Raw genomic sequence first — 55,214 nt, 5'->3', positions numbered from 1 at the left:
GACGCCGTCTTGCGACTGGCCTTGAATCTCATCCCAGGCGAGCGCCACCCGGTTCATGAAGTCAGTCACCGACTCCTTGCCGCCAAAACGGTGCCCGCCAAAGTCAGCCGTCCACGCGTCATAGGCCTCAGGGGGAATGGCGCTCCATGGCTGGGCTTCCCAGTGGCCAAAATCCATTTCACGCAGTCGGTCGTCGGTTTTATAAGCCAAATCAGGCCGTAGCCCTTTCACTTCCTGCGCAAGCTGCTCACATCTTTGTAGCGTCGACACCCACATGGTTGTGGAGACTGGCAATTGAAGGGCCAAGGTTTGTGCGGCTGCCAAGGTGGCCTCTGCATCAGCGGCCACGTCGGTGGCGCCGTAGCAGACACCGGCATCAATCAGCGGTTGCGCATGGCGAACCAGCCACAGCTTCATGGCAGGCGCCCTACAAGCACAGGGCCAGGCCGAGGTAAAACGCCAACTCGCACAATTGCTGGGTGGTGCCTAGGCAATCGCCGGTGAAGCCGCCCAAACGACGCCAAAACCAGCGCCACATCAGCAAAAAAACCAGCCCAGAGGCCAGCAGAGCACTGCCAAGTGCCTGCAGCAGAACCACAGCCGGTTGGTTAATCACTATGAAATTAGTAGCTGCTTGCGCATAGCCTAGGAGGGCTAGCGCCATAAAACACCAAAAAAATGCCGTCCAAAGACTGGCCAGACTGATCTGGTCCGCCAGCGGCTTGGACTTGGAGCCCGCCGCGTCGCCCACGTGCGGCATGAGCCGAATCAAAAACAGCGGCCAGATACGCGACACCACATGGGCCAAAAACAGGGCGGTGCACATCAGCGTGGCGTTGACCGAGCCCAGCAGCGCCAGCACCGACACTTTGGCCAGCAGCGCCAGCATCATGGCGATGGCACCAAAGGCGCCGACGCGGGAGTCTTTCATGATGATCAGCGCACGGTCCCGGTCCGGGCTACCGCCCAGGCCGTCAAACACATCGGCCAATCCGTCTTCGTGAAACGCCCCGGTGATCAGCACGCCAAAGGCCGTGCCCCACACGGCGGCAACCAGCGGGGCAAAGGCGTTGCCCGGCAAGAGCTGGAGCAACAACGCAGTCAGGGCCGCCACCAGGCCGCCAACCAGCCAGCCCACGCCCGGAAAATGCCCGGCGCTGGCGCGCAGCATGGCGGGGCTGAAGCCCACCCAATCAGCCAAGCGCCCGGTGACCGGCACCCGGGTGAAAAACTGCAAGGCCAGCAAATAGTGGCGAACGGCGCGTGCCAACATCAGCCGGCGCTGGCGGGCTCAGCCGACTTCTCGGAAACCCCGGCCGACTCAAAACTGGCCATGTCGCGAAGAATGGCGCAGGCCGACTGCAGCAGCGGCCAAGCCAACGCGCCGCCCGAACCCTCACCCAGGCGCAGCCCCAAATCAAGCAAGGCCTGGACACCCAGGTGCTGCAGCATGAACTCATGGCCGCGCTCACCCGAGCGGTGGGCAAACACGCAGCGCTGCAAGACCAGCGGCTGCAGCGCATGCGCTACCAGCACAGCAGACGTGGCGATAAAGCCGTCGACCACCACCACCCGGCGCTCCTGCGCGGCTTGCAGCACGGCGCCCACCATGGTGGCAATCTCAAACCCGCCCAAGGCCGCCAGGGCATCCAGCGGCGCAGTGGCATCCGCGTGACGCGCCAGCACCTGGCCCAACACGGCGGCCTTACGCCACACGGCGGCAGCGTCCAGACCTGTGCCAGCCCCCGTGCACACCGCAATGTCCAGGCCCGCCAACCGGGCCAGCAACAGCGAGGCGGCTGAGGTGTTGCCAATGCCCATCTCGCCCAACAGCAAGGCGTTGCCCGGCAGACCTTTGACGATGGCCTGCCCGTTGTGCAGCGCCTGCTCGCACTGGGTGCGCGTCATCGCGGGCTGAGTGAATGAGTCGGCTGTGCCTTTCTCGCCCCCCGCCACCTTGCGCACCAGCAAGCCGGGGCGCTGGGTGCCGGCAGGCAGGCCCGCCAAAAAGTCATGGTTGACGCCGCAGTCCACCACGGTCAGATTCAAACCGTGTTGCCGCGCCAGCACGCTCACCGCCGCGCCTCCCGCCAGAAAGTTTTCGACCATCTGCCAGCTGACATCGCTGGGGAAAGCGGAGATGCCCTGCGCGGTCAACCCATGGTCGCCGGCAAACACCACCATCTGGGGGCACTCCAGCAGCGGTGTCTCTATGCCCAAAATCTCGCCCAGCTGAAGCGCCAACGTTTCCAACCGCCCCAGTGAGCCCAGTGGCTTGGTCTTGAAGTCGAGTTTGTGCTGCAAAGCCTGAGTGTGGGCAGCGGTACGAATATCAACAAGCGTCGGGATCTGGAAGGTCATGATGATGAAACGAGAGGAGTTGAAATAAATGGAATCAGCGTGGCGTAGGTGCGCAGACGCAGGCGTCGGCGATCAGCCCATCCAGCACACCCGGCTCAAAATGCGTGGCAATAAAGTCCGCCAGGCCGTCAAACACAGTGTCCAGCGTGGTTGCCCGCGCACCAAACAAGGCGTGCAAAGCGTTGGCGTCTTCAAACAGGCCGTGCAGGTACACACCCATCACATTGCCAGCGCCATTCAACCAGCCCAAGCCGCCGGGCAGCACTGGGCGGGCAATGTCACCGGCCTTGGCCATGGCCGGGTGCTGAGCGGTTTGGCCGTGGTGAATCTCGTACCCGGCCACTTGGACGCCTGCCAACGCCGCCCAGGGTTGGGCCGCCGTGCTGTCACTGGCCAGGTTCGCCTCAAACCGGGTTTCGGTGTGCTGCACGGTTTTATCCACATCAAAGGCAGTCACGAGCGGCAGCAAGCCTAGGCCAGGGGCGTTGCCGTCGATGCCGTGCAGGTCAATCAGCGCCTCGCCCAGCATTTGCAGCCCGCCGCACACACCCAGCACGGCGCCGCCCTGCCCCGCATGGCGCGCCACGGCGGCGTCCAGCCCCTGTGACCGCAGCCAGGCCAAGTCGCCACTGGTGTGTTTGGAGCCGGGCAAGATAATCCAGTCGGTCGCCGACAGGCCTGCCAGCTCGGACGGGCTGCGCACCCATTGCAGGCGTACGCCGGCCATGTTTTTGAGCGGCTGAAACTCGTCCAGATTGCTGATGCGCGGGTAGGCAATAACGGCCACGGTGAGCGTGACGGCACCGGCCGCCGTGCTGCGGTCGTCAAACACGCCGTCTTCTTCGGGCAGCCCGTGCTGCCACCACATGGGCAGCGTGGCCACGGTGGGCACGCCAGTCAGGTCTTGCAGCATTTGCGGCGCGGGCGCCAGCAGGCCAGCGTCACCCCTGAATTTATTTAACACATAACCCTTGATCAAACCGCGCTCACTCTCAGGCAGCAAGGCCCAGGTGCCGTAGAGGTGGGCAAACGCGCCACCCCGGTCGATGTCGGTCACCAGCAAACAGGCCGCGTTGGCATGCACCGCCACGCGCATGTTGACGATGTCGCTGCTGGACAGGTTGATCTCAGCCGGCGAGCCCGCGCCCTCGATCACCACCACGTCGTTCTCAGCAATCAATTCGTCGAGGGCCGCCGAAATCTGCGGCCACACCTTGAGGCTGCGACCGCGCCAGGGCATGGCAGTCAGCGCCTCGTCCACCCGGCCCATGAGCACCACCTGGCTGTGGGTGTCACGCTCGGGCTTCAGCAGCAAGGGGTTCATGCGCACATCGGGCACGGCTTGCGCGGCCAGGGCCTGGAAGTACTGCGCCGAACCAACCTCGCCCTGCCCGTTGTCGCTGGCCACCACCCGTGCGTTGTTGCTCATGTTCTGCGCCTTGAAGGGCGCCACCTTGAGGCCTTGCCGTGCGTAATAGCGGCACAGCGCGGTGGTGAGCCAGCTTTTGCCGGCTCCGCTGGTGGTGCCCAGCACCATCACGCATTTCGCACTCATGCACGCAACTCGATTTGCGCCGAACAGGCCGCCACCAGTGCATCCTGGGCATCGGGTGGCAACACGCCCAAGCGCACATGACCCGGCAGACCAAACGAGGTGGCGTCTCTCAGCTTGATACCCGCCTCGCGCAAGGCATTCACATCAACGGCTTGCGGCGGTTGCGCGCAAAAGAAATTGGCATCGCTGGGCAGACAGGTCCAACCCAGTGTTTCCAATTGGGCAATCTGGCGGGCCTTCCAGGCACTGAGTGTGGCCAGGCTGTCGAGCAGCCAGGTTTGCACCTCGGGTTGTACCCAGGCCTGCAACATGGCAACACCATGCGCGCCCACTGGCCAGGACGGGCACATCCGCTCCAGCGCTGCGACGCTGTTGTAGGCGCCTTGCGGGGCAATGACATAGGCGCCGCGCACGCCCGTCAAGCCCAACGCTTTATTGGGTGTCCACAACTGCCAGACCTGGGCGCCTTGCGCCTCGGTCAGGCTCGCCTCGCCTTCCAGCCGAAGCGGTTCATAGGCGCAGTCCAGCACCGTGGGCGAGGAAAATCCACGTGGCCAATTGGTGTGCGAGCCCCCCAGTGGGCTCGATGGCTCACAGCACCACACCAGGTCGGCATCATTGGGTTGGCCTACCGTGCGCAAGCCCCAGGCTGACGCGGCCTGGGCATAGTCGCCGTAGGCGTGGCGAGGCAGATTCACGCTGCGCCCGCCGCGCTGAACCACCCAGCCCGTGATGCGAAAAATGAACTCGCTGGCGCTGCCGGCCAGCAACACCCGCTGCGGGTCAACGTCATGAAAGGCCGCCAGTTGGGCGCGCAGTTCGGTGTAACTGCCATCCGGGTAGCGGCTCACGTCGGCCTGCCCCACGGCGGCCAACGCAGCGGGACATGGACCGCAACTGTTGCTATTGGTCGAAAAATCAAACAGCGCCGCGCCTAGGGCGTCGGTGCCGCCGTGCTCGCGCGTTGGCGCCGGCGAAGGGGGGGAAATGGGTCGCGTCACATCCATGAGGACGATCCTGTTGCTATAAAAATAAGAGCTACTCCTGAAGATAAAACAAGGGCCTGAGCCACTTTTGATGCCAAAGCGATAGCCCGCACGGTGTCAGCCCGACCAGGGGCCCGACCCGCCTCGTTCAACGCATAAACAGCAGGTTTGTGCAAACACACCCCCAAATTCAACGCCATGGCCGCCATGGGCCAGCCGCTGTTGGGCGACGGCGTGCGCCGCGCCTCAATACAAAGTTTTTTTAAATTGATGCCTCCACCCACGATGGCCAGCAACAAGGCGGTGATGCGCGCTGGCAACCAACTCAAGACGTCGTCTGCCCGCGCCGCCCATTTGCCGGCCCAGGCCCAGTTATGGCTTTTGTAGACACCGGGGTAGCCCCACATGGCATCCGCCGTATTGGCAAAACGGTAAAGCGCGGCACCCGGCAAACCCAGCATGGCAAACCAGAACAGGGGGGCCACCACCGAGTCATTGAGGTTTTCTGCCAGCGACTCAATCGCGCTTTCCCTCACCTGGGACTCACTCAGAGCGGAGACATCGCGACTGACCAGCCAGCTCAAGCGCTCACGCCCCGCTGCCAATCCCCCACCCTGTGCGGGGTCCAAGGCCTGCTCCACCGCTTGCACCTCGGAGCGCAACATGGCCCAGGCCAGCATGGGTTTAAGCGCCAGGCCGAGAAACAAGGCCGCCAACAAGCTGCCCGGCACGGCGCCCAGTGTCACGGGCAAGGCCATCACCCCCTGCTGAAGCGCTAAAGACGCTATCAAACAAATAGCTGCTCCCGCACACCAAACCAGCGCTGCAAGCCAAAAAGCCTTGAAATCCGGGGAAGACGATGGTGTGGGGCGGGTGTGCGATTGCACCCAACGTCCGGCCCACCCCAGAAAGTGACCTATCCACACCACGGGGTGAACCCGGACCGGTGGCTCTCCCGCCCAGCGGTCTACGGCCAGCGCCACCAGAAGGGCCAATGCACTGATCCAAACGGGTACAACAACCCAGCCGTCAGTCATGGTCCACGTGGCGCTCATGCTCGCTAAGGACGGGCGAACGGGTGGCCGGTCTTCAAGCCCAGGCGGGCCAGCAAAGCCATGTCGTCATTGCCGTCCGGGTTGGGCGTTGTGAGCAGTTTGTCACCGTAGAAGATGGAATTGGCGCCTGCCACAAAACACAGGGCCTGCACCGCGTCGCTCATGCTCTGGCGACCGGCTGACAAGCGCACCCGTGCCATCGGCATGGTGATGCGCGCCACGGCAATGGTGCGCACAAACTCCAGCGGGTCCAGATCCGGCTGATCAGCCAGGGGCGTGCCCTCGACCTTGACCAGGTGATTGATCGGCACCGACTCGGGGTATGGGCCCAAATTGGCCAGCTCGGCAATCAAGCCGGCGCGTTGCAGGCGGGACTCGCCCAACCCCACAATACCGCCGCAGCACACACTCACGCCGGCATTTCGCACGCGGGCCAGGGTGTCCAAGCGGTCCTGGTAGTCGCGGGTGGTGATGACGTCGCCGTAAAAATCAGGGGCGCTGTCCAGGTTGTGGTTGTAGTAGTCCAGCCCGGCGTCACGCAGGGTTTCGGCGTGACCTTCGGCCAGCATGCCCAAGGTGGCGCAAGACTCCAGCCCGGTGGCTTTCACGGCCTTGACCAGCTCGGCCACGGCTTCCACGTCGCGGTCTTTGGGCGAGCGCCAAGCGGCACCCATGCAAAAACGGGTGGCGCCAGCAGCTTTCGCCTCCAAAGCAGCGGCCCGCACTTCATCCACGCCCATCAGCTTGCCGGCCTCAACGCCGGTATCAAAGTGAACCGACTGCGGGCAATAGCCGCAATCTTCCGGGCAGCCGCCCGTTTTGACGGACAAGAGTGTGGCCAACTCCACCATATTGGCGTCAAAGTGGGCGCGGTGAATGGTTTGCGCCTGAAACATCAGGTCATTGAACGGCAAGTCAAACAAGGCCTGCACCTCAGCCACGGCCCAGACCCGCTGGTCGGTCTTGGGGCGCGCCACCGTCTTGTACGGGGCATGAAAATGGACGGGCTTGGATACCACGGGTGCGGAAACGGTGTCAGTGCTCATCGGGTGTCTTTCTTGGTTCTGGTTGGGCGCTCCAACGCGCGCTGTGGATCCTGATTTTAGTTGGGGGTGGCGCTGCCTGATTCCGGTAGCCGCAGCTTACGGACTGTGGCTTGCGGTGCACTGACTCGAGCGCCGCTCACGCCACACCCAGTTCAAAAAACACTCAGTCTTCAATGCCGCGCTGGGCCGGAATACCGGCGTTGAAAGCGTGTTTGATCTTGGTCATTTCGGTCACGGTGTCGGCCAGCTCGATGATCTCTGGGGGGCAACGCCTGCCGGTCACCACCACATGCACATGGCTGGGGCGAGTGCGCAGGGTTTCCAGCACATCGTCCAGCGGCATCCAGCCGTAAATCAGCGGGTAGGTGATTTCATCCAGCGTCACCATAAAGTAGTCGCCACTCATGATCGCCGCTTTGGCTTTTTGCCAGCCATCGCGCGCCAACTGGGCGGAGTGCTCCAAATCCTGGCTCTTCCAGCTGAAACCGTCGCCCAGGCCTTCAATCGGGATACCGAGCTGCTCGAACATGCGGTGCTCGCCAAAACGGGCACTGGGCACTTTCATGAACTGATAAATCTTGACGGCTTTGCCACGGCCATGGGCGCGCAGCGCCAGACCAAACGCCGCCGTGCTCTTGCCTTTGCCGTCGCCGGTGTTGACGATCACCAGCCCACGCCGCTCCCCTTCTGGTTTTTCATAGGGCTTTTCGCTGGGCGGGGTTTCAATTTGCATGGAAATCAATCTTTCTGAAAATCAGGGCTAAGTTGCACGGTCTCACCAATGATGAGCAAACCGGGGCGCGGGCCATAGGTGGGCGCCAATTCGACCAAGCGGCTGAGACTGCAGGCAAAAACCTCTTGGGTGCTGCGCGTTCCATCGCGAACGATGGCCGCTGGCGTGCTGGGGGGCAAACCGTGGGAGATGAGTTGCTCGGCAATCAAGGCCAAGCGCTGAATGCCCATGTAAAACACTCGGGTCTGGCCGGGACGGGCCAGCGACGCCCAATCAGCGTGCGTGCTGTCGTCGGCCAGATGGCCGGGCAAAAACACACAACTGCTGGCCAAATCCCGGTGGGTGAGCGGAATACCTGCCGCTGCCGAGCAGCCGCTGGCCGCCGTCACGCCCGGCACCACCTCAAAGGCAATGCCGGCAGCCTGTAGCGCTTGCACCTCTTCGCCACCCCGGCCAAACACATAGGGGTCGCCGCCTTTGAGGCGCACCACACGCTTGCCCAGGCGGGCGTGGCGCACCAACAAGTCGTGAATGCCGTATTGCGGCACGGCATGGTCGCCAAGCGCCTTGCCGACGTACACCCGCTCGGCCCCGGCGGGAATGCAGTCCAGCACCTCGGACGAGATCAGGCGGTCATGCACCACCACCTCGGCGTTGCGCAGGCGGTCCAGCGCGCGCAAGGTCATCAGGTCCAACGGGCCTGGGCCGGCACCCACAATGGCGACGAAACCGGTGCTTGGCGCGTTCGTGCTCTCAGTCATCACATGCTCCTGGCCCTTGGTAGGCGACCTGCTGTGGCAAAGCGATCCACTGCGCACCCAGCGCGTGAATGGCAATGCGGCGGTCAAACACGTCCTCCAGTGCCCGGTGCGTCGCCGCCTCGGCGCAAGGCCCTTGGTGCCTCACCCGACCCTTGGACATGATCACCATTTCATCGGCGTGTAACGCCATCGATATTTCGTGCAGTACGCTAACTACCGCCGTGCCTTGGGCAACCAGCCGTTGTACCACTGCCAGCCAATCGGCCTGGTGCGGCGGGTCAAGATTGGCGAGTGGCTCGTCCATTAACAGCACCTGCGCCTGCACTGCCAGCGCACGTGCTAGCAGCACCCGCTGGCGCTCACCGCCCGACAGCTGCCCCAGGGTTCGGGCGCGCCACTCCCAAGCCTGAGTGGCTCTGAGGGCTTGCTCCACGGCCGCATGGTCAGTTGCACTGGGCGGTGCCAGCCACGCTTGGTGCGGCAAACGCCCGAGCAAGGCCACATCCATGACCGTCAAATCATCACCCGTGGATTCGTTTTGACCGAGCCACGCCAGTTGCTGGGCACGCGTCCGGCCCGGCAAGGAGGCCAGAGGCTGACCCAGCAGCGACACCGTGCCGCGGTGCTTGAGCAAACCGGCCAGTACCTTTAACAAGGTGGACTTGCCCGCGCCATTGGGACCGACGATACTGGTCCAGCAGCCGTTCTTCAGGGTCAAGTCGATGTTGTGCAATACCTCAACATTTCCGAGGTTTGCGCTTATTCCACCTGCGTGAATAGCTACTGAATTCATAGCATTCATTACAGACTGGCTCCGGACGCCGTTCGGGTGTTGCAGTGCATCAGCCACAGCAGATACCCACCACCCAGCACGGCAGTCAGCACGCCCACTGGCAGTTCTTGCGGGGCCAGCAAGCCACGGGCCAGCAAATCGGCGGCCATTAACAAGGCACCGCCCATCAGGCTGGACAGGAAAATCAGCCGCCCGTGGGTGGTTTTGGCAATGGAGCGCACCAAGTGCGGTGCGGCCAGCCCCACAAAGGCGATCAAACCAGTTTGCGCCACCGCCGTGCCCGTCGCCAAAGCCAGCACCGCCACCAGTGCCACCCGCATGGGCGCCAGCGGCAGGCCCAAACTCGCTGCGGTGGACTCTCCCAAGGAAAGGCCATCCAGCACATGGCTCAAGAGCCAAGCCACCACCATGCAGACCCCCCACACACCACCCATGAGGGCGCAGGCCGTCCAGCCCACAAAACCAGTGCTGCCCAGCATGAAGGCCTGCATGGCCTGCATGACCTCGGGCACCATCAGCATCGCCAGCGACGTCATGGCGCCCAGCACCACACCCACAATCACGCCGGCCAGCAACAAGCGTAGGGTGTGCTGTACGCCATTGGCCAGCATCAGTGTCAACAGCACCGCGCCCACCGCACCCACAAAAGCGGCCCCGGTCAGCCCCAAACGCACCACCCATTGCGTGGCATAGGGTGAAACGCCAAAAGATACCAGCGCCAAGGCCACGCCCAAAGAGGCACCGGAGGCGCTGCCCAACAAATAGGGGTCGGCCAGCGGATTGCGAAACAAGCCTTGCGCCACCGCCCCGGCCAGACCTAGCAAGGCCCCGGCCGACCAGGCGCCCAAGGTGCGTGGCAAGCGAATGTCCCAGACGATTTGCATAGCCACCGGATCGCTCCAGGCCCGCAACACGCTCTCAAAACCCGTGCTGCCAATGCTGGCACCCAGTAGCAAAAGCACCGCGCCCAAGCCCAACAAACTGGCCCCCAGCCAGCCCGCGACCTGTTGCTGACGGCACAAAGGCATCACTGAGCCGCCTCCGGTTTGGCCAATATGCTTTGCAGGCAACGGGCCATGATGCGGGCACCGTCCGCCATGCGCGGACCGGGGCGTACCAACACGTCTGATTGCGCCACGGAAAAAACGCACACGTTGTTGCGCTGCACGGCACGAATTCCACCCCACCCCGGGCGGCCTTCCATGCCCGCGTAATTGCGGTCACCCACCATGATCACGTCCGGATTGGCCCGCACCACAAACTCAGGGTTGAGCTTGGGAAACGACCCAAGCTTGGCGGGCACCACGTTTTGGGCGCCCAGCCGGGTCAGGGTTTCACCAATGAAGGAGGTCTCGCCGGCGGCGTAAGGCGCCCGATTAACCTCAAAGTAAACGCGCGTGTTTCGCACCGCCAGCGGCAAAGACTGCGCAGCCGCCGCCATGCTGGCTTCAATCACCCGCCAGACACGGGCGGCATCTGGCACGGCCAGCAGCTGACCAACCTTGTCCAGCACCCGGCGAACATCGGCGTGGCTCTTGGGCTCCAGCGCGACCACATTGAGGCCGAGCGACTCCAGCCGCTGGGCCGCACGCGATGAGGTCGCCATCAGCACCACATCCGGTTTGAGCGCCACGATGGCTTCAATGCTGGGGTCCAACCCACCGCCCACTTGCGGCAACGACTGCACACTCTTCGGAAAATTCGAATAGCGGTCCACTCCCACCAAGCGCGCACATTGGCCGAGTTCACACACGGTTTCGGTCAGCGAGGGCAGCAAACTGACGATGCGCTGCGGGGGCTTGTCCAAGTGGACGGTAACGCCGCGGTCGTCTGTGACCTCAAGCGCATGAGCGCCCGCCAAGGTCAGCGCGGCGACAAAGCCCAGAGCCAGCTTGAGCAGCGTCGCCTTCATGCCCCACCCTTCAAGTTGAGCGGCAAGCCCGCGACCATGAGGGTCACCCGCTCGCAAGTTTTGGCCACATCCTGGTTCAGTCGTCCCAGTGCATCCACAAATGCACGCACTTGCCTGCCCATGGGGATCACCCCCAGGCCAATTTCGTTGCCCACCACCACGACAGGGCCGGGTGCGGTGATGATCGCTTCCAAAAGAATAGCTGCTTTAGAAGGACAGGCAAGCGCTGGAGGCATATTTAACTCTTCAACTTCGGTCATCGGCATCAAGCAGTTGGTGAGCCAAAGCGTCAGGCAATCCACCACCACCAAGGTCTCTGGCGTGCTGTGCTGGCGCAAGGCGGCGGACAGCGCTTGGGGCTCTTCTACCGTGCGCATGCCAGGCACACGCTCGGCGCGATCGGACTGATGGCGGGCGATGCGTTCTTTCATTTCAGCGTCCCAAGGCTGGGCGGTGGCAATCATCACGGCTTGGTGCGCGCCAGAGGCGGCCAGCCAGCCCTGGGCCAAGCTCTCGGCGCGCCGCGACTTGCCGCTTTTTTGCCCCCCCAGAATGAATTCGCTGCGCGCAACTGCCAAGGAGACATCAACCATGAAGCCGGCTCCAATCCATAACGATGCGGTGCAACTGCGCCACGCCGTCGGTCAAGGCCGCCGGGCCGGGTTGCAGAATGTCGACCGACTTGATTTCAAACAGCTGCCCGGTCTTGACGGCGTTAACCTGGTCCCATCCGGAGCGTGCGGCTACCTTCTCAGGCCGAAACTTTTTGCCGCACCAGGAACCAATGATGATGTCGGGGTTGCGGCGAACGATCTCATCGCTGTCCGCAATGATGCGGTTTTTGCCTAGTGATTGCGCCGCCAACTCAGGGAAACAATCGTCGCCCCCCGCAATGTCCAACAACTCAGACACCCAGCGAATGGCGCTGATGTGCGGTTCGTCCCACTCTTCAAAAAACACCTTGGGGCGCCGGGGGAGCGTGGCCGCCACATCCGCGATCTCAGCCAGTTGTTGCTGAAACCCGCCAATCAGCGCCAACCCACGCTCCCCCTGCCCGACCATGGCCGCCACTTGCGCCATCATGCTAAAAATCTCAGCCACACTGCGCTGATTAAAGATGGTGACCTGCACACCCGCCCGGATCAGCGCCGCCGCAATGTCGGCCTGCATGTCCGAGAAGCCAAATACGCAATCGGGCTTCAGGTCCAGGATTTTGTCAATCTTGGCGCTGGTGAAGGCGCTCACACGGGGTTTTTCCTCGCGGGCGCGCCGGGGTCGAACGGTGTAGCCGGAAATCCCGACAATGCGCGCGTCCTCGCCCAGCAAGTAAAGCCACTCGGTGGTCTCCTCGGTCATGCAGATGATGCACTGCGGGCCCAAGGGAAAACTAAATCTTTCGGACATGGCGGGTTCCCATCAAATTGGCGCCAAACAAGGACGCGATCGCTGCGGGACTGGACCAGAACCACGCATGAAAATAGCTGGCCTGAATCGGGCCCAACTGGTAAACCGCTTCCCCAACTTCAGGCGAAGGCGCTTGCTCCGGGCGCGCAGTACGGTCACTCACGGGCAAGCTCGTGGCACAGGTCGAGTAATGAAAGGTGTGGCCGCGCAATACCCCGGCCGACATGCCCCACTGCTGCGGCCCAAAGCCGCCAAGCGCTTTTGCATAGTGACCGTGCCGGGCAGCAAGCCCCACTGCGCCTCGTTCTGTCCGTCTACGGACACCACCGCATCAAACAAAACCATCATGCCACCGCACTCCGCCCAAACGGGTTTGTGGCGCGCAACATGCGCCTTCAAACTATCTCGCAGCGCCGTGTTCGCCCCCAGCTTTGCCGAATGCAGCTCCGGGTAGCCACCGGGCAACCAGACTGCATCGCAATCGGGCAGCGCCGAGTCGGCCAGCGGTGAGAAAAACACCACCTCCGCTCCCAGCGCCCGCAGGCAGTCCAGGTTGGCGGCGTAAATGAAGCAAAAAGCTGCGTCCCGCGCTACCGCGACGATGCGCCCCGCCAACGGTTGGGAGGCGATTACCCCATCCACGACATCGTCAGTTGAATCGAAACTGACGCTCCAACGCTGCAGGTCCGGCAAAGACATCTGACCCAACGGCGTCTGACTCAAAGCATCGGCCGCGGCGTCCAGCCGCTCCATGGCGTCCACCACCTCGCTGGCCACGGTCAAGCCCAAATGACGCTCGGGCAAGCCCAGCGCAGGGTTGCGCATGAGGGCGCCCAGCCATTGCTCAGGCTCGCGCACACTGCTTTGGAGCATCCCGGCATGACGGTCGCTGGCCACCCGGTTGGCCAACACGCCCGCCCAAGGCATCTCGGGGCGGTAGTGCTGCAAACCAAAGGCCAATGCCCCAAAAGTGCCGGCCATGGCACTGGCGTCAATCACGGCCAACACCGGCAAACCAAAACGCTGCGCCAGATCGGCCGCACTGGGTTCGCCATCAAACAGGCCCATGACGCCTTCGACAATGATCAAGTCCGAATCCGCCGCGGCCGCCGCCAAGCGAGTCCGACAATCCGCCTTGCCCGTCATCCACAAGTCCATCTGGTGCACCGGACGGCCGCTGGCCAAGGTGTGCCAATGCGGATCCAGAAAATCCGGTCCGCACTTGAACACCGTGACCCGACGACCCAGGCGGGTGTGCAGTCGCGCCAAGGCGGCGGCGACCGTGGTCTTGCCTTGCCCTGACGCCGGAGCGGCGATCAGGATGGCGGGACACATAACAAGCAAGGTCGTCACGCGAATCAATCCGTCAGACTGGGGACCACTTCAAGCCCACATAGAACGTTTGTCCTGATGTAGCATACCCCTGAGCAGTCTCATATTTCTGATCCAACAGGTTGTCCACCCGCCCCAAAAGCGACCATTCCCGATTCAGGGACGTACTGACATGGAGGTTCAACAGGCTGTATCCTGCCAGCCGCTTGGTATTCGCAGCATTATCAAAGCGCTCACCTGTGGCTTGCAATTCAGCACCTACGTTCCAATTGGAGATCCGGGTGTCCGCAGCGATTGTGGCGAGTTGCTTGGCACGACGTGCCAGTTGCTTGCCAGTGGTCGCGTCGTGTGGGTTTTGCAAGTCCAACGACCCACTGAAACTCACCCCACCCATGCGTTTGGAGGCGGTGAGTGTGATGCCCTCGTACTGCGCTAATGCGGTATTGCCATAACAGCCTGCATAGGTACCCGATCCGTTGGCACAAGTACCAGGTCCAGCAACATAGGTAATCAGGTCAGACACCGTATTGCGATAGACAACGGCACCGAATTTATCGCCGTGGGCCTCGTACTTCACGCCGACCTCCCGGTTGCGCGCAGTTTCCGGAGTGAGTGTGGCCACACCGTATTGGCTGAAGCGTTGAAATAAAGTCGGGGCACGAAACGCCGTCCCCATGGCGGCGGTCACTCGCCAAGCCTGCGTCACAGCATAGGCATATGCGGCACTGCCGGTAGTCACCGCGCCGAACTCACTGTCCTGATCATGACGGGCGTTCAGTTGTAGCGTATGCGCGCCCTGGCGCAAGCCATAGCCCAAGGCCAGCGCGTCCTGGGAGCGATTGCTCACCACGGGCGTGGTGCTGGCATTTTTCAACTTATCTTCCCGCCGCTCCAGGTCAGCGCTAAACACATGGGCACCGCTGCGGTACTCGTTGTGCCATAGGTAACTGGTGACACTGGTGTCGGTCACATATACCGAGGGTTTTGTCTCATAGTGGTCATCACCTTGCCCAATGCTCACTCGGGTGGAGTAGGCCTCCGACCAGCGGGCAGTCCAGTTCAGACCCACGGCCTGAAGGCGCGACAGACTGTGGTCGTCAAACCCTTTGGTGAAACCATCGTATTGGGCGTCGAGATCATTGCTTAAAAACGTGGCTTCGATGCGATGGGCCGCGTTCAACTTGAATCCCAATCTACCCGAAACTGAATTGCTCTGATAACCGTCCAAGTCAGAGTTCACAGTCGGTTGACTGTTGAAGCCCGTGCTGATTTCACGCGCCAGTCCTAAAGCGTAGTCCACGGAATCAGTACCGCCACTTAGGCCCAGTGCGAGCTTGTAGGTGCCATGGCTGCCAGCGCCCATTTCGATCGAAGGTGAAAAACCGGCCTCTCCTTTGCGGGTAAAGATCTGGATCACGCCACCGATGGCATCCGAGCCATAAATGGCCGCTGCTGGCCCGCGCACAATTTCAATGCGATCGATTTGCGACAAAGGCATTGCATTCCACGACGCACCGCCTGTGGATTGAGAGTCCACACGCACGCCATCGACAAAGACGGCGGTAAAACGACTCTCCGCGCCGCGAACGTAAAGACTGGTGGTTGCGCCAGGTCCGCCGTTGCGGGTCATAGCTATGCCAGGGGTGCGAACCAGCAAATCTGCCAGACCGCCTGCCCCGCTGCGCTCAATGGTTGCCCGATCAATCAGGGTGACATCGGCCACGACATCAGTGATAGGTTGGGCGACTCGGGTCGCCGTTACGATGACAGGCGTCAATTGCGCCTGAGCGAATGACGGAAATGCGGCAGCCAATGCCAAAGGCAGTGCAGCCAAACGTGCACACGAGGAAGTAAATTTCATAATAAAGAAGGGAACGAGAACAAAAGCCCTCACCGTCGTCCCCGACAGTGCTTGGGCGGCACGGCAGCACGCAAGCGTGCAACCACCGTGTTGGCCGGTATCCGGGCTGATGGAACAACCTTCATCACCTTCCCAAACGATCTGACTGGATCACTCAGTGGCAAAGATGAAAGCAGAATCAAAGGATTCGTCCACTTACCGTTGCGGGGGCAGCGCAGGTTAGGTTCGCTGTTGCCAGCCTCACCCCCCTGCTTCCCGTTGAACTGCAGCATGTGAACCACACCGCGAGCACCAACATTGCAGATTCTAGCGCCGAACACTTTCGCAAACCCTACAATAAAGTTCTATGTCGAACCCCACACAAATCGACCAAATTGCCGACCGCGTGGATCGCCTGCTGATGCTTTACGAAGAATTGCAGCGCACCAACGCCTTGCTTGGCGCCAAGGTCCAGACCCTCACCCACGAACGCGACTCTCTGGTGTCGCGCCTCGGCGCTGCCCGCGCCCGTGTTGATGCATTGCTGGAACGCTTGCCAGATATGTCCGCCGCCGCCCCAAAGAGAGGTGATGAATGAAACAGATCGAAGTGCAAATCATGGGCCAGAATTACATACTTGGCTGCCCGGAGGGGGCTGATGCCCGGTTGCTGGACGCTGTTGAACGTCTTGACACCGCCATGAATCAGATTCGTGATGCGGGCAAAGTGCGGGCAAGAGATCGAATTGCCGTGCTGGCGGCGCTGAACCTGACGTTCGACATGGTCGACTCAACCAAAGCGGCCACACCTACCAAAGCTCTGACTGGCGAATCCACCGCAGCCGGCGCCGACCCAAAGTTAAGTGCCATTCTGGAACGATTGGATGACGCTTTGAACGACGAAAGCCAATTGTTTTAAACGCCTGGAGGCTCCTTTTTCGGGCCATGAGGCGGTGATACTGGCAGAGTCACAGACTCCAGCGCCAAGCCAAATGAGCAAACAAGGTCTACAATTGCCAGCGTCTGCTGAGCATGTCGGGCTTTATATTTCTTGTACCAATGCTCATTGAGCCCGGGCTTGGAACATCGCTGATCAAGCGTGATCATCTCGCGTTAGATGAACCCAATGACCAGCTGACCTCGCCCACCTGAACCCCGGTTCAGGATGCGGGTCCGACTGCTCTGCAGACACCTTCTACACAATACCCCCATGATTTTTGAACCGACCCTGGTTTTTTCGCTCGCGCTGCTTGGCTTGGGTACCGGATTTTTGGCGGGCCTGTTGGGCATTGGGGGCGGCATGCTGATGGTGCCGTTCATCACCCTCATTCTGTCCAACCGGGGTGTCAGCCCGGACCTCTCCGTCAAAATGGCCATTGCGACCTCCATGGCCACTATTCTGTTCACATCGCTCTCCAGCGTGCGGGCCCACCACAAGCGGGGCGCTGTGCGATGGCCCCTGGTCAAAAGCCTGGCACCCGGCATCGTTTTGGGTGGCATCGTCGCCAGCTTGGGAGTGTTCAGCCTGCTGAAAGGTGCTTGGCTGGCCTTGTTTTTTGCCGCATTTGTCAGTTTCTCCGCCACACAGATGTTTCTGGACAAAAAGCCGGCACCGACCCGCCAACTCCCGGGGACACCTGGGCTGGTCGGCACAGGTGGTGTCATCGGTTTTCTGTCTGGCTTGGTGGGTGCCGGTGGCGGCTTTGTCAGCGTGCCCTTCATGACCTGGTGCAACGTGCCCATTCACAACGCGGTCGCCACGTCAGCGGCGCTGGGCTTTCCAATTGCCTTGGCCAATGTGGTGGGCTACGCCCTGAGTGGTCAAACTGTGTCAAACCTGCCGCCCTACTCATTCGGCTACATCTGGCTGCCCGCCCTGGGTGTCATTGCCACTTGCAGCGTGTTCACCGCCCCGTTGGGTGCCAAAGCGGCACACGTCCTGCCGGTGAAACAACTCAAACGCGTGTTTGCGACCATTCTGTTTGGACTAGCCGGGTACATGCTATTCAAGGGTTTGACCAGCCACTAACTGGCGGTTCTAGGTCTAGCCCGCTTCCGGGTCGCCATCGAAGTCCCGGTCATGTGGGATCAAGGCCTGTGACTGAGTGTCGGGCAATGCCTCCACTTTTTTCAGCGCCCGCCCCATCGCGCGACTGCGGGTTTCAGCGTTGTCCAGCGTCTTGAGCACAGTTTCAGTCTGTGACTTGACCTTGGCCAGCACATCCCCGAACTTGCCAAACTCATTTTTGACCGCACCCAGCACTTGCCAAACCTCGCTGGAACGCTTTTCAAGCGCCAGCGTACGAAAGCCCATTTGCAACGAACTCAGCATGGCCAGCAAAGTCGTCGGCCCGGCCAGAGTCACGCGCTGGTCTCGTTGAAGTGCCGTCATCAGGCCGGGGCGACGCAACACCTCAGCGTAAAGCCCCTCAGTAGGCAAAAACAGAATCGCAAAATCGGTTGTGAAAGGTGGCTCCACGTATTTCTCTGAAATGGACTTGGCCTCGAACCGAATCCGCGCCTCAAGTGCTTTGCCCGCCGCCTCGGCACCGACGACATCGGCCCGCTCCTGTGCGTCCAGCAAGCGCTCGTAGTCCTCATTTGGGAACTTGGCGTCAATCGGCAACCACAAAGGCTCGCCGCTCTCTAGCTTGCCCGGCAGTTTGACAGCAAAATCGACCACATTTTTGCTACCAGGGCGAGTCGCCACCTGCGCAGCATACTGGTCCGCCACGAACACCTGCTCCAGCAGAGAGGCCAATTGCGCCTCGCCAAAAATGCCGCGTGTTTTGACGTTGGTCAGCAGGTGTTTTAAGTCACCCACGCCTTGCGCCAGCGTCTGCATTTCACCCAAGCCTTTGTGCACTTGCTCCAGGCGGTCAGCCACCTGTTTGAAGCTTTCTCCCAACCGGGCCTGCAAGGTGGTTTGCAGCTTTTCATCCACTGTAGCCCGCATTTCGTCGAGTTTGACGGCGTTCGTGGCCTGCAACTGGGCCAGTTGTTTTTCCAAGGTCTCCCGCACCTCGCTCATGCGCCGTGCATTGGACTCGCTCAAGCCTGACAGTTGTTGGCTGAGCGTGTCGGACAGGGATTTTTGTAGCAGGGTGAGCTGCTGGCCAAATGCATCAATTTGGGCATTTTGAGTGCGCGTTGCCTCTGCCGCCTGATGAACCAGGGCGCGCTGAAACGTCGATAGATTCTGAGTCAACTCCTGGCGCCCTGCACGGGACGACTCGTTCATTTCCCGGCGAAGGTCGGCGGCCACATGCTCACCCCCGCCCTTGACGGCCGCCATCAACTCGGTTTTCAGCTGTTCTGAGGCGCGTTGCGTCTCATCGTCGGGCCCGCTGAAGACCAGCCACATCAACAACAAAGCATTCAAAGCAGCCAGGCCAAGGGCCACCCACGGCACGTACGCAACATCCATCAAATCAGATTCTCCTAAGCCCCCTATTGTTGTTCAATTCCTCAGTCTTTATAGGTGTCTGGCCCAGATCAAGGGCCATGGGCGCAGGGGTCGGTATGATGATTTTTTACCCCAATTTGCTAACTCCATGACCACTCCGGCCGACGAACCTGATGCCCAAACGGTTTGGCACACACTCTCTGCCGCCGAGGCCCTGCATGCCCAGTCCGTGGACCCTCGGGTTGGATTGAGCCTTGAAGAGGCGATTCACCGCTTGGAGAAGTTTGGAAAAAACAGCTTGCCCGAATCGACACGGCGAGGCCCATGGTTGCGGTTTCTGCTTCAGTTTCACAACCCCTTGATCTACGTTCTGCTGGCAGCCGGGTTGGTGACGCTGGCCCTGAACGACTTTATTGATGCGGGCGTCATTGGAGGCGTGGTCCTGATCAACGCCATCATTGGCTTCGTGCAAGAGGGCAAGGCTGAAAAAGCCCTGGACGCCGTGCGCGCCATGTTGGCGAGTCGCGCCATCGTCCTGCGCGACGGTGAACGCCGGGAAATTGACGCCACCCTTCTGGTTCCCGGCGATGTGGTGCTGCTGGAGTCCGGCGTTCGTGTGCCCGCCGACCTGCGACTGTTTCGGATCAAGAACCTCAGAGTCAAGGAAGCCGCTCTAACCGGGGAGTCACTGCCGGTCGAAAAAACCCTGGATAGCGTGGGTCATAAATCACCTATTGGCGACCGCACCTGTATGGCGTACTCCGGCACGGTAGTCAGCTTTGGCCAGGCTCACGGCGTGGTGGTGAACACCGGACCCAGGAGTGAAATTGGACGCATTGGCGCGATGGTGGGCGAGGTGCAGTCACTCGTCACGCCGTTGACGCGGCGGCTTGACCAGTTTGCCAGGCAGATCACGGCGGCCATTTTGGTGGGCGCGATAGTCTCTTTTCTCATCGGCTACTACGTGCACGAGATGGCCTTGCTGGATATCTTTCTGGCCGTTGTGGGGCTGACCGTGGCGGCCATCCCGGAAGGGTTGCCGGCCATTGTGACCATCGTTCTGGCCATTGGCACGCGCACCATGGCCCGCAAAAATGCCATTGTTCGTCGTTTGCCTGCGGTAGAGACATTGGGCTCGGTCACCGTCATTTGCTCGGATAAAACCGGCACCCTCACCAAGAACGAGATGACTGCCGTGCGGGTCATGTTGCCGAACTGCACGTTGGCGGCCAGTGGCACCGGCTATGCCCCCGAGGGCGGATTCCAATGCGACGGCGTGGGCGTCATAGCTGTCCGGGAAGCTGCCCTGCAACAACTGGCCCAGTGTGCCCTGCTTTGCAACGACGCCCAACTGAAGAATGACGCCACCAAAGGTTGGCAGCTCGTCGGGGACCCAACCGAAGGAGCGCTGCTGACGTTGGCCCACAAGGCCGGGTTGGACCCTGTTGAAGCGCTCACCGCCGCGCCCCGAATCGATGAAATTCCGTTCGAGTCGGAGCATCGCTTCATGGCGACACTGCACCATGACCACCAAGGCCACGTCTTTGCCTTGCTCAAAGGCGCCCCGGAACGGGTGTTGGCTCTTTGCAACCAGGACGGCAGCAACACCGCGCTGGACCGGCCCAATTGGGAACGCCGCATGGAGGAGTCAGCCTGCGACGGACAGCGTGTGCTGGCACTGGCCCGGTGCGACATGGCCGCTGGCACGGCCGCCTTGAACATGAGCGACATGACCGAGCGCTTTACCTTGCTCGGCTTGGTGGGGCTGATCGACCCACCCCGCGAGGAAGCCATCGCGGCCGTGGCCGAATGCCAACGCGCAGGCATGCGGGTGAAGATGATCACAGGCGACCATGCAGTGACTGCCGCAGCCATTGGGCGCCAGTTGGGACTGAGGGCGGACAAGGCCGTCACTGGCGAAATGGTGCAAGCCCTCTCTGATCAGGCTCTACAAAAGGTCGCTCAAGACACGGATGTCTTTGCCCGCGCCAGCCCTGAGCACAAGCTGCGGCTGGTCGCCGCCCTGCAAGCCCTGGGCGAACTGGTCGCCATGACGGGAGACGGCGTGAACGACGCCCCGGCGCTCAAAGCCGCCAACATCGGCATTGCAATGGGGAAAAACGGCACTGACGCCGCCCGTGAAGCGGCAGACCTGGTGCTCACGGACGACAACTTTGCCACCATTGCGCACGCGGTCCGCGAGGGGCGCGTGGTCTTTGACAACATCAAGAAATCACTGCTGTTCATTCTGCCCACCAGCTGCGGCGAAGCGGGCGTCATTCTTCTTGCCATCTTTGCCGGCATTCCCTTGCCGGTGACGGCAGGCCAAATTCTCTGGGTCAACATGATCACCGCCGTGACCCTCTCTCTTGCGCTGGCCTTTGAGCCCGCAGAACCGGGTGTCATGGACCGCCCGCCCCGCCGGCCAAGTGAACCGCTTATTACTCGCGTGCTGGGCTCCCGCATTGCTTATGTGAGCTTGCTAATGGTGATCGTCACCTTTGCCATCTTTGAGTGGGAGTTGGCGCGTGGCAGCAGCCTGGAGGTCGCACGCACTGCAGCCGTCAATATGCTCGTCATGGGTGAACTGGTGTACCTTTTCAACGTTCGCAATTTCACGACGTCAGCCTTCTCCTGGAGAATCCTGACGGACAATCCGGTTGCACTCTGGATGTGCGCCCTGCTGGTAGGCTTCCAGCTGTTGATGACCTACGCCCCACCCATGCAAACCCTTTTCCAAACCGCAGCCTTGGATCTCAGTTCCTGGCTGGTCATTTTTGGCCTGGGCCTTCTCAAGTTTTTGGCGGTGGAGCTTGAAAAAGGACTTTGGCGGCACTTCAATGTGCGGAGCATGTGAATGGGCTGGCTCGCACGACTTCGCCAGCATATTCCCACCCGGGAACAGATTCACAACAATCCCCGCCTGGCCTGGCTAGGGCCCTGGCTGAAAGAGCCCAAGCTGTGGCACTGGTCACGCCGGGGCGTGGCCATGGGGGTGGCATTGGGCGTGTTCTTTGGCCTGATCATCCCGGTAGCTCAGATTCCCGCATCGGTTGCAGCGGCAGTGGTCATGAGGGCGAACATTCCAGCGGCGATTGCCAGCACACTGGTAAGCAACCCGGTGACGTTTGGCCCCATCTATTACGGCGCCTACAAATTGGGCGTTGTGGTTACCGGCGCGAAAAAGACAGCCAGCCCCAAAGATCTCCTCGCCTCGACCGAGGTCGACGAGGACGCCGGCCTGTGGACGCGGGTTGCCGCCTTGGGCAAGCCCTTGTTGGTGGGCTTGTCCATCACGGCGGTCCTCATGGGCCTGCTCACCTACGGGGTGATCACGCTGATCTGGCGCTGGCGCACCGTCACCAAGCGACGCAGTCGCAAGCGCTGAACTAGCGACAAGTGGCTGACAGCACCTCCGGGTTCAAAGGCGTCAGGGCCTTGCCACGACACAGAAACCCAATCAGGTTGTCGGCCGCCAAATGCGCCATTGCCAGGCGGGTGGCCTGCGTGGCGCTGGCAATGTGAGGGGTCAGCACCACGTTAGGCACCGTCAACAAATCCGGGTGAACCTGAGGCTCTCCTTCAAAGACATCCAGACCCGCGGCCGCAATCGTGCCGTTTTTCAGGGCGACTGCCAACGCGGCGTCGTCCACAATGCCGCCCCGTGCAATATTGATCAACGTGGCGGTGGGCTTCATCTGGCTCAGTTCCGCCTGCCCAATGGCGTGGTGCGATGACTCGGAGTAAGGCAAGACCAACACCAGATGATCTGCCTGCGCCAATAACTCGTCTTTGCTGACAAATCGGGCCTTGCATTGAGCCTCGGTTGCCTCGTCAAGCCGAGAACGATTGTGGTAAATCACCTTCATGCCAAAGCCGTGTGCGCCGCGTTGGGCAATGCCCTGGCCAATGCGCCCCATGCCCAGAATGCCCAGAGTGCTGCCATGCACTTCGCCACCGGCGAACATGTCATAGCGCCAGCGGTTCCACAAGCCGGCTCTCAAAAAGCGTTCGCTCTCGGCGATGCGTCGTGCGGTGGCCATGAGCAAGGCAAACCCGAAGTCAGCGGTGGTCTCAGTCAAAACGCCCGGGGTATTGGTGCCGAGCACGCCGGCCGCGGTCATGGCGGCCAGGTCAAAGTTGTTAAAACCCACGGCCATATTGGCGCAGACCTTCAACTCAGGGCATACCGCCAGCAACGCCGCGTCCACACGCTGGCTCCCCGTGGTGAACACGCCCACTTTGCCCTGCAACTGCTGCGCCAGCTTCTCGGGCGTCCAAAGCACATCATCCTGATTGCTCTGCACCTCAAAATGAGTGTCAAGCTTGGCCAACACCTCGGGGAAAACAGCTCTGGCAACCAGAATTTTTGGTTTCTTAGGAATCATAGAAAAATAAGCCTCCAGCCTTTGTTTTACATGCGTAACAAGCTATATATTTAATAGCAAAAATAACCCACCAGCATTAGTCCAACCAATGGGTGAACTCCTCAACCGGCACGCGTGGGGTATGGTAAGTGTTGACTACTTTGGTTTCGTCCGCATAGCCCAAGGACATACCGCACACCAGCATCTCGTTCTCTCCGGCACCAATATGGGGCAAGATGATCTTGGCAAACCCATTCCAGGCCGCTTGCGGGCAGGTGTGCAACCCTAGGCCGCGGGCGGCCACCATGATGTTTTGCATGAACATGCCGTAGTCAACCAATGATCCCCGGCCCATGACCTGGTCGATGGTGAACATGAATCCCACTGGGGCGTCAAAAAATTTGAAATTGCGCTGCTGCTGCGCGTGCATCTTGTCTTTGTCGCCTTTGCCAATGTCCAACAAGCCATACAGGCCCCAGCCGTTTTCGCGGCGACGGTCAATATAGGGACTGACCCACTTTTCAGGGTAATAGTCGTAGGCCTCCCGGTATTCGGCGGCCAATTCAGGTTGCGCGCGAATGGCGTCGTGGGCGGTACAGACCTTGTCCACCAGCGAAGCCTGACTCGCGCCCTGCAACACATATACCTTCCAAGGCTGGGTGTTGGTACCCGAAGGCGCCCGACAGGCGATCTGCAGCAGTTGGGTGATCAATTCCCGCGAAACAGGTTGGGAGGTAAAAGCTCGCGCCGACATGCGCGAGGTAATGGCATCTGCCACGTTCATGAGTGTCATAAAAGGGTCTCAAGAACAGTTTTCAAAGGGCTAGGCAACGGCTGTGGCCGGCGGCTTACTTTGTCCACATACACATGGACAAAGTGGCCCCGAGCGGCGGTGAGGGCCTCGCCAGCGGCAAACAGGCCAACTTCGTAACGAACACTGCTCCCGCCAAGTCGACTCACCCGAATGCCAGCCTCCACCGTTTGCGGGAAAGCCAGCGGTGAAAAATAGTTGCATTGGGTCTCGATCACTAGGCCAATCGTCTCGCCCTGGTGAATGTCCAACACGCCCTGCTCGATCAGGTAGGCATTCACAGCGGTGTCAAACCAACTGTAATAGACCACGTTGTTGACATGACCGTAGGCATCGTTGTCCATCCAGCGAGTGCCAATGGACCGAAAGACCTTGTAAGCGCTGCGTGGCGCAGGTTGGGGGCGTTCGGTGGTTGCAGAGTTCATGGCCTTCATTTTGCCAGCGTGTGAAGACTCCCACCTGAACCGGCGCTACGCGGCGCCAGGCGCACTTGGGCCACTGTGCATTGCCGCCTGACCATAGGCTTTATTCCAAGCCAAGCTCCTGGATTTTCCGGGTGATGGTATTGCGCCCAATGCCAAGTTTGAGTGCGGCTTCAATGCGCCGGCCACGAGTTGCCGTCAAAGCGGTTTGTATCAAGCGCGCCTCAAATCGGCGTGTCAACTCATCCCACACGTCGGTTCGGTCCGTGGCCAGCAGGGCCGCTGCGTCAGACTCCAAGCCCAACTCCCAGCCGCTTCCGGTTGGAACAGTAGCGGGGGTCGAAGTCTCTGCCACTTCGTCGAGGGGCGGAGCACTCGCTGCTCCGATTTGGGCCGGTTCTGCCCACTTTTCCACCGGGCTGGCCGCAAACACCGTGGGCAGAACGGGCGGTGAATCGACTGCCGCCACATTCGTGCGCTGTGTCACACCAACCTCTGGTGGCAAATCTTTAGGCTCAATGACTTGCGCAGGTGCCATGACAGTTAGCCAATGGCAGATGTTCTCAAGTTGCCGCACGTTGCCAGGAAAGCCAAAAGTCCCCAGCCAGCCCAGCGCGGCATCTGAAATTCGCTTGGGCTCTACCCCAAGCTGGGCGGCGCTTTGCTGCAAGAAGTGGCGGGTCAACATGGCGATGTCTTCTTTGCGCTCCCGCAGGGCCGGCAGTCGAAGGCGGATCACGTTGAGCCGGTGAAACAGGTCTTCCCGAAAACCGCCTTCTTTGACACGTTGCTCCAGATTCTGGTGCGTGGCGGCAATGACCCTCACATTGGTTTTGACGGCGGAATGACCGCCCACACGATAAAAGTGGCCATCACTCAGCACCCGCAGCAAACGGGTTTGCAAATCGAAGGGCATGTCCCCAATTTCGTCCAGAAACAGCGTGCCGCCATCGGCCTGCTCAAACCGGCCGCGCCGCATGGTTTGCGCCCCGGTGAACGCGCCACGCTCATGCCCAAACAACTCCGACTCCAGTAAATCCTTGGGAATAGCCGCCGTGTTGATGGCCACAAACGGCCCACCTGAACGCGTGGAGTGCTTGTGCAAAGCGCGGGCGACCAACTCCTTGCCAGAACCCGATTCGCCAGTGATCATGACCGTGACATTGCTCTGACTCAAGCGGCCAATGGCCCGAAAGACATCTTGCATGGCGGGTGCCTGACCCAGCATTTCTGGCGTTTGGGCCAAGCTCTCCTCGGCCACTTCTTCGCGCTGGCTTTCCTCAACCGCGCGCCGAATCAGTTCAACGGCCTTCGGCACGTCAAACGGCTTGGGCAGGTATTCGAAAGCCCCACCTTGGAAAGCGGAAACGGCACTATCCAGATCGGAATAAGCCGTCATGATGATCACGGGCAGGCCAGGGAACTTCTCCTTGACCTTTTCCAGCAGATCCAGACCTGAACCGCCAGGCATGCGAATGTCGCTGACCAAGATCTGTGGGCCATCTTCTTCCGTGGCGCTGGTCAGGGCCGCCAGTACATCTCGGGGGTTGGTGAAGCTGCGGGTCGGCAGGTTTTCACGCAACAGGGCTTTCTCCAGTACGAAGCGGATGGACTGGTCATCATCTGCGATCCAAATCGGCTTCATAAAATTGGGGCACCTCAGGTCAACGGTTAATGGACAAAGCTCACGGCAAAGGTATCAATATCTTGAAGTCCGTGTGGCCTGGCACGCTGTCACACTCAATCAAGCCATGGTGTTGCTGAACAAAGGTTTGTGCCAATGTCAGCCCCAAGCCCGATCCCCCTTCCCGCCCGGAAACCAGCGGATAGAAGATTCGGTCCTTGATCGAGTCTGGTACGCCAGGCCCGTTGTCAATGACATGCAATTCCAATGCCAACCTGTAGCGTTGTTTGCCAAAAGTTACCTGTCTTGCGATACGCGTGCGAAATGTCAAGTGGGCTTGCTTGTCTGCAATCAGCTCCGACAAGGCCTGACAGGCGTTGTGCGCAATGTTCAACACCGTTTGAATCAACTGTTCCCGGTCACCACGAAACTCGGGAATCGAGGTGTCATAGTCCCGCACCACTTTCAGACCCTTGGGAAATTCTGCCAAGATCAAAGTACGCACACGCTCGCACACCTCATGGATGTTGACGTCACCCACCAAATGCGGGCGCCGGTGCGGTGCCAGCAATCGATCCACCAGCGTTTGTAGACGGTCGGCCTCCCGGATGATGACCTGGGTGTACTCCGTGAGTTCACGGGACTCTATTTCCATCTCCAGCAACTGGGCAGCGCCCCGTATGCCGCCTAGCGGATTCTTGATCTCATGCGCCAGATTGCGAATGAGCTCCTTGTTGGTCTGCGCCTGGTCCGCCAAGCGCTCCTCCCGCTCCTGACGTGCTTGCTGCTCTTGCGGCAGCAGCTCAACAATGATTTCCCGCGAGTTGTCGGTTTGCGACACGATCACATGCACGGGCAGCGCATCATGGTTCACCCGCTTGAGCCAGGCGTCATAGCGCAAAGCAGCAAACTCGTTGCCGCTCACGCCAATCAAAGCACTCTCAAGTGGCGATGTTTCTGTGAAATGGTCGGCCAAATTGGCCCCGATGATGGCCCGGCGAGACATGCCCAAGGCATCTTCCAGCACGGCATTGGCAAATAGCACCTCGCCCTCGCCATTCACAACGGCAACCAGTGTGGCAAGAAGGTCAAAGGAAGAAAAGCGGTGACTGTCGTCAACACTCTTCGGGCTATCAGAGAGAATTGGCCGAGACCTACTTGGCGCCGGAACCATTTGAAACCCGCCCCAACTCGCGCCGGATACCGGCAATGTCGCTCTCAATTCGGGACAAACTGGCCTTCAGCTCAGCGACGCGGTTGATGTATTTTTGGTGGTTGCGGGCTTCGCCGCCTTGCTGGTCGGGCTCACCGTTCTTGTACTCCTTCGACAGCTCTGCTTGGCGGGCCTCAGCCTTCTTGAGTTCTGACTCCAGAATAAGACGGGCATCCGAGTCCCGGAACTTTTGCTCGCTGCTGTCCACACGGGGGCTGTTGGCAGGCGCGGCTGCGCTGGAGATCGAGGGTGTGCTCTTGGCGGCAGGTGCCGGTTTGGTGCCCTGAATCACCGTCACATTGCCGCCTTCGACCAACTTGCAATCTTTGGCCTGACGTCCGGTCAGGGTGTTGGTGTACTCGTTGCCACAACGGTATATGCGCTCTTGCGCCATGCTGTTGGTGGCACAAAAAGCCAGAGCCAGAGTAATCAATATTGCATGGTTCATGGGTGCGTTACGCGTCCAATCTGTGACTTGAATAAAACTGCCAGTATGCGTCAAGCAAACACGCTGCGGCCTTTCAAGTTTCGCACAATGAAAAAAGGACGGCCAGAGCCGTCCTTTTGTTGCCACAAGGTGTAACGGGTTACACCTTGACGGGCTCGCTGAATTAGAGCGAGTAGTACATGTCGAACTCAGCGGGGTGAGTCGCTGCGCGCAAACGGGTTACTTCCTGCATCTTCAGATCAATGTAGGCATCCAGGTAGGAGTCAGTGAACACGCCGCCTTTGGTCAGGAACGCGCGATCGGCATCCAGACATTCCAGCGCCTGGTCCAGGCTGTGGCACACAGTCGGGATCAACTTGTCTTCTTCCGGTGGCAAGTGGTACAGATCCTTGCTGGCGGCTTCGCCGGGGTGAATCTTGTTTTCCACGCCGTCCAGACCCGCCATCAACAAGGCCGAGAAGCCGAGGTAAGGGTTCATCAGTGGATCGGGGAAACGAGCCTCAACGCGACGACCTTTGGGGTTAGCCACGAACGGAATCCGGATGGAGGCCGAGCGGTTCTTAGCCGAGTAAGCCAGCTTGACCGGTGCCTCATAGTGAGGAACCAGGCGCTTGTAGCTGTTAGTACCGGGATTGGTGATGGCGTTCAGGGCACGAGCGTGCTTGATGATGCCGCCGATGTAGTACAGGGCGAAATCAGACAAACCAGCATAGCCGTCGCCTGCGAACAGGTTTTTGCCGTCTTTCCAGACCGACTGGTGCACGTGCATGCCGGAACCGTTGTCACCAACGATGGGTTTTGGCATGAAAGTGGCAGTTTTTCCATAAGCATGCGCCACGTTGTGGACCACATACTTTTGCAGCTGAACCCAGTCAGCGCGCTGAACCAGCGTGCTGAATTTGGTGCCAATTTCCATCTGGCCAGCATTAGCCACTTCGTGGTGGTGCACTTCAACCGGGATACCCAGTTGCTCCAGCACCAGACACATCTCAGAACGCATGTCCTGGAAGCTGTCAACGGGTGGCACGGGGAAGTAACCACCTTTAACTGTCGGACGATGGCCGGAATTGCCGTGCTCAAATTCTTTGCTTGAACTCCAAGCCCCTTCTTCAGAATCAATCTTGTAGAAAGCGCCCGACATGTCGTTGCCCCAACGCACGCCGTCAAACACGAAGAACTCTGGCTCTGGACCAAAGTAAGCGGTGTCACCAAAGCCGGAGGCCTTCATGTAAGCCTCAGCGCGCTTGGCCAAAGAGCGGGGATCGCGCTCGTAGGCTTTACCGTCGGCTGGGTCGATGACGTCGCAGCTCAAAATCATCGTGGCTTCTTCAAAGAAGGGGTCGATGTTGGCGGTGTTTGGATCAGGCATCAGCTGCATGTCGGAGGCTTCAATACCCTTCCAACCAGCGATGGACGAACCGTCAAACGCGTGTCCGTCGGTAAATTTCTCTTCGTCGAAGTGAGAAACAGGCACGGTCACGTGCTGCTCTTTACCGCGGGTATCGGTGAAGCGGAAGTCAACAAACTTGACTTCGTTCTCTTTCACCATCTTCATGACGTCTGCGACGGTCTTGGCCATCAAATACTCCTGGTTGATTCGTTGTGAAAAAAGGTACGTTTAGGCAAATGCAGGTTTTGTGCCAAGTTCGTGACTGGCCAAATTCACCCAGCCTGCTATTCTGCCCTGAGATTGCCCAAGATTTGGGGCATTCGCAATCCTGTCAGCCGCCGATTACGGCGCATTTGCACCAAAATGGTGCAAATGCAAAAAGCACCGTATTGATGCGTTATTTCTGCACCAATTCTGGGCCCAATCGAGCATCAAAGCCTTTCAGTCCGCTCAGCAGCACCGCATAGGCTTGGGACACCAGCGCTGGCTCGCCCTTGACCCCCAATTCAATGTGGCGACCGTACTGGGGATGATCCACGCTGGGCAAGCTGAACACCTTCACGCCCGCAAACGCTTTCTCGATCTCTTCCATCAAGGGCGTCAGGGTGGCTTCCATGGCACCAAAAACAATCACGGACTGCTCGATCCAGGTCGACACCTTGTGCAGGTGCGGGTAATGTGTGTCCAGCACCCACTCCATCATCGGCCAAGCCATGACCGGAAAGCCGGGCACAAAATGAACCGTGCCGCAGGTGAAACCCGGGATTTTGTTAAACGGATTGGGAATGATCTCGGCCCCGACAGGAAACACGCCCATGTTCAGACGGTGAATATTGTCCGGGCGGTTCGCCTCATAAACCGTGCCCTGCTCGATCGCAGATTCCTGCATTCTCTGCCGAATTAAAGCTTCGGCCTGCGTGTGAAGCGCCAAACTCAAGCCTTGAGCCCGGGCCGCACATTGCCGGGTGTGGTCATCGGGCGTGGCGCCAATGCCACCGGTCGAAAACACAACATCGCCTGAGGCAAACGCCCGTTTCAGGGTCGCCGTGATGCGATCGGGTGAGTCGCCCACGTACTCGGCGTAATCCAGCTGAAGGCCCCGTGCCTTGAGCAACTCAATGACTTTAGGAAGGTGTTTGTCCGTCCGTTTTCCGGACAAAATTTCGTCTCCGACAATGATCAGCCCAAAGCGGGCGTCGGGCTTAACGGAGGGCGGGAGGCTGGGTGGTTGAGTCATCCGCCAATGTTACTGCGTCAACGTCAACCACGGAGGCTGGCAGCGCCGCTACCAAAGGCGCTGTGGCAACCGTTTGTGCCGTGTTGGCACGCAGCGTGTGAAGCGCCGCCAGACAGTAATGCGCAAACCAGAGCGACGAAAACGCAAACACCAGCGTGTAAATCCAGATCGCAATCGGAACCAAAACCACAAACGCGGCCGCAAACAGGGCACCAGACGCCCATAGCAGGCTGGGCGCTGCCCCCAAGAAGCCGCAAAACACACCAATGCCCAGCAGCCAACTGCGATGTTGTTTAAAAAGAAGTTGGCGCTCTTCTGCACTGGCGTGCTCGGCCAGGGCGTCAAACGCCATCACCCGGTAGGTCAGCCAGCCCCAGATCAAGGGCGGCAACACCAGTACCAGCGGGGGTACCAGCCAAAGGGGGATGGACACAATCAAAGCCACCACGGCCAGCAAGGTGGAGCCAAATGACCAAATCAAGCTGCGCGCCAATGAGCCGCCATGTTTTCGTTCCAACAGGGGGAAGCGCCGCTCAGCCACCAAACTGGTCAACGCAGGCGTCATCAGCACAGCGACAAGCAACAGTGAGAGCACCACAATGACCGGCGTCACAGCAAAGATCACCACCATCGGCGCCAACACCATCTTGATGCTGCCCGCCCCCACGCTTTGGAGCCAGTCCCACACCGTGTTGACCGTGGACGACGCCTCCAGCATCTCGCGCACCCAGTCCAACGCTGGCTCCCAGTAGTAATAGCCCAGGCCCAGCGCCAGCGCCACCATCACCACCAGCGGAAGAAAAGACAAAGCAATCACGCGCGGACGCAGGCAGTAGCCCACGGCGCGCCAGAAGGAATCAAAAAACAAGGTCATGAAGAAAGTCTCGCTCTCGCTGTGGGTCTGCTGTGGCCGTTAATTCTGAATACTGGCCAGATCGGCCTGGCTCAACCAACGCCATTGGCCCGGCCCCAAATCGTCGGGCAGACGAAGCCCGCCAATTTGCGAACGATGCAATGCCTCAACCCGGTTGCTCACCGCCGCCACCATGCGTTTGACCTGGTGGTATTTACCTTCCGTCAGCGTCAACCGCAGATGGTGGCTGGACACAGCCTCACAGGCGGCAGCCAGCACCGGCTTGGGGTCGTCGTCCAGCACCACGCCTGACAAAAGCATGTTGACCTGCACCTCGTCCAGCGGGTGCTTCACCGTGACTTCATACACCTTGGGCACGTGGTGGCGTGGCGAACTCATGCGGTGGATGAACTTGCCATCGTCCGTGAGCAGCAGCAGCCCTGTCGTGTCTTGGTCCAGCCGCCCGACCGCTTGCACACCCTGCACGGCCCCCTTTTGCGGGCGAAGACGCAGCGGCGACGGCAAGAGGGTGTAAATGCTGGGGTAAGTGGACGGTTTCTGCGAGCACTCGGTCGCCGTGGGTTTGTTGAGCAAGATGTAGGCTTTCTCCTGAAACGGCCAGTCCACACCCTGCACCCTGAAGCGCAGGCCATCCGCTACAAAATCAGTAGCTGACTCCGCACAGGGGACGGGCGGTAGAGCCTCATTTGACTCATAAACCTGAACCAACCCTTGTTGAATCAAGCCAGCGCACACGCGGCGCGTACCAAAGCCTTGGGAAAAAAGAATGTCTTGTATCTGCATGCACCGAGTATCGCAAAGCCGCCCCCAGCATTCGACCCAGTGCCGCATCAAAAGGTTAAGCTCACCTCACACACCAAAGCGCCACTCATGAAAACTTTGTACAGCACCCCCAGCAAGGAAGAGATCGCCTTGCTGCCCGAATTTCCCCGCCTGCCCATCAGCCGGATTACATTGGTCAGCACCGAATCGCAAGCTATTGAAGCGCGCGACGCCTTGCTGCAAACCCGGAACTGGGGTTTTGACACCGAGTCAAAACCAACGTTCGTCAAAGACCAGGCGTCAGAGGGGCCGCACATTCTTCAACTCTCAACCTTGGACAAAGCCTGGGTGTTTCAGCTCCATGACTTGGCTTGCCGCAGTGTGGCTGCACAACTGCTCGCCCTGCCCGGCTACACCAAAGCCGGCTTTGGCCTGGGCGACGACCGTCGGCGCATCATTCACAAACTGGGCGTTGACCCGGCCGATGTGCTGGAACTCAACACGGTCTTTCAGGCCCGTGGCTACCGAAAAGACATGGGCATCAAAGGCGGTATCGCGGTGCTATTCAACCAACGCTTCGCCAAGTCCAAGAAAGCCGCCACCTCCAACTGGTCCATGCCACAGCTGACGCCATCGCAACTGACCTACGCCGCCAATGATGCGTATGGCGCCATTCAGGTGTTTCATGCCTTGAGGCTGAGTTGAGCCCACTCTATTTCACCCGTTCAATTGCAAAGGCTGCCTGAGACCAAAGCATGAATCTGAGAGGGATTGCGGCGATGCCTGTCAATAGAGCCTGAGGCAGCTATAGGCCCAAAAGAATCGTTCGACTATTGGAACTGCTTGCTCCAGACCGGCCGTTCAGGTATGACGTGGACTGTCAGCAATGTGCAACGAATTTCAGCAGATCGAATACCGGCGATCGGCCATCAGCAGGCATTCAGCAATGGCCGGTTCGGGGTGGCCTGATCCGCGGCATTTCGGTGGATCCGTGACTGCGTTTGCAATGGAAATGCACCCTCGAACTGATCCAGAAATTGCGCGCAACGCTGCCAATCAAAGGTGAATCAAGAGCAGAACGAGCAACTGAAGCGGCGAAGTCGCCAGCGCTACGGTCAGCACGAAGCTACGCCAACCGGACGCCAGGCAACCTTGCTGCTGTACCAGCCCGGCACGAACAGCACGACGCCGCCGCTGCCAGACTCGGTGAAATAGATCCCGATCAGAGCGGTCGGAACCGTTGCCATATCGATTCAATAGTAGGGTACGTAACGATCAGGTCGCTCAGCGCGGCGGCATTCTGACTGCCAGCAGCGTTGCAGCCAGCTCATCACATAACGCCACACTGGGCGATGCGCCGGCTTGGCAGCCCTCACGACAGGCAAAGGGAACGTTTGATACAAGTGCGACATGGGACCTCCAGTGCGTCAGAGTTTCGATGGGGTTCATTCAATCGAATCAAAGCACTTGGCGCGAGAGGCCGTTGTCCCGATCAGGGCTGGATGCGGACCGAACCGCTCCAAATGGCGGGACTCATGTCCCGAGTTGACTCAGCGCGGCAGCGGTTGGATACCGAAACCCTCCTCGCGCGCATGCACGATGGCCTGTGCACGTGTGGCCACGTCGAGCTTGCTAAACACTGCGGAGACCTTGTTGCGCACTGTTTTCTCGGCTAGGCCGAGGTGCGCCGCGATCTGCAAATTGTCCAGGCCATGCGCCAGCAATTCGACGAGCGCCCGCTCGCTCGGGCTCAGGTTCTTGAACGCCGACCCATGGCGCGGGCTCGCATCGTGTTCATCGAGAAAGGACTGGATCTCGCCAAAACAATGGGCGAAGGCCGGCTCGCCAGCCAGCAGCGCATGGTTGCGGCTCTCCAGCGGCACGAAACGTGCGCCGGGGATCAATCCGGCAGTTCGTCGGCCTTCCTCGAACGGCACGCGGGCATCGCCGCGGGCATGCAGAACCAGCGCAGGGCAAGCGATGCGGGCGGCCAAGGCTGTCACGTCGATCTGGCCGAAGGCGGCGACGACGCGCGCTGCATGTTCTGGGCTGGTCGAAAGTCGCTCGAGTTCGTTGAACCAGTCAACCTGTTCAGGCGACCCGTCGGGAATGAACAAGGAGGTGAACACCTGGCGAAACGCCGGGTTGTCGCGCCCCCAGCCCACCTTGATCATCTCGACCAGCAGTTTGGCCTCCTTGACCTGTGCCTGCGTCGGGTCGCGACGCATCGGTCCACGCGAGTAGCCTCCCAGCAGCACCAGGCAGGAGACGCGCTGTGGGTGGCGCACAGCGTAGTCGATGGCAATTGCGGCACCCTGCGAACAGCCGATCAGCGCAAAGCGCGTCAGCCCGGCGGCGTCCACCACAGCCTCGAGGTCGGCCACCCAGGCGTCGAGCGTCTGCGGTGCCGGATCCAGGTCCGACAGACCGCATCCCCGTCCGTCATAACGAACCAACTGGCGGTGGCGGCTGAGTTCGACCAGCCAGGGATGCCAGACGGGGCTGCCGAGGTCGAAGTCGATGTGGGTGAAGAAGTGGGCCGCGCGCACCAGTGCCGGACCGCGGCCGATGGTCGCGTAGGCAATGCGCAATCCGTCCAGAGACTGGCAGAAGCGGATCGATTGTTCGAGGTCAGACTTCACGTACAGATCTTAGTCCCCCGGTGTCGACGCGGTCGAATTCGATCGAGGCACATAACGGTACTGAGCCTAGTCGCACTTGAACCGCCGCCATGTCGCCATGTCGCCATGGGTACCTAGGCCCTCTCAAGAAGGCACTCGTCGTCCCTCCATCACCCCAAACTGCTGCAGCGCTGCTGGCGCCGAGATTCCACGCAGAACTACAAACCACTTTATCCACGTGTCCACACACGAATGGAATCGTCAAACGATGGAAATCATCCGCGCAACATGCAGCCCTTGGAGTTGTCTACGCATTGGAGGAACGGATCAAGGTTCAGCCGAGTGTCGCTAACCCCTCAAGCGGAACGCCAACGGCAGGCATGCAGGCACGGTCCGCACACTTCGAGGTCATCGCTGGCCCAGCTCCCTCGTGCGAGCGACTGCTCCTGGGCGTCGAAATCAGCGTAGTGAATGTCGCTGGTGGGTCGATTGCCGGCACACACACAACCAGCAACTGCCCAGCGCCAAAATTCATGCAATTGGGCTGCCAGATAGCGGGTATTCGCCATTGACTCCTCCCGCCCGCGTTGGAGTCATTCAATGCTTGGAAAAAGAACCGGGGGTCAAACGTTCTTTGCGATGAATCTCAGCACTGCACCCAGTGCAGAACCGACTCTGACAACGAAAGTACCCGATTAACTGCGCGTTGCCAAGAACATCGTGACCGACTTCATGCCCGCCACCGTCAAGGCCAGCGAGCCAAACAGGTGCACGCCGGCCGTCCCCATGGCCAGCGCGTAACGCTGCTGACCCAACATCGCGACCACCTCCGCAGAGAAGCTGGAGAAGGTGGTGAGCGCCCCCAGAAAACCAGTGACCAGCAGCAGACGCCACGCCGGGTCCAATTGCGGCAGTGCCTGAAACACGGCCACGGCCACCCCCACCAGGTAGCCGCCCAACAGATTGGCGGTCAGGGTGCCCCATGGGATAACGCCGCCCGGGCTGAGCCACAGGCCAAGACCCCAACGCGCCAGCGCACCAACGCTGGCTCCCATGCAAATAGCGATTACGGACATCATGATGATCGGATCATAGGCGCCACCGGGCTGGGTTCATGGCCAGCTTTCGTACTTTCAGTCAAATGCGCCCCATGCTGCGGCCACCAAGATTGCACATATCTGTAAGTTTTCAGGCGTCCCGTCGACTGATAGTGATGGCCCGTTCTGCGGGCCTCAACATCAAGGACACCGGATGATTCGATCTTTCACGCTATGGCTTTTGGTAACACTGATGGGCGCAGCGAGTGCGGCTGAACCTGTCAGCACGCATTGGCTGACGGGCGCTGTCATTGGCGGCAAAGACGCCGTGTCTTATTACGAGAGCGCGAACAAGAAAGCGCACAAAGAGGTGGAAGGCAGTACCACGTTCACCGTGCAGCATCTGGGTCATGCATGGCGGTTTGCGTCCCAGGCCAGTGCCGACCGCTTTGCGGCCAACCCGAGCGCCTACGTGCCCCAGTACAACGGGTTTTGCAGCAATGCCTTGGCCAGCGACGAAGGCTTGATCAACACCAACGGTGAGGTGTGGGAGTTCTTTGCCGACAAGTTGCACCTGTTCTACGCTGAACGCGGTCGCCAGCGCTGGTTAAACGGCGACTGGCAAGCTTATAAAAAAATTGCTGACAAGGCGTGGGCGGGGTTGACCAAACAGGCCAACTGAAAACCAAGCTGTGATGTGACGGGTAACTCAAGGCCTGAACGCTCGGCGACAGTCAATAAATGCTATTTATTTAGTAGCTCGCTACGCCTTATTGACGGGGGCAAAGGTTCTTTTTTTCTTGAAGGTGTCGCCGCCATGAGTAGCGACCGCTGTGCGAGGGTTTGCTACCATGCCCTTCGAAACTTGCCCCAACGCACCGGTGCGTTCATGACGGAGGACGATTGGCCTCTCAAACTCACTTCAGAACTCACCATGACACCTCGCCCTATTTCTCCACTGTCCACTGGCGCGGCCCTGTTCAGCCTGGCATTGGCAGGCAACCCGTCTGCCTGGGCGCAAACTCTACCGGGTTCTCACATCGCGCAAGTAACGTTGTATCCCGGCAGTGCCAAGGTAGAGCGCCTGGCCAAGGTGGTCGCCGGCGCCAAAACACTGGTGTTCACCTGCCTGCCCGCCGCGCTGGATGTGCCGAGCTTGGCGGTATCAGGCGACGGCTCAGTGCGCCTGGGTGAACTCTCTGTGGTCACTGAAGACCGCGAGGCGGTGCCCGCTTGCGCCGGAACGGCGCTGGACGGCCGCAGTCGCGAGCTGGAGGACAAGAAGGCGATTCTTGGCGCCGAGAACGCGGCACTTGGTCTCGTTACTGGCTACCTGACCAGCGAGACCGCAGGCGGCGTGCGCCAGGCGACTGACCCCAAAACGCTGGCAGCCATGGCGGACGCGCTGCGTCGCACCGGGCAAGACACCCTCACCCGCCAACACCTCATCAACCGCGAACAAGAAGCGCTGGACCGTACGCTCAAACCGCTATTGGCCGAGCGCGCGCGCGTGCTGGCCGGGCGGGGACGCGTCAGCTCAGTTAGCGTCACACTCAGCACCCAGCGCGACGCCGAGGTGCGGCTCGTCTACCAAATCAACGGGCCCGGCTGGGCACCCACCTACCGCGCCCAACTGGACACACGCACTGGCGCCGTGACGCTGGAGCGTCAAGCCCAAGTGGCGCAGGCCACGGGCGAAGACTGGAATGGCGTGCCGCTGCGCCTGTCCACCGGCCAGCCGCGCCGGGGCACCACCGGGCCACAGCCCCGCCCGTGGTGCATTGGCATTGCTGAACCACGCCCCGAATCAGCCGGGCTGGCCCGATCCGCGCCAGCGGCCGCGCCCATGATGTCCAAGACCATGCGGGCCAGTGAATCGGATGAGATGGCGGCCCCCTCGTTTGATGTCAGCGTGTTTGACAACGCGTACGCCACCGAATTCGCGGTGCCCCAACGCATTGACGTGCCGTCCAACGGCCAGCGTATGACCATTTCTTTGGGCTCACAGGAAGGAACCGCCACCCTGATCACCCGAACCACGCCCTCCGCCAGTGCAAATGCCTGGCTGGTGGCAGAGTTGGCGCAACCTGAGGGTGTGTGGCCGCAAGGCGCGCTGCAGCTGTACCGCGATGGTGCTTACGTCGGCTCCGACACTTTGCGCGCAGGCGGCAAGGGCGTGCTGAGCCTGTCGTTTGGTCTGGACGAACTCACCGTAGTGCGGGTGGAGCCGCAAAAAGACATGCGCGGCAGCACCGGCTTTGTGGGCTCGCGCGCCGAACGTACGGTAGCCCGCGCCTACACGGTGGAAAACCGCCACCGCACGCCTATCCAACTACAGGTACTGGAAGCTGCACCGGTGTCTGTAGATGAGAAAGTGAGCGTGGAAACCCGCTTTGCGCCGCAGCCGGAGACCATCGACTGGAACGAACAGCCCGGCGTAGCGCTGTGGAGTCAGAAGCTGGCCGCCGGTCAAACTGCCCGATTCACTGCCGACTACGCCATCAGCTACCCCAAAGACGCGCGACTGCAAGAAAACCGCTGAGCACCCCAAGGCCTGATTGGGGGCTTGCGGCACAATTCCCGACAAATGCATTCCGCAGCCCCTCACATTTTCATCATCAGGTCTTGTCATGCGCATATTGCTGGCTGAAGACGAGCGCGAACTCGCCACCTGGCTGGTGCGTGCGCTGGCCCAAACCGGGTTCCAGGTGGACTGGGTGGACGACGGCAGAATGGTGCGACGCAGCCTCAAAGCGCTGCGCTACGACGCCCTGATTCTTGACCTGGGGCTTCCCAACCTCGACGGCCACAGCGTGCTGGCCGATCTGCGCGAGGCCGACCACCGACTGCCGGTGCTCATTCTGACCGCGCGCGATTCGTTGATCGAGCGCGTCAGCAGCCTCAATGAAGGGGCTGATGATTTTCTGGCCAAACCGTTTAAACTGGCGGAATTGGAGGCGCGGTTGACGGCGCTGATTCGCCGCGCGCGGGGCAGCGAGCACCCCCGGTTTGCCTGTGGCCCTTTGAGCTATGACGCCGCCACCAAGAAATTCACGCTGGCCCATGAAACGTTCACGCTGACACCCCGTGAACACGCAGTCTTGCGGGCACTGATTCAGCACAGCGGCCAGCCCCTGAACAAACAGGAAATCCTTGACCGGGTGTTTTCTGACGAAGAGGACGTGAACCCGGAATCGGTGGAGGTGCTGATTCATCGTTTGCGCAAACGCTTGCTGCAAAGCCCGGTTCAGATCACCACCCTGCGCGGATTGGGCTACGTTCTGGAAAGTTCGCCTTGAAGGCCCTCAGCCGGTACTCAATGAGCGTGCGGCGGACGCTGCTGATGGTGTTGTTGCCAGGCTTGATGCTGGTGGTGGTTGGTGAGCTCTGGCTGTCGTGGCGCACCGCCCACGACGCGGCCAATGCCGCCTTTGACCGGTCCTTATTGGGCGCCATCAAGTCGCTGGACTCCAACATCAGCACCGCAAGTGGCGGCTTGGGGGTCGAGTTGCCCTACCGGATGCTGGAATTCTTCGAGCTGACCGCAAATGGCCGGGTGTACTACCGGGTGTCCACTGAGGACGGCTTGGTGGACATTGGCAGCACCGACCTGCCCGCGGCCACCAGCCATTTGGTGACGGGACAGCCACAGTTCAATGACGCTGTGTATTACGCCGAGCCGGTGAGAGTGGGCTCCTACGCCCGCTTGCTGGATCCGCCGCTGGCAGGCTCAACAGGCCCGCAACGCGTGGTCATCCAGATTGCAGAAACGCTGGAGTCCCGACAGTCATTTACCCAGGCTTTGGTCTTGCAGTCATTGGCGCGGGATATCTTGCTTACGGTGGTTGCCACCACACTGCTGGTTCTGGCCATGGGGTGGGCGCTGCGGCCTTTGGCCCGGCTGCGCAGGGAGGTGCTTTCCAGAGGGGAGCGCGACTTGACGCCCATCTCCACTGGAGGCATTCCCGCCGATGTGGGGCCCTTGGTCGAGGCGATCAACTTCCATATTGCGCGCAATCGTCAGCAAACCGAGTCCCACCGACGCTTTGTCGACGACGCCTCGCACCAGTTGCGCACCCCACTGGCGACGTTGGCCACGCAAGTGGGCTTTGCCGTACGGGAAAAAGACCCCATCGAGCAAGGCAAGGCTTTGGCCGCCATCAAACTGCAACTCGACGAGACCGTTCGCCAAACCAATCAAATGCTGTCATTGGCCCGAACCGACAGCACGGAAATCGCACCTGAGCCGGTGAACCTGACTGATCTCGCCCAAAAGGTCACCCGTCAGTGGTGGAGTGAGGCCCGAGCCAAGGGGGTGGACTTGGGGCTTGAGCCCGGTGATGAGCGTCTGTTTGTCATGGCGCAGCCTGCCATCCTGACCGAAGCCTTGGTCAACCTCTTGCACAACGCCATTCGCTACACCCCCAAAGGCGGTTTTGTCACCGTTCAGCTGGCCAAGCTCAAGCACCAAGCCACACTCACCGTGGTAGACACCGGTCCCGGCATCCCAGCGGCCGAACTGGCGCGTGCGGGTGAGCGTTTTTTCCGGGGCAGCAACGTGAACTTGCCCGGCACCGGACTGGGGTTGGCCATCGTCAAATCGATTACAGAACGCCATGGTGGCGAATTCCGCTTGGGTGCAGGGCCTAGTGACATTGGTCTGTGCGCCACGATGACGTTGCCTCTGTGCGACGGCGCTGGCGTGCGCACTGACCTCTAGGGTAATCCCGCATCTTTTTACGGATTTCATGAAAGGCGGTTGAAAGCGCCGGTTCACTACAGTGAAGCCATCCTGAGGGTCAAACGACTGGACCTCGGGAATTGCGTTCAACTTATGGAGACACACAATGAAATTCAAAACAACTGCCCTTTCCCTTGCATTGGCTTTCGCCGCCACAACGGGTTTTTCCGCCGGCCCATTTGAAAAGACCGAGTGCATTGCGCCAGCCAAACCAGGCGGCGGATTTGACCTGACCTGCAAGCTGGCGCAATCTGCATTGATGGACAGCAAGGTCATTGCTGACCCCATGCGCGTGACCTACATGCCCGGCGGCATTGGCGCCGTCGCTTACAACTCGGTCATTGCCCAGCGCCCAGGTGAAAACAACACCATCGTGGCCTATTCAAGTGGCTCATTGCTGAATCTGGCACAAGGCAAGTTCGGTCGCTACAGCGAGAACGATGTCCGCTGGTTAGCTGTCATTGGCGCCGATTTTGGAGCGGTGATTGTCAGCGACAGCTCGCCTTTTAAATCGCTCAAAGACGTGTTGGCTGCGGTCAAGGCAGACCCCACAAAAGTGGTGTTTGGGGCGGGCGGCACAGTGGGTAGCCAAGACTGGATGAAAGCCGCGTTGACGGCCAAAGCGGCCGGCGTTGACCCCAAAGCCATGCGCTTTGTGGCCTTTGAAGGCGGCGGCGAAGCCATGACGGCCCTGCAAGGCGGCCACGTGCACGTGTACTCGGGTGACGCCTCTGAAGCGATGCAGCAGCAAAAAGCTGGCACCAAGATCCGGGTGCTGGCGGTGATGGCTGACAAGCGGCTGCCAGGTGACTTGGCGTCCATTCCGACTGCCAAGGAACAAGGCGTGGACATTGTCTGGCCCATCGTGCGCGGTTTCTACATGGGACCCAAAGTGAGCGATGCCGACTTCAATGCATGGAGCACTGCCTTCAAGAAAATGATGGACACCCCCGCCTACGACAAGCTTCGCGCCGAGCGTGGTTTGTTCCCGTTTGACCTGGTGGGCGCCGAGGCAGACGCCCATGCCAAAAAACAGGTCACTGGGTACCACAAACTGATCCAGGAATTTGGCCTGGCGGTTGCCAAGTAACACGGGCTAAGCCCCCTGCCACCGGCGCTCGCTCGGTGGCAGGTCACTGCACGTCAAAAAAACCGCGGTTCTCGCGGAAGAATTTACCGGAGTTGAATATGAGTGATCGCATCCTGGGTGCGGTGTGCGTTGTCGTGGCCGCCTGCATGGCGTGGGCCGCCCAAGACTATGTGCCCGCTTTCTCCTACGAGCCCGTGGGGCCACGCGCCTTTCCGCGTTTGTTGGCCGCCTTGATGGCCATTGGCGGCGCCTGGCTCGTCCTGAAGCCGTCATTGGTTGGCAACCCGCTGCAAGGCACGCCCGTCAAGTTGATCGGCTTGAGCGCAGCCACAGTATTCGTCTACGCCCTGCTGTTTCAGGTCTTGGGTTTTCCGCTGGCAACCGCAGTGATGGCCGTGCCTGTGGGCACTTCCTTTGGCGGCAACTGGAAGCAGTCGTTGGTGGGTGGCATTGGCTTGGGCCTGGGCTTTTACCTGCTTTTTGACAAGTTGCTGGACGTGGTGCTGCCCACCGGCATCTTGAGTTTCATTTTTGGGGGCCGTTGATGGAAACGCTTCAACATTTATTCAATGGCTTTGGGGTGGCGATGCTCCCCATGAACCTGCTGGTCGCAGCGCTAGGTGCCTTTTTGGGCACCGTGGTTGGCATGTTGCCGGGGCTTGGACCCATCAACGGCGTGGCCATTTTGATGCCACTGGCATTTGCGCTGAAGCTCCCGCCCGAAACGGCTTTGATTCTGCTAGCCGCCGTCTACGTCGGATGTGAATACGGCGGACGTATTTCGTCGATCTTGTTGAACGTGCCCGGCGATGCCGGCGCCATCATGACCACGCTGGATGGCTACCCCATGGCGCGAAAAGGTCTGGGTGGTGTCGCGCTGTCCATCTCGGCATGGAGTTCGTTCGTGGGTTCCATGGTGGCAACCGTTGGCATTGTCATGTTTGCGCCGGTTTTGGCGCGTTGGGCATTGGCCTTCGGTCCGGCCGAATACTTTGCCTTGATGTGTTTTGCCTTTGCCTGCATCACGGGTCTGATGGGTGACGCGCCCATGAAAGCGGCACTGGCGGCCATCATTGGACTGTCACTGTCCACGATCGGGCTGGACTCCAACTCTGGCGTCTACCGATTCACCGGCGGAGACGTCCATTTGTCGGATGGCATTCAGTTCATCGTGGTAGTGATTGGCGTGTTCTCAATCAGCGAAATTTTGCTGATGCTTGAACACCAGCACAGCAGCGCCGGCATGATCAAAGAAACCGGACGCAAACTATTCAACTGGATGGAACTCAAGTTCACCTGGTGGTCCACCTTTCGCTCCAGCGTGGTGGGATTCATCGTCGGCGTGTTGCCTGGCGCGGGCGCCACCATTGCAAGTGCCATGACCTATTCCATGGAAAAGCGCATCGCGGGGAGCAGCGGCACCTTCGGAGACGGCGACATTCGCGGGCTTGCCGCCCCCGAAGCAGCCAACAATGCGTCTGCTGCAGGATCCTTCGTGCCCATGCTCACACTGGGCGTGCCAGGCTCCGGTACCACGGCGGTGATGGTGGGCGCGCTGTCGCTCTACAACATCACACCGGGACCAGCGCTGTTCACGCAGCAACCCGCCCTGGTGTGGGGCTTGATCGCGTCGCTGTTCATTGCCAACGTCATGCTGCTGCTCATCAACATTCCACTGGTGGGCGTGTTCACCAAGATGTTGAGCGTTCCAAACTGGCTGCTGGTTCCCGGCATTCTGGCTGTCAGCACGGTAGGCGTTTACGCCGTTCACGCCACCACATTTGACTTGATGTTGATGGTTGGCTTTGGTGTCATCGGCTACTTGTTGCGCAAGCAAAGCGTGCCCATGGCGCCGCTGATCCTTGGCTTTGTTCTGGGTGATTTGATGGAGCAAAACCTGCGCCGCGCCCTGTCCATCACCAATGGCGAGATTGGCATTTTGTTTGAAAGCCCCATCTCCATCGGCTTATGGATTTGCGCCGTGACGATGGTGGTCCTGCCACCGGTGGTGCGGTTCGTACTGCGCAAACGAATCCAACCCGATCAGGCTACCGTTTGAGCGCAGTTGCAATCACAAACGCGTCAACCTGAAGTCTCGCCTTGTCACTACGTGACAAGGCGAGCCCCCATCTCAAATTGATCGAAATCCGGACAGCTCGGTGACGACTGGGCTCGCTAGCCCAGATCGATTCCACCGCTTGCCTCAGGCCTCACTCAAGATGACCGCCTTCGAGCAACTCCGTCAACAGCAGACTCTGGACCATCTTGTCTTTGAAGGTGACTGGATGCTCCAGGTTCATGCGCCTCAAGAATGGCAGTGATTTTTCCGGCAACTCGCCACCTTTGATCACATTGAACAGGCCCCCAGCCATGGTGCCTACCTTGTGGCTCATCTTGGCCTTGAGCCCTTTCAGTGCCTTGCCAATCACCAGTTCTTCTGGGGTGAAGTCATTGCCAAAGGGATAAGGTGGGAACAGATTAGCTTGCCGGTAGGTTTCAAACTTGGCTTGCAATTCCACTGGAGTATTGTTGCGGTAGCGCTCCGGAATTTCATAGTCGTTCGGAATTTTTCCGGCGCTCTTGGCTGTGGCCAGCAAGTCTGGCTGGAAGCGCGAATCGGCGATATTCAACAGCGCCGCGATGATTTCCTTGTCTGACTTGCTGCGCAGGTTGGCGATGCCGTACTCGGTGACCACAATGTCGCGCAAGATGCGTGGAATCGTCATGTGACCATAGTTCCAAACGATGTTGGAACTGACCACGCCATCTTTCACCCGGTGGCTGTTGAGCATCATGACCAGGCGCCCGTCCTGCAACGCATGCGCCATCGACACAAAGTTATATTGACCGCCCACCCCACTCACCACTCGGCCATCCTCCAGTCCATCTGAGATCACCCCGCCAGACAAGGTGACCATCAGGCAGGTGTTGATAAAACGCCCGTCTTTGCGTTGCAGGGTTTTGAGTTCCTGGTTGCCATAAAGGTGATTCACATTGTCCACAGTGGTCATGCAGATCTGCTTGTTGTCGGCCTCGCTCATCTGGCGCAGGTAGTCGTAAAAACTTTGCGGCCCCAGAAAGAAGCCGCCGTGCATCAAAACACCGCCTTTGAGTTGGGCGCCCAGGCAATGCTGAGCAATCAAACTCAACGAGTCTTCATTCGCCAAATCGGCGTCGATGACCTGACCTGCAGTGTTCAAGGCCCCATCGACCAAACGCACCCCGGGTTTGAAAATGCCGTATTTCACAAGAAACGCCACGTTGGCCGCTGTCAATCGTTGCTGAATGACTTCATAGATTACCAATTGCTCGAGTATTTCAGGGGTAACTTGTTCTGTGATGTGCCCCTCATTCAACAAGCGTTGAAGCACCACATGGTCGTAGACCTTGCGCCGCAAAATGCCACTTTTGTAGAGTTCCAGAAACCCGTTGACGAACATTTCAGAGGAGCCATACAGGCCTTTTGAGAACGGCCCGGTGCCACCGAGGCGGGAAACCAGATCACCGCTGTTCTTCAACACCCCCATATCGTCAACCACCCACTGGTACTTCTCGTTCTGCTGGTCACGCAAGATGATCGAATAGGCAATCGCATCGCCCAAGGAGCCGATGCCGATTTGCAGGGTGCCACCGTCTTTGACCAGCGTGCTGACGTTCATGCCAATCATGAAATCGGTCATCTCAACCGTCATATTGGGCGTGCTGAACAAGGTGTAGTCATAGTCCGGGTTGTCAATCACCATGTCAAAGGTCGACACCGGCACTATCGCGTCGTTGTACATGAACGGCAGGTTGTTGTTGACTTCGGCAATGATGGCGCATCGGTACTCCAAATTGCCTTCCAGAGCTCGGAGCATTGGCGAGAGGCTGGGCAACACATCAGGGTTGCAGCTCAGGCTGAAGCAGGTTTCCCCGTCGACCTCCTTCTTGGCGACAATTTGTGAGAGCACGTTAACGCCGTTTTCCAGCATGTCGCGGCAGATATGGGTGTAGTTGCTGCTGATGTAGTTTTGTTGCTCAACCACATTGTTCAGAAACACCCCGGCCTTCATGAAAAACTCGGACACCTCCACATTGGGCGGCAGCTTGTTGTGGTTTAAATCAGTGAGGTAGGCCAGCGCCGGGTAGTTGCCCCATACCCGTTCGACAAAGGGTTTGAGAAAGGTTCTCTCAAGGTCGCTGCCGCCTTTGGGCACCTCCAGCGACAACGCTGTCATGATGCGCAAGTGAATGCCGGGGTCAGTCTTCGCGCGCAAATAAAGAGCGTTGACGAGGTGGTTGGGCTTGCCCAGCCCCAGGGGCATCCCGAACACGATGTGCTTGCCAACTTTGGCAATGATGGCGTCGACGCATGTCTCAACGTCAACAAAGTAGGTGCTGGCTTGATTGGATGGCATAGGAGTCAGATAGGTTGAGGGCAGTTCAGATGCGAAACGACACGGCTTCGAGCGCATCGGTAACCGAGTGGGTCTCCTGCAGCAAATGCAGGGCAACATCCACACCCAACCACTCCTCAACCGAGGCTATTGCGCCTTCAATGTCAGAAAAGCGGGCATAGCGCGCCTTTAGATGGGCCAAACCCTCCTCGGTCCATTGATCATCAAACTCGTAAATGCTGAGGGTTGAAATTCCTCCCTCAATGCTGCTGCGGATGTAGGGCCCCTTCACCTGCATGTAGTCCGGCACCGGCAAAACCGAGCCGTAACAGTCCGCGACCGCCAGTCCGGACTCTGCAGAAAACAAGAGCTTTCCAAACATGATCATTTCAATCTCCCCTCTATAGTGATCAAGGGCGACTCGCGCCCCACTCTGAGCATATTGCCGCGTACCACCCCAGAATGGCATGACTTAGGTCAATTGAGTGTCGAAGACAAGGACTTTCCAGCCAATGTGTGGAGGCGGCTGATCTTCTATGGCGGGCACCGCCGAAAGGGTTGTTCACAGGCCACGCATAATCCCCGCCCATGAACTTCACTCTCTCGCTTTTCCCACTGGGCTGGCAGCACTATTTGCTGGGTGGCTTGGTGATCGGCACGGGCACCGCGCTGCTGTTTGTACTAACCGGCCGCATTGGCGGCATGAGCACCGTGTTTTCCAGCACCTGGTCGTATGTGGTGCAACGCCCATTTTTTCAGCAACAAAAGTTTTTGGACTCGCGCAGTTGGCGCTTGGTCTACGCGCTGGGCTTGGTGCTGGGTGCTTTGATCTGGTGGCTTGGCTTCGCGGGCGGCGTGCCTGAAGCCACGGCGGTGCCTGAATGGCAGCTTCTGATTGGTGGATTTTTTGTGGGCTACGGTGCGCGCCTTGGCAACGGATGCACTTCTGGCCACGGTATTTGTGGGTTGGGGTCGTTTCAATGGCCGTCATTGATGGCAGTGCTGACCTTCATGGCAACCGCGTTTTTGACCGCGAATCTGGCAGCAAGGTGGTTGGCATGAATCCAAAAAAATCGAACGTCTACCGCATGGCTGGCACGTTGATGGCGGGCGTTCTGTTCGGCTTTGGCCTGTCCTACTCCACCATGATCCGCCCCGAGGTGGTGTTGAGCTTTCTGCGCTTTGAAGACTTTGGCCTGATGCTGGTCATGGGCGGCGCGGTCATGGTGGTGGTGTTAATCTACTCACTGGCACCTCGCTTGCTCAAGCGGCCCCTGCTCGGCGATCACTTTCACGCCCATCCTAGCCAATGGAACCGTGACACTGCGGTGGGCGCCGCCCTGTTCGGAATGGGTTGGGGCTTGTGCGGAGTTTGTCCTGGCCCGGCTATCGCAGGCCTCGGCGCCGGCAATTGGAGCTTGGTTTGGGCCTTGATCGGAATTGCCGCCGGTGCTCTGACGCAAGGACTGCGCGCGACGAAAACCTGATCGCAATTGCGCTAGCTGATAGAGAGCGGACGCAAATGCGCGGAAGAAATTGGCACCAAAACACCAGCCCAGTTCAGCTGAGAGCGCACAGGCACAGCCTTCCATTGGCCTGACTTACTGCACCACAAGCGCACCTCGGTGTAGGACTGGCCAAGAAGCCCCAAGCTGGGGCGCTGGAGGGATCGTCGATTGAATCCTCCGGCCGCCAACAGAGCTGCGTCATCCGGGCTGTGCAAGTGAGGATTCAGGAGAGGCATTTGATCCAATAAAAAAATGACGGGTTTGATCAGCACTCAGCGCTTTCGGTCAGCAGGGCTCGAATTCAAAGTAGCAACAGGCCGCTCTGAAAAAGAGGCGTCACAAGACGCTTGGATCGCCGCGAAGCCTAGCGCCCATTTTCGGCCTTTTTGGCCGCAAGACGCCCGGATAGCCAGAATTTTCTTCGGCGCCATGCCACATGTCCGGCGCGCGAAGGAGAACACCGCAACGCCCACTTTCCCCCGCCCCAAGGCAGGGTGATCCCGGCAGACCTTATCCTTGACCCATTTTTCGTCCCACACTCGCACCATGTCATTGCTTTCTTCCTGCCAGTCACTGCAATCCTTCACACGTCGCACGGCGCTGAGCGGAGGCTTGGCGCTGCTCATGCTGCCAACCGTCAAGATGGCGTTGGCCGCATCTGATGTGTGGCCCAAGAACTTGGTGGTTCCAGGCGGAGTCGCTCGAATTTCATTGGGGCCCGCAGCGGTTCGCCCAACGGTACATGACGGTGACGTGCCTGTTTTGGTGCTGGGCGATGTGATTGAGTGGACCGCTGTGCTGGGGATTCCCCTCGGCGCCCTGCCTGGCAACGCGAGTCTCACCGTGCAGGCCCCGGGCGGCTCAACCAAACAGGTCGCCTACACAATTACCCCCAAGCAATACCGGGAGCAACGCCTCAAGGTAGCGCCTGGCACCGTGGACCTCGCGCCCAACGACCTGGCGCGATTTGAGAAAGAGCGTGCCCATCAAGCGAGCGTGATGGGCACATTCAGCGAGCCTTTGCCCCAGGAACCATTGCGCATGCAAGTGCCAACGCCCGGTCGTCGCTCCAGTTCGTTTGGGTTGCGCCGTGTTTTCAATGGGCAGTCTCGCAATCCCCATAGCGGAATGGACATTGCGGCGCCCACTGGCACCCCCATCGTCGCGCCGCTGCCCGGCCAGGTCATTGACACCGGCAATTACTTCTTTAACGGCAACACGGTCTGGCTGGACCATGGCGGCGGCTTGTTAAGCATGGTTTGTCACCTCAGCGCCATTGAAGTGAAAGTTGGCGAACGCCTACAGACAGGAGACCGGATCGGAGCCGTAGGCGCCACGGGGCGAGTCACCGGCCCCCACCTTCATTGGGGCGTGATGTTGAACCAGGCCATGGTAGACCCCGCCCTATTTTTGGCCGACTGACCCCTTCCACTCAGAGGACTGCCGGGCTATAGTGAAATTGGGCTGCAGCGCGATTGCCACGGCCCCTTTTACTTATGCTCGAAAGGAGTCTCATGTTCAAACGCCCCTCACACCTCGCCCCCATGGCCGCCATCGGTATGGGCTTCGCCACTATTGTTATCGTCGCTATTTTGTCAATGACCGGACGACCGGCCGATGCTCAGGGCGTCATGTCCGCGCCAGCATGCCAGTGCTCGGCACCGACCACCATTCCCGGCATGTCCACCGCCATCGTTCACTGTCTTTGCGGCGGGATGGCTTGCGTCATCACCGAGCAAACGGGGTCAGGAAAGAATGGCAACCTGCTTCAATGCGTCAAATAGTCCAACTGGAAGCCCATCGCAGGGCGATCAAACCTCCACGAGGACCTTGCCCCGATGATCGCCAGTAAACAAGCTATTGAGCGCGCCGGGTAGCGCCTCAAAGCCCTTGACCACGGTTTCCTCGAATACCAGCTCCCCTCGTTGAACCCACGGGCCAACAATGCGCAGCATCTCGTCCATTCGATGGGCATAGTCCCGCGCCAACATACCTTGGATGGTCGCGCGTTGATAGAGCATGTGATGTAAAAACCGGGGGCCGAGCTCTGGCGCATCCAGGCCGCCGGAATACTGGCTGATGGTGCCGCAAATCACGATACGGGCGCGGCGATTGATGATCGGAAAGATGGCGTCGCTGATCCAACCTCCCACGTTGTCGAAATAGACGTCCACGCCATTGGTTTTCTCTTGAATCGCATCGGAGAGCTGCTGAGCCTCGCCAAAGGTCTTGTAATCCAGCGCCCAATCGAGGCAGAGTGTGTCCGTCAGCCATTGGCATTTGTTGCTGCCGCCCGCAATTCCCAGCACGCGAGCACCCTGTTTTTTTGCAAACTGTGCGACGAGCGAACCCACCGCGCCTGCCGCCCCCGAGACTACAACCACTTCGCCTGCGCGCGGTTTCCCAGACTCCGTCAACCCAAACCAGGCCGTTCGGCCTGGCATCCCCAGCACACCCAATGCGGTACTGACCGGCGCCAGACCAGGGTCGAGCTTGCGCACGACACTTTGGTGGCACCGGGCATGGGTTTGCCAACCCAACATTCCTTCAACCCAGTCGCCGGTGGCCAGATGTGGGGCTTTGGATGCGACGACCTGCCCGACCACGCCACCGTTTTGAACCGTGTTGAGGGGATGCGGCTCGGCGTTGTAAGTCGGCTTGAGCGATTGGTTGATTCGCATGTAGGGGTCGACGCTCAGATACTTGGCCTCGACAAGAACTTCGCCGTCTGACAGGTCGAGAACGAGAGGGGTACTGACGAGCTCATAGTGCTCAGGGCCGACCACTCCCGTCGGGTGTTGGCGATAGATCCATTTCTGGTGCATTGGTGCGCTAGCGTTCATTGCGGGTGTTCCTTTGTATTCAATGGCGTATGGTTGCCCAATATCGGCCCGCCGTAAAGCACATTGAAGACAGGCTGGTCCATCGACTCTGAACGCGAAACAAGCAACAACAAGTCAATCCAACAAAGTGGCGAAACTGGGTGCAGCACGCGCAGCCTAGGATCAGAAAAGTCGCCTTTGGAACTTGGCTGAACCTCAACCACGGCTAACCCGGTTTTCTCGAACCACTTGGAGCTACTTGACCCGGTCGGACTTGTCTTGGGATGTATTTTTCACCACCGCCCCCTGAGCCAAGGTGGATGGCTTTTGAATGAGCTCGACCTGAGGAATCACGAGCGAAGGTCTGACGAAAAATTTGACCAGCAAATGTGAATACTTGTCCAGCGCCAACCAACCCATGGCCAATATAGCCAACATACCCATCAACACCCAGGGCAAATTCGAACCGTGCCGCTCTGGTTGTCGCCCTGTGCGTGGTCTGGAATCGTTGGGACGTGGCAACCCCGACAAAGTATCCATCTTGCTTTCGGGCCAACGAGGGTCTTCAAAAAGGGTCCAATTGGCTTCCGCCAGTTGAACCTTGGCGGCTCGGCGCCGCCCTTTGCCGTCCAACTCAATCTCAAAAGTCAGTGCATCGCCTTCTGACGGCTCGCGCCGCTCACGTGGGAAAGCCGATATATGGACGAAGATTTGCTGCCCCCCTTGCAGAGCGGCAATGACACCAAAACCCCGTTGGGCATTCCAATTCTTGAGCGTTCCGTTAAGGCGCATAGAGGGCCGCAGTCGCAATACGCCCACGGTCCAAGTTAAATCCTTTTTTAGCCATCAATATCCTCCCTGTCAATACTCTTTTTCAGGGTATTGTGTTTATTTATGCTGGGTATTTTACTGATTCAACTTGCGTGACCGCGATTTGAGAACAGAAAACAATCCCAACAAACCGGACAAAATACCCTTTACCGCGGAATAGGTAGCCCAAAAACGGCTAAAATCAGTCCGCGACTGAGACAGCCTAACTGTAGTCAGAGATGGGACAAGCACGCACTTCATCCCGACGAACGGCGCGAATGCAGCGACTGCCGGTCTGGACCCTATTGACCCGATTGACCGTGCTTGCCCGCTCGCCAGCCCTGTGCGCCCAGTGCAAGCTCGGCGATTTGGGTAGGCGCCGCCTCCAATGACGTGCCCATGGTGTCATTCCAGCGGTTCAAAAATGCGAACATGGCAACTACAGCCAGAATTTCAGTGATTTCACCGTCGCTCCAATGAAGGCGCGCCTGCTCAAACAACTCGTCTGTTGCTTCATTCGGCTGGCTGGCCGCAGCCATGGCCAAATCCAGAGCAATGCGTTCGCGTGGACTGTAGTGCGGGCTACTGGCGTAGGTCCACACATCGACCAGCTTGGCATTGCTGACACCAAAGTTCTTCGCGCCCAACAGTGTGTGGGCCTGGCAATACAGGCAACCGGAAACTTTGCTGACCACATGCCCAATGAGACGCCGGAACCCCAGGTCGACCTCCCCTTGCGGATCCATCACCGCACCGTTCAATTGCGCAAAGGCTTGTACCAGTTTGGGCTTTCTTTGCATGGTGAGGACGCTATTCGGGGTGAATCCGAGCGTGCCTAAAAAGAAGTCAAAGTAGGGCTTCAGTTCAGGTTTTTTTTCTGGAGGCAAAGGTTGAAGGCGGGCCACGGAAATTCCTTGTGCGAGTTGACTACGCCATTGTGCAATGCACGGTGCTATGCTGCGCGCGATGAATTTGGCTGCTGCTTCCCGTCTGATCTGCTTCAACAAACCTTATGGCGTTCTCAGTCAATTCACGCCCGAGGGACGCTGGCGGGGCCTCAAGGACTTTATCGATATTCCCGGTGTATATGTCGCGGGGCGACTGGACGCTGACAGCGAAGGTCTGCTGTTGCTGACCAATGACGGCAAGTTGCAGGCTCGAATCTCGGACCCGCGCCACAAGATGGAGAAAACCTACTGGGTGCAGGTGGAGGGACTGCCCACTGAAGCCGCCTTGAGTCAACTCCGCCAAGGCGTGCAACTCAACGACGGCCCCACTCGCCCTGCTCGCGCCCAATTGATCGAACAACCAGAATCGCTATGGAACCGAGAGCCCCCAGTGCGAGTTCGGCAATCGATTCCAACGGCCTGGATTGAACTGGTGATTTCAGAGGGGCGCAACCGGCAAGTGCGCCGGATGTCTGCTGCCGTCGGCTTTCCTACTCTGCGGCTGATTCGGGCTGCCATTGGCCCCTATTCTCTGAACGGGTTATCCCCTGGAACTTACCAAGAATAATTACAAACTTCGTGATGCTGAACGCGCTTTCGAGGCGCTATATTTTTGATAGCTTTTCCCGCTTATAGAAAAGAGCCACATCAAAGTTATGTCTTTATTTTTAACGTGTGAGTAAGTCGTCGAACTGAAGAACGAAAGAAATCACTTCCAGCCGAGTTTCGTGCTCCCTGCTGGAGGTCAATAATGGCTCGGCAGCGGGGTCAAACCAAGGCACAACGATGCTGTGCGGCACATCGCGCCATCCTTCACAATGGGCCCACCATGAACTTCGACTCAGACTTTTGGCAAGACTTGTACCAACAAAGCCAGCTGGCAAGTCTGGTCAGCGAACCGCTGGCCGATTTGCGCGTAAACCACGACTTGCAAGCAGACGCCATGATCAACGCGTCAACAGTGCCGTGGGTGTCATCGCCCGCCCCGGGCGTTCGACGCATTGTGCTGGAGCGCGATGGCGGCGAGCACACCACCCGCGCAACCAGTCTTGTGGCCTACCGCGCCGGCAGCCGCTTTGCGGCCCACGTTCACCCGAAAGGCGAGGAAATTTTGGTGCTTTGCGGCGTTTTCTCCGATGAGAACGGGCATTACCCGGCCGGCAGCTATTTGCGCAACCCGCCTGGCTCCGCCCACGCACCTTTCAGCGACGAGGGTTGCCTGATATTTGTAAAGCTCCAGCAGTTTTCCGCACAGGACACGACGCAACTGGCCTTGAGTGCAGCGCCAGTTCATACCACCTTGCCGCTCACCGCCGTGGTGAGACAGGTCTTGTTTCAACGGCCCGATGAACGGGTGGAATTAGTCTATTTCGTGCAAACTGGCCCCCTGCCCGCTGACTTGCAATTGCAAGGTCTTGAATTGCTGGTGTTGAAGGGTGGGTTAACCGGATCGGCGCACCACTACCCGGTCGGCACATGGCTGAGAGATGCGTCGCCCGAGACGGCAGGACTACAGGCCACCGCTGGGACCCAAATTTATGTGAAATACGGGCACTTGGGGCGCATTGCATGAACAACCAATTACTCACACCGTCCGGCGCTCCCGTTTTGATCGTTGGTGGCGGGTTGGCCGGGTTGTATGCGGCCTATCGACTGCAACAAGCCAATATTCCCTATGTGTTGTGGGAAGCTCAACCGCGGTGGGGCGGACGCATTCTGTCGCTCCTCGACCCAACCGACTCCTCAATGGGCATGGACTTGGGTCCGACCTGGTTTTGGCCTCACCAAACACGAATGCAAGGACTGTGCGCCGAATTGGGGCTCCGGGTCTTTGAACAGCCCGTGAAAGGAGACCTGCTGTACCAGGTGGCGCCTGGACAGGCGCCACAGCGCTCGGCAGGTGCAGGCACCATGCTGTCCTACCGCCTTGAAGGCGGCATGCAGACCCTGATATCAGCACTGGTGCGACGCATTAAGCCACAGGCCCTGAACTTAAGTCACGCCCTCACCTCACTCAGTCGAGATGAAAGCGGCTGGACTGCGACTGCGTTCCACCAAGGCGAAGCACTTCATTTTCAGGCCCAGCAACTCATCGTGGCTGCGCCGCCGCGAAAGGTCGCCGGCCTGCTGGCCCCCTTCCTGCCGCGTCGCCTGCAAGGCGAGCTGCTTGCGACACCCACCTGGATGGCCGCTCAGGCTAAGTTTATTGCGATTTACGACACCCCGTTTTGGCGGAATGAGGGACTGGCCGGTCAGGCCTTCAGCCGCGTCGGGCCCCTGGTAGAGATTCACGATGCCTCCTCGACACCGCGGGGCGGCCATGCGCTGTTCGGCTTCGTGGGGGTACCGGCCCATCTCAGGCGTCAACATGACCATGCGTCAATAGAGGCCGCTTGTCTGGCGCAGTTGACCACCATATTTGGCCCCGCGGCCAGTTTGCCACTTGCTATTTCGCTCAAGGACTGGGCCCAGGACGAATGGGTAGTGAGCGACCGCGATCTCTTTGAACCCCCTCAGCACCCTGCTTTGAATCTGGCGCCTTGGTCCGCTGAACTGCGCCGACTGGGCCTGCATTTGGTCGGCAGCGAATATGCTGAAAATGAGGCAGGCTACTTGGAAGGCGCTTTGTGTGCGGTGGAGTCGTTTCTGGACGCGGCCATCGACGGAAATTCAACTAAATTGATAACACTCAAACGCAACGCCCAAACCGCTTAGGCGGAAAACAGGTAAATTGACCGACATGCCAACAGTTGGACGCTCAACAAGCACTCACACCATGCATCCTGACGCGATCATTGATTTCTGGTTCACCAAATTGAGCAACGCCCAGCGCTTTGCCAAAGACGAGGCCTTGGATACGCTGTTGCGACAGCGGTATGGCCCCACGTTGACGGCCGCCATCGCAGGTTAGTTATTTGAATGGAGACGTTC

Annotated in this window: 56 protein-coding genes, 1 pseudogene and 1 riboswitch (1 of these 58 cut by a window edge); of the genes and pseudogenes, 21 read left to right on the top strand and 36 right to left on the bottom strand. The window is 59.5% G+C overall.

Annotated features, from left to right (window positions below; translation table 11 throughout):
• From J8G15_RS02905 to J8G15_RS02830, 16 genes and pseudogenes are all read right to left on the bottom strand, one after another.
• Window positions 1-417 carry the 5' portion of a histidine phosphatase family protein gene (locus tag J8G15_RS02905; RefSeq protein WP_210546001.1) on the bottom strand. The gene continues 129 nt to the left of window position 1, outside the view, so 417 of the gene's 546 nt are visible here — the first part of the coding sequence; the start codon lies at window positions 415-417; the stop codon falls past the left edge of the window.
• Window positions 418-427: 10 nt separating this feature from the next.
• The gene (locus tag J8G15_RS02900; RefSeq protein ID WP_210545999.1) at window positions 428-1,273 is read right to left on the bottom strand and encodes an adenosylcobinamide-GDP ribazoletransferase; all 846 of its coding nucleotides are present in this window, start codon (window positions 1,271-1,273) and stop codon (window positions 428-430) included.
• Window positions 1,273-2,361 (bottom strand): nicotinate-nucleotide--dimethylbenzimidazole phosphoribosyltransferase, encoded by a 1,089-nt coding sequence (gene cobT / locus J8G15_RS02895; protein WP_210545997.1) that lies wholly within the window; start codon window positions 2,359-2,361, stop codon window positions 1,273-1,275. The genes J8G15_RS02900 and cobT overlap by 1 nt, the downstream gene beginning before the upstream one ends.
• 34 nt (window positions 2,362-2,395) lie before the next feature.
• The gene (locus tag J8G15_RS02890) at window positions 2,396-3,916 is read right to left on the bottom strand and encodes a cobyric acid synthase (RefSeq protein ID WP_210545995.1); all 1,521 of its coding nucleotides are present in this window, start codon (window positions 3,914-3,916) and stop codon (window positions 2,396-2,398) included.
• On the bottom strand, window positions 3,913-4,923 hold the full coding sequence (locus J8G15_RS02885) for an aminotransferase class I/II-fold pyridoxal phosphate-dependent enzyme (protein ID WP_210545993.1): 1,011 nt from the start codon (window positions 4,921-4,923) through the stop codon (window positions 3,913-3,915). The genes J8G15_RS02890 and J8G15_RS02885 overlap by 4 nt, the downstream gene beginning before the upstream one ends.
• Window positions 4,914-5,957, bottom strand: a complete 1,044-nt coding sequence (gene cbiB / locus J8G15_RS02880) for an adenosylcobinamide-phosphate synthase CbiB (protein ID WP_240538417.1) — start codon at window positions 5,955-5,957, stop codon at window positions 4,914-4,916. The genes J8G15_RS02885 and cbiB overlap by 10 nt, the downstream gene beginning before the upstream one ends.
• Before the next feature lie 5 nt (window positions 5,958-5,962).
• Entirely contained in the window at window positions 5,963-7,003 is a 1,041-nt protein-coding gene (gene bioB / locus J8G15_RS02875; RefSeq protein ID WP_210545992.1) for a biotin synthase BioB, read from the bottom strand.
• 163 nt (window positions 7,004-7,166) lie between these two features.
• Window positions 7,167-7,736, bottom strand: a complete 570-nt coding sequence (gene cobO, locus J8G15_RS02870; RefSeq protein WP_210545990.1) for a cob(I)yrinic acid a,c-diamide adenosyltransferase — start codon at window positions 7,734-7,736, stop codon at window positions 7,167-7,169.
• Window positions 7,737-7,741: 5 nt separating this feature from the next.
• Complete coding sequence (gene cobA, locus J8G15_RS02865; RefSeq protein WP_210545988.1) at window positions 7,742-8,497, bottom strand: uroporphyrinogen-III C-methyltransferase; 756 nt, start codon at window positions 8,495-8,497, stop codon at window positions 7,742-7,744.
• The gene (locus J8G15_RS02860) at window positions 8,490-9,290 is read right to left on the bottom strand and encodes an ABC transporter ATP-binding protein (RefSeq protein ID WP_210545986.1); all 801 of its coding nucleotides are present in this window, start codon (window positions 9,288-9,290) and stop codon (window positions 8,490-8,492) included. The genes cobA and J8G15_RS02860 overlap by 8 nt, the downstream gene beginning before the upstream one ends.
• A gap of 8 nt (window positions 9,291-9,298) precedes the next feature.
• Complete coding sequence (locus tag J8G15_RS02855) at window positions 9,299-10,318, bottom strand: iron ABC transporter permease (protein ID WP_210547433.1); 1,020 nt, start codon at window positions 10,316-10,318, stop codon at window positions 9,299-9,301.
• On the bottom strand, window positions 10,318-11,202 hold the full coding sequence (locus tag J8G15_RS02850; RefSeq protein WP_210545984.1) for an ABC transporter substrate-binding protein: 885 nt from the start codon (window positions 11,200-11,202) through the stop codon (window positions 10,318-10,320). Before J8G15_RS02850 ends, J8G15_RS02855 begins: the two co-directional genes overlap by 1 nt.
• A complete protein-coding gene (locus J8G15_RS02845; protein ID WP_210545983.1) occupies window positions 11,199-11,795 on the bottom strand; it encodes a bifunctional adenosylcobinamide kinase/adenosylcobinamide-phosphate guanylyltransferase in 597 nt (198 codons plus the stop codon). The genes J8G15_RS02850 and J8G15_RS02845 overlap by 4 nt, the downstream gene beginning before the upstream one ends.
• The gene (locus tag J8G15_RS02840; RefSeq protein WP_210545981.1) at window positions 11,788-12,606 is read right to left on the bottom strand and encodes an ABC transporter substrate-binding protein; all 819 of its coding nucleotides are present in this window, start codon (window positions 12,604-12,606) and stop codon (window positions 11,788-11,790) included. Before J8G15_RS02840 ends, J8G15_RS02845 begins: the two co-directional genes overlap by 8 nt.
• Window positions 12,590-13,941, bottom strand: a pseudogene (locus tag J8G15_RS02835) (cobyrinate a,c-diamide synthase). Before J8G15_RS02835 ends, J8G15_RS02840 begins: the two are co-directional and overlap by 17 nt.
• Before the next feature lie 31 nt (window positions 13,942-13,972).
• Complete coding sequence (locus J8G15_RS02830; RefSeq protein WP_210545979.1) at window positions 13,973-15,799, bottom strand: TonB-dependent receptor domain-containing protein; 1,827 nt, start codon at window positions 15,797-15,799, stop codon at window positions 13,973-13,975.
• A gap of 74 nt (window positions 15,800-15,873) precedes the next feature.
• Window positions 15,874-16,110, bottom strand: a riboswitch (cobalamin riboswitch).
• Window positions 16,111-16,145: 35 nt separating this feature from the next.
• Between J8G15_RS02830 and J8G15_RS02825 the strand changes: the two genes are divergently transcribed.
• The 3 genes from J8G15_RS02825 to J8G15_RS02815 all read left to right on the top strand — a co-directional run bounded on the left by J8G15_RS02825 (window position 16,146) and on the right by J8G15_RS02815 (window position 17,806).
• Window positions 16,146-16,376 carry a DUF904 domain-containing protein gene (locus J8G15_RS02825; protein ID WP_210545978.1) on the top strand — a complete coding sequence of 77 codons (231 nt, stop codon included), beginning with the start codon at window positions 16,146-16,148 and terminating at the stop codon, window positions 16,374-16,376.
• The gene (locus J8G15_RS02820; protein ID WP_210545977.1) at window positions 16,373-16,696 is read left to right on the top strand and encodes a cell division protein ZapA; all 324 of its coding nucleotides are present in this window, start codon (window positions 16,373-16,375) and stop codon (window positions 16,694-16,696) included. Before J8G15_RS02825 ends, J8G15_RS02820 begins: the two co-directional genes overlap by 4 nt.
• Window positions 16,697-16,987: 291 nt before the next feature.
• Entirely contained in the window at window positions 16,988-17,806 is an 819-nt protein-coding gene (locus J8G15_RS02815; protein WP_210545975.1) for a sulfite exporter TauE/SafE family protein, read from the top strand.
• A 15-nt stretch (window positions 17,807-17,821) separates the two neighbouring features.
• On the opposite strand, the gene rmuC is transcribed toward J8G15_RS02815, so the two are convergent.
• Window positions 17,822-19,204 carry a DNA recombination protein RmuC gene (gene rmuC, locus J8G15_RS02810; RefSeq protein WP_210545974.1) on the bottom strand — a complete coding sequence of 461 codons (1,383 nt, stop codon included), beginning with the start codon at window positions 19,202-19,204 and terminating at the stop codon, window positions 17,822-17,824.
• A gap of 127 nt (window positions 19,205-19,331) precedes the next feature.
• On the opposite strand from rmuC, the gene J8G15_RS02805 reads away from it, so the two are divergent.
• Both J8G15_RS02805 and J8G15_RS02800 read left to right on the top strand, forming a co-directional pair.
• Window positions 19,332-22,040 carry a cation-transporting P-type ATPase gene (locus J8G15_RS02805; protein WP_210545972.1) on the top strand — a complete coding sequence of 903 codons (2,709 nt, stop codon included), beginning with the start codon at window positions 19,332-19,334 and terminating at the stop codon, window positions 22,038-22,040.
• On the top strand, window positions 22,041-22,571 hold the full coding sequence (locus J8G15_RS02800) for a DUF2062 domain-containing protein (protein ID WP_210545970.1): 531 nt from the start codon (window positions 22,041-22,043) through the stop codon (window positions 22,569-22,571).
• Window position 22,572: 1 nt separating this feature from the next.
• Here J8G15_RS02800 and J8G15_RS02795 read toward each other — a convergent pair whose 3' ends face one another.
• From J8G15_RS02795 to J8G15_RS02750, 10 genes are all read right to left on the bottom strand, one after another.
• Window positions 22,573-23,571 (bottom strand): 2-hydroxyacid dehydrogenase, encoded by a 999-nt coding sequence (locus J8G15_RS02795; protein ID WP_370627479.1) that lies wholly within the window; start codon window positions 23,569-23,571, stop codon window positions 22,573-22,575.
• A 76-nt stretch (window positions 23,572-23,647) separates the two neighbouring features.
• Entirely contained in the window at window positions 23,648-24,343 is a 696-nt protein-coding gene (locus J8G15_RS02790) for a nitroreductase (RefSeq protein ID WP_210545969.1), read from the bottom strand.
• A complete protein-coding gene (locus J8G15_RS02785; RefSeq protein WP_210545967.1) occupies window positions 24,340-24,795 on the bottom strand; it encodes a thioesterase family protein in 456 nt (151 codons plus the stop codon). The genes J8G15_RS02790 and J8G15_RS02785 overlap by 4 nt, the downstream gene beginning before the upstream one ends.
• A 91-nt stretch (window positions 24,796-24,886) precedes the next feature.
• Entirely contained in the window at window positions 24,887-26,428 is a 1,542-nt protein-coding gene (ntrC, locus tag J8G15_RS02780) for a nitrogen regulation protein NR(I) (protein WP_210545965.1), read from the bottom strand.
• 40 nt (window positions 26,429-26,468) lie between these two features.
• A complete protein-coding gene (gene glnL / locus J8G15_RS02775; protein ID WP_210545963.1) occupies window positions 26,469-27,581 on the bottom strand; it encodes a nitrogen regulation protein NR(II) in 1,113 nt (370 codons plus the stop codon).
• Complete coding sequence (locus J8G15_RS02770) at window positions 27,562-28,068, bottom strand: hypothetical protein (RefSeq protein WP_210545961.1); 507 nt, start codon at window positions 28,066-28,068, stop codon at window positions 27,562-27,564. Before J8G15_RS02770 ends, glnL begins: the two co-directional genes overlap by 20 nt.
• Window positions 28,069-28,231: 163 nt before the next feature.
• Window positions 28,232-29,647 (bottom strand): type I glutamate--ammonia ligase, encoded by a 1,416-nt coding sequence (gene glnA, locus J8G15_RS02765; protein WP_210545959.1) that lies wholly within the window; start codon window positions 29,645-29,647, stop codon window positions 28,232-28,234.
• 208 nt (window positions 29,648-29,855) lie between these two features.
• Window positions 29,856-30,695, bottom strand: a complete 840-nt coding sequence (locus tag J8G15_RS02760; RefSeq protein ID WP_210545957.1) for a molybdopterin-binding protein — start codon at window positions 30,693-30,695, stop codon at window positions 29,856-29,858.
• Window positions 30,661-31,569, bottom strand: coding sequence for an EI24 domain-containing protein (locus tag J8G15_RS02755; protein WP_210545956.1), 909 nt, complete (start codon window positions 31,567-31,569; stop codon window positions 30,661-30,663). The genes J8G15_RS02760 and J8G15_RS02755 overlap by 35 nt, the downstream gene beginning before the upstream one ends.
• A gap of 39 nt (window positions 31,570-31,608) precedes the next feature.
• A complete protein-coding gene (locus J8G15_RS02750; RefSeq protein WP_210545954.1) occupies window positions 31,609-32,352 on the bottom strand; it encodes a 16S rRNA pseudouridine(516) synthase in 744 nt (247 codons plus the stop codon).
• An 87-nt stretch (window positions 32,353-32,439) separates the two neighbouring features.
• On the opposite strand from J8G15_RS02750, the gene J8G15_RS02745 reads away from it, so the two are divergent.
• Entirely contained in the window at window positions 32,440-33,036 is a 597-nt protein-coding gene (locus J8G15_RS02745; RefSeq protein WP_210545952.1) for a 3'-5' exonuclease, read from the top strand.
• A gap of 410 nt (window positions 33,037-33,446) precedes the next feature.
• On the opposite strand, the gene J8G15_RS21805 is transcribed toward J8G15_RS02745, so the two are convergent.
• From J8G15_RS21805 to crcB, 4 genes are all read right to left on the bottom strand, one after another.
• Window positions 33,447-33,578, bottom strand: coding sequence for a hypothetical protein (locus tag J8G15_RS21805; RefSeq protein WP_255555741.1), 132 nt, complete (start codon window positions 33,576-33,578; stop codon window positions 33,447-33,449).
• Window positions 33,579-33,881: 303 nt separating this feature from the next.
• Entirely contained in the window at window positions 33,882-34,973 is a 1,092-nt protein-coding gene (locus tag J8G15_RS02740) for an alpha/beta fold hydrolase (protein WP_210545950.1), read from the bottom strand.
• A 335-nt stretch (window positions 34,974-35,308) separates the two neighbouring features.
• Window positions 35,309-35,521, bottom strand: coding sequence for a hypothetical protein (locus tag J8G15_RS02735; RefSeq protein WP_210545947.1), 213 nt, complete (start codon window positions 35,519-35,521; stop codon window positions 35,309-35,311).
• A gap of 126 nt (window positions 35,522-35,647) precedes the next feature.
• Window positions 35,648-36,031, bottom strand: coding sequence for a fluoride efflux transporter CrcB (gene crcB, locus J8G15_RS02730; RefSeq protein WP_210545945.1), 384 nt, complete (start codon window positions 36,029-36,031; stop codon window positions 35,648-35,650).
• Between the two features lie 172 nt (window positions 36,032-36,203).
• On the opposite strand from crcB, the gene J8G15_RS02725 reads away from it, so the two are divergent.
• From J8G15_RS02725 to J8G15_RS02695, 7 genes are all read left to right on the top strand, one after another.
• A complete protein-coding gene (locus tag J8G15_RS02725) occupies window positions 36,204-36,671 on the top strand; it encodes a YHS domain-containing (seleno)protein (protein WP_210545943.1) in 468 nt (155 codons plus the stop codon).
• A gap of 252 nt (window positions 36,672-36,923) precedes the next feature.
• Window positions 36,924-38,531: a DUF4139 domain-containing protein gene (locus J8G15_RS02720; RefSeq protein ID WP_210545942.1), complete on the top strand. Its 1,608-nt coding sequence runs from the start codon at window positions 36,924-36,926 to the stop codon at window positions 38,529-38,531.
• An 88-nt stretch (window positions 38,532-38,619) separates the two neighbouring features.
• Window positions 38,620-39,288: a response regulator gene (locus J8G15_RS02715; RefSeq protein WP_210545940.1), complete on the top strand. Its 669-nt coding sequence runs from the start codon at window positions 38,620-38,622 to the stop codon at window positions 39,286-39,288.
• The gene (locus J8G15_RS02710; protein WP_210545938.1) at window positions 39,285-40,709 is read left to right on the top strand and encodes a sensor histidine kinase; all 1,425 of its coding nucleotides are present in this window, start codon (window positions 39,285-39,287) and stop codon (window positions 40,707-40,709) included. Before J8G15_RS02715 ends, J8G15_RS02710 begins: the two co-directional genes overlap by 4 nt.
• Before the next feature lie 127 nt (window positions 40,710-40,836).
• Window positions 40,837-41,820 (top strand): tripartite tricarboxylate transporter substrate binding protein, encoded by a 984-nt coding sequence (locus J8G15_RS02705; protein ID WP_210545936.1) that lies wholly within the window; start codon window positions 40,837-40,839, stop codon window positions 41,818-41,820.
• Window positions 41,821-41,918: 98 nt separating this feature from the next.
• Window positions 41,919-42,365: a tripartite tricarboxylate transporter TctB family protein gene (locus J8G15_RS02700; RefSeq protein WP_210545934.1), complete on the top strand. Its 447-nt coding sequence runs from the start codon at window positions 41,919-41,921 to the stop codon at window positions 42,363-42,365.
• Window positions 42,362-43,879, top strand: a complete 1,518-nt coding sequence (locus J8G15_RS02695) for a tripartite tricarboxylate transporter permease (protein ID WP_370627478.1) — start codon at window positions 42,362-42,364, stop codon at window positions 43,877-43,879. The genes J8G15_RS02700 and J8G15_RS02695 overlap by 4 nt, the downstream gene beginning before the upstream one ends.
• A 151-nt stretch (window positions 43,880-44,030) precedes the next feature.
• Here the strand turns inward: J8G15_RS02695 and J8G15_RS02690 are convergent, their stop codons facing one another.
• Both J8G15_RS02690 and J8G15_RS02685 read right to left on the bottom strand, forming a co-directional pair.
• Window positions 44,031-46,217, bottom strand: coding sequence for an acetyl-CoA hydrolase/transferase C-terminal domain-containing protein (locus J8G15_RS02690; RefSeq protein ID WP_210545930.1), 2,187 nt, complete (start codon window positions 46,215-46,217; stop codon window positions 44,031-44,033).
• A gap of 25 nt (window positions 46,218-46,242) precedes the next feature.
• Window positions 46,243-46,584 (bottom strand): hypothetical protein, encoded by a 342-nt coding sequence (locus tag J8G15_RS02685; protein WP_210545928.1) that lies wholly within the window; start codon window positions 46,582-46,584, stop codon window positions 46,243-46,245.
• A gap of 200 nt (window positions 46,585-46,784) precedes the next feature.
• On the opposite strand from J8G15_RS02685, the gene J8G15_RS02680 reads away from it, so the two are divergent.
• The 4 genes from J8G15_RS02680 (at window position 46,785) to J8G15_RS02665 (ending at window position 49,488) form a co-directional block, all read left to right on the top strand.
• Window positions 46,785-47,258, top strand: coding sequence for a YeeE/YedE family protein (locus J8G15_RS02680; protein WP_210545926.1), 474 nt, complete (start codon window positions 46,785-46,787; stop codon window positions 47,256-47,258).
• Window positions 47,255-47,683 (top strand): DUF6691 family protein, encoded by a 429-nt coding sequence (locus J8G15_RS02675; protein WP_240538416.1) that lies wholly within the window; start codon window positions 47,255-47,257, stop codon window positions 47,681-47,683. The genes J8G15_RS02680 and J8G15_RS02675 overlap by 4 nt, the downstream gene beginning before the upstream one ends.
• 567 nt (window positions 47,684-48,250) lie before the next feature.
• Window positions 48,251-49,126, top strand: coding sequence for a M23 family metallopeptidase (locus J8G15_RS02670; protein ID WP_210545924.1), 876 nt, complete (start codon window positions 48,251-48,253; stop codon window positions 49,124-49,126).
• Window positions 49,127-49,218: 92 nt separating this feature from the next.
• On the top strand, window positions 49,219-49,488 hold the full coding sequence (locus J8G15_RS02665; protein ID WP_210545922.1) for a hypothetical protein: 270 nt from the start codon (window positions 49,219-49,221) through the stop codon (window positions 49,486-49,488).
• Between the two features lie 27 nt (window positions 49,489-49,515).
• On the opposite strand, the gene J8G15_RS02660 is transcribed toward J8G15_RS02665, so the two are convergent.
• From J8G15_RS02660 to J8G15_RS02650, 3 genes are all read right to left on the bottom strand, one after another.
• Complete coding sequence (locus J8G15_RS02660; RefSeq protein WP_210545920.1) at window positions 49,516-50,547, bottom strand: NADP-dependent oxidoreductase; 1,032 nt, start codon at window positions 50,545-50,547, stop codon at window positions 49,516-49,518.
• Window positions 50,548-50,781: 234 nt separating this feature from the next.
• The gene (locus tag J8G15_RS02655; RefSeq protein WP_210545918.1) at window positions 50,782-51,318 is read right to left on the bottom strand and encodes a cold shock domain-containing protein; all 537 of its coding nucleotides are present in this window, start codon (window positions 51,316-51,318) and stop codon (window positions 50,782-50,784) included.
• Between the two features lie 320 nt (window positions 51,319-51,638).
• A complete protein-coding gene (locus tag J8G15_RS02650; RefSeq protein ID WP_210545916.1) occupies window positions 51,639-52,241 on the bottom strand; it encodes a carboxymuconolactone decarboxylase family protein in 603 nt (200 codons plus the stop codon).
• Window positions 52,242-52,290: 49 nt separating this feature from the next.
• On the opposite strand from J8G15_RS02650, the gene J8G15_RS02645 reads away from it, so the two are divergent.
• The 4 genes from J8G15_RS02645 (at window position 52,291) to J8G15_RS21980 (ending at window position 55,194) form a co-directional block, all read left to right on the top strand.
• Complete coding sequence (locus J8G15_RS02645) at window positions 52,291-52,851, top strand: rRNA large subunit pseudouridine synthase E (protein ID WP_240538415.1); 561 nt, start codon at window positions 52,291-52,293, stop codon at window positions 52,849-52,851.
• 261 nt (window positions 52,852-53,112) lie between these two features.
• Window positions 53,113-53,856, top strand: a complete 744-nt coding sequence (locus J8G15_RS02640) for a cupin domain-containing protein (protein ID WP_210545914.1) — start codon at window positions 53,113-53,115, stop codon at window positions 53,854-53,856.
• Window positions 53,853-54,998: an FAD-dependent oxidoreductase gene (locus J8G15_RS02635; RefSeq protein ID WP_210545911.1), complete on the top strand. Its 1,146-nt coding sequence runs from the start codon at window positions 53,853-53,855 to the stop codon at window positions 54,996-54,998. The genes J8G15_RS02640 and J8G15_RS02635 overlap by 4 nt, the downstream gene beginning before the upstream one ends.
• A gap of 61 nt (window positions 54,999-55,059) precedes the next feature.
• Window positions 55,060-55,194 carry a hypothetical protein gene (locus J8G15_RS21980; RefSeq protein WP_370627477.1) on the top strand — a complete coding sequence of 45 codons (135 nt, stop codon included), beginning with the start codon at window positions 55,060-55,062 and terminating at the stop codon, window positions 55,192-55,194.
• Window positions 55,195-55,214 lie beyond the last annotated feature (20 nt).

The organism is Rhodoferax sp. PAMC 29310 (genome assembly GCF_017948265.1).
In the GTDB taxonomy this organism is placed as follows: domain Bacteria; phylum Pseudomonadota; class Gammaproteobacteria; order Burkholderiales; family Burkholderiaceae_C; genus Rhodoferax.
Note: the sequence above shows the minus strand (reverse complement) of the source record. Positions and strands in the feature narration are given on the sequence as shown.

What these genes read in the sequence shown, in the direction of transcription:
- bioB (WP_210545992.1), bottom strand. Translation starts at nt 7,003, where the DNA reads ATGAGCACTGACACCGTTTCCGCACCCGTGGTATCCAAGCCCGTCCAT.
- cobT (WP_210545997.1), bottom strand. Translation starts at nt 2,361, where the DNA reads ATGACCTTCCAGATCCCGACGCTTGTTGATATTCGTACCGCTGCCCAC.
- J8G15_RS02825 (WP_210545978.1), top strand. Translation starts at nt 16,146, where the DNA reads ATGTCGAACCCCACACAAATCGACCAAATTGCCGACCGCGTGGATCGC.
- J8G15_RS02715 (WP_210545940.1), top strand. Translation starts at nt 38,620, where the DNA reads ATGCGCATATTGCTGGCTGAAGACGAGCGCGAACTCGCCACCTGGCTG.
- J8G15_RS02735 (WP_210545947.1), bottom strand. Translation starts at nt 35,521, where the DNA reads ATGGCGAATACCCGCTATCTGGCAGCCCAATTGCATGAATTTTGGCGC.
- cobO (WP_210545990.1), bottom strand. Translation starts at nt 7,736, where the DNA reads ATGCAAATTGAAACCCCGCCCAGCGAAAAGCCCTATGAAAAACCAGAA.
- J8G15_RS02720 (WP_210545942.1), top strand. Translation starts at nt 36,924, where the DNA reads ATGACACCTCGCCCTATTTCTCCACTGTCCACTGGCGCGGCCCTGTTC.
- crcB (WP_210545945.1), bottom strand. Translation starts at nt 36,031, where the DNA reads ATGATGTCCGTAATCGCTATTTGCATGGGAGCCAGCGTTGGTGCGCTG.
- J8G15_RS02830 (WP_210545979.1), bottom strand. Translation starts at nt 15,799, where the DNA reads ATGAAATTTACTTCCTCGTGTGCACGTTTGGCTGCACTGCCTTTGGCA.
- J8G15_RS02840 (WP_210545981.1), bottom strand. Translation starts at nt 12,606, where the DNA reads ATGTCCGAAAGATTTAGTTTTCCCTTGGGCCCGCAGTGCATCATCTGC.
- J8G15_RS02820 (WP_210545977.1), top strand. Translation starts at nt 16,373, where the DNA reads ATGAAACAGATCGAAGTGCAAATCATGGGCCAGAATTACATACTTGGC.
- J8G15_RS02860 (WP_210545986.1), bottom strand. Translation starts at nt 9,290, where the DNA reads ATGAATTCAGTAGCTATTCACGCAGGTGGAATAAGCGCAAACCTCGGA.
- J8G15_RS02660 (WP_210545920.1), bottom strand. Translation starts at nt 50,547, where the DNA reads ATGAACGCTAGCGCACCAATGCACCAGAAATGGATCTATCGCCAACAC.
- J8G15_RS02885 (WP_210545993.1), bottom strand. Translation starts at nt 4,923, where the DNA reads ATGGATGTGACGCGACCCATTTCCCCCCCTTCGCCGGCGCCAACGCGC.
- J8G15_RS02890 (WP_210545995.1), bottom strand. Translation starts at nt 3,916, where the DNA reads ATGAGTGCGAAATGCGTGATGGTGCTGGGCACCACCAGCGGAGCCGGC.
- J8G15_RS02670 (WP_210545924.1), top strand. Translation starts at nt 48,251, where the DNA reads ATGTCATTGCTTTCTTCCTGCCAGTCACTGCAATCCTTCACACGTCGC.
- J8G15_RS02675 (WP_240538416.1), top strand. Translation starts at nt 47,255, where the DNA reads ATGAATCCAAAAAAATCGAACGTCTACCGCATGGCTGGCACGTTGATG.
- J8G15_RS02790 (WP_210545969.1), bottom strand. Translation starts at nt 24,343, where the DNA reads ATGACACTCATGAACGTGGCAGATGCCATTACCTCGCGCATGTCGGCG.
- J8G15_RS02850 (WP_210545984.1), bottom strand. Translation starts at nt 11,202, where the DNA reads ATGAAGGCGACGCTGCTCAAGCTGGCTCTGGGCTTTGTCGCCGCGCTG.
- glnL (WP_210545963.1), bottom strand. Translation starts at nt 27,581, where the DNA reads ATGGTTCCGGCGCCAAGTAGGTCTCGGCCAATTCTCTCTGATAGCCCG.
- J8G15_RS02745 (WP_210545952.1), top strand. Translation starts at nt 32,440, where the DNA reads ATGAAAACTTTGTACAGCACCCCCAGCAAGGAAGAGATCGCCTTGCTG.
- J8G15_RS02750 (WP_210545954.1), bottom strand. Translation starts at nt 32,352, where the DNA reads ATGCAGATACAAGACATTCTTTTTTCCCAAGGCTTTGGTACGCGCCGC.
- J8G15_RS02705 (WP_210545936.1), top strand. Translation starts at nt 40,837, where the DNA reads ATGAAATTCAAAACAACTGCCCTTTCCCTTGCATTGGCTTTCGCCGCC.
- glnA (WP_210545959.1), bottom strand. Translation starts at nt 29,647, where the DNA reads ATGGCCAAGACCGTCGCAGACGTCATGAAGATGGTGAAAGAGAACGAA.
- cobA (WP_210545988.1), bottom strand. Translation starts at nt 8,497, where the DNA reads ATGACTGAGAGCACGAACGCGCCAAGCACCGGTTTCGTCGCCATTGTG.
- rmuC (WP_210545974.1), bottom strand. Translation starts at nt 19,204, where the DNA reads ATGGATGTTGCGTACGTGCCGTGGGTGGCCCTTGGCCTGGCTGCTTTG.
- cbiB (WP_240538417.1), bottom strand. Translation starts at nt 5,957, where the DNA reads ATGAGCGCCACGTGGACCATGACTGACGGCTGGGTTGTTGTACCCGTT.
- J8G15_RS21980 (WP_370627477.1), top strand. Translation starts at nt 55,060, where the DNA reads ATGCATCCTGACGCGATCATTGATTTCTGGTTCACCAAATTGAGCAAC.
- J8G15_RS02760 (WP_210545957.1), bottom strand. Translation starts at nt 30,695, where the DNA reads ATGACTCAACCACCCAGCCTCCCGCCCTCCGTTAAGCCCGACGCCCGC.
- J8G15_RS02785 (WP_210545967.1), bottom strand. Translation starts at nt 24,795, where the DNA reads ATGAAGGCCATGAACTCTGCAACCACCGAACGCCCCCAACCTGCGCCA.
- J8G15_RS02655 (WP_210545918.1), bottom strand. Translation starts at nt 51,318, where the DNA reads ATGCGCCTTAACGGAACGCTCAAGAATTGGAATGCCCAACGGGGTTTT.
- J8G15_RS02795 (WP_370627479.1), bottom strand. Translation starts at nt 23,571, where the DNA reads ATGATTCCTAAGAAACCAAAAATTCTGGTTGCCAGAGCTGTTTTCCCC.
- J8G15_RS02665 (WP_210545922.1), top strand. Translation starts at nt 49,219, where the DNA reads ATGTTCAAACGCCCCTCACACCTCGCCCCCATGGCCGCCATCGGTATG.
- J8G15_RS02900 (WP_210545999.1), bottom strand. Translation starts at nt 1,273, where the DNA reads ATGTTGGCACGCGCCGTTCGCCACTATTTGCTGGCCTTGCAGTTTTTC.
- J8G15_RS02855 (WP_210547433.1), bottom strand. Translation starts at nt 10,318, where the DNA reads ATGCCTTTGTGCCGTCAGCAACAGGTCGCGGGCTGGCTGGGGGCCAGT.
- J8G15_RS02690 (WP_210545930.1), bottom strand. Translation starts at nt 46,217, where the DNA reads ATGCCATCCAATCAAGCCAGCACCTACTTTGTTGACGTTGAGACATGC.
- J8G15_RS02805 (WP_210545972.1), top strand. Translation starts at nt 19,332, where the DNA reads ATGACCACTCCGGCCGACGAACCTGATGCCCAAACGGTTTGGCACACA.
- J8G15_RS02640 (WP_210545914.1), top strand. Translation starts at nt 53,113, where the DNA reads ATGAACTTCGACTCAGACTTTTGGCAAGACTTGTACCAACAAAGCCAG.
- J8G15_RS02635 (WP_210545911.1), top strand. Translation starts at nt 53,853, where the DNA reads ATGAACAACCAATTACTCACACCGTCCGGCGCTCCCGTTTTGATCGTT.
- J8G15_RS02725 (WP_210545943.1), top strand. Translation starts at nt 36,204, where the DNA reads ATGATTCGATCTTTCACGCTATGGCTTTTGGTAACACTGATGGGCGCA.
- J8G15_RS02800 (WP_210545970.1), top strand. Translation starts at nt 22,041, where the DNA reads ATGGGCTGGCTCGCACGACTTCGCCAGCATATTCCCACCCGGGAACAG.
- J8G15_RS02755 (WP_210545956.1), bottom strand. Translation starts at nt 31,569, where the DNA reads ATGACCTTGTTTTTTGATTCCTTCTGGCGCGCCGTGGGCTACTGCCTG.
- J8G15_RS02845 (WP_210545983.1), bottom strand. Translation starts at nt 11,795, where the DNA reads ATGGTTGATGTCTCCTTGGCAGTTGCGCGCAGCGAATTCATTCTGGGG.
- J8G15_RS02680 (WP_210545926.1), top strand. Translation starts at nt 46,785, where the DNA reads ATGAACTTCACTCTCTCGCTTTTCCCACTGGGCTGGCAGCACTATTTG.
- ntrC (WP_210545965.1), bottom strand. Translation starts at nt 26,428, where the DNA reads ATGAAGCCGATTTGGATCGCAGATGATGACCAGTCCATCCGCTTCGTA.
- J8G15_RS02700 (WP_210545934.1), top strand. Translation starts at nt 41,919, where the DNA reads ATGAGTGATCGCATCCTGGGTGCGGTGTGCGTTGTCGTGGCCGCCTGC.
- J8G15_RS02685 (WP_210545928.1), bottom strand. Translation starts at nt 46,584, where the DNA reads ATGATCATGTTTGGAAAGCTCTTGTTTTCTGCAGAGTCCGGACTGGCG.
- J8G15_RS02770 (WP_210545961.1), bottom strand. Translation starts at nt 28,068, where the DNA reads ATGAACCATGCAATATTGATTACTCTGGCTCTGGCTTTTTGTGCCACC.
- J8G15_RS02815 (WP_210545975.1), top strand. Translation starts at nt 16,988, where the DNA reads ATGATTTTTGAACCGACCCTGGTTTTTTCGCTCGCGCTGCTTGGCTTG.
- J8G15_RS21805 (WP_255555741.1), bottom strand. Translation starts at nt 33,578, where the DNA reads ATGGCAACGGTTCCGACCGCTCTGATCGGGATCTATTTCACCGAGTCT.
- J8G15_RS02645 (WP_240538415.1), top strand. Translation starts at nt 52,291, where the DNA reads ATGCTGCGCGCGATGAATTTGGCTGCTGCTTCCCGTCTGATCTGCTTC.